The sequence below is a fragment of the Pedosphaera parvula Ellin514 genome, from assembly GCF_000172555.1.
GTDB lineage: Bacteria > Verrucomicrobiota > Verrucomicrobiia > Limisphaerales > Pedosphaeraceae > Pedosphaera.
The window spans coordinates 1-57,671 of record NZ_ABOX02000049.1 but is presented as its reverse complement, the minus strand read 5'-3'; the positions used below and the strand labels follow the sequence as shown (position 1 = coordinate 57,671).

Below are 57,671 nucleotides of genomic sequence, written 5' to 3'. Positions count from 1 at the left end.
GCTCTCGTCGAGAAGAGCGCTCCAGTCACTCTCAGAGGAGAATTGCGGCAGTTGCTCCTCGCTCGTTGGGCAGAAACGGATCTCAAGGCTGCCATGGCCTTCGCTGATGCTGTTCCAGGCACAGTTTTTCGCCGCTCAGCCATCCAAACCGTCATTGGCGTATGGGCCAAAAGCGACCCTGAGAGTGCCGCAGCATGGGTAAAACAACTGCCACCCGGCCCGCTCCGCAATGAAGCAGTTCAAAATGTCATTGGATCACTGGCTGAAAAAAATCCCCAAGCCGCCCTCGCTTTTATGCAAAACATGCCTCCGGGCTCTGGCGACCGCTTGAATCTCGCCTCTTCGATCTTCTCGGAATGGGCAGCCAACGATCCAGCTGATGCTGCCGCCCATGCCGCCCAACTCCCAGCAGGTTCCCAACGGGTTCAGGCGTATGAGACCATTGCCTCTCAATGGGCTGAAAAGGATCCCACGGCCGCCCTGGCTTGGGCCAAAGGTCTGCCGGACGGCCGTGAAAAGAGTAGTGTCCTGCGCAATATCATCGCCCAGTGGAGTGCTTCCGACCCAAAGAACGCCGTCTCCGAAGTCATGAACCTCCCGAATGGTCAAATACGAGCCGAAGCAATCACCGCGCTGGCCTCCGGATGGGCTGGCAATGATCTGCCTGCGGCGCTCGCCTGGGTCCAGCAGTTGCCAGATGCGAAGCTTCGCCAAAACACTTTGAACAATCTCGGTTCCCAGTGGGCTCAGGAAGATCCGGACGCCGCGATGACATATGCTCAAAACCTCCCGCCGGGAAATGCCAAAAACAATCTTTTGGGCACCATCGCCAGCCAACTCGCGCAGGAAGATCCCGAGAAGGCACTAAAATGGGCCGAAAGTCTTCCCACCGGCCAGGCTCGCAGTCAGGTCTTGCAAAACATCGCGGCAAATCTTTCCAATGCAGACCCGCAAACCGCAGCTTCCATTGCCCTGAAACTGCCCCCCGGCCAGTGGCAGAATCAAGCCATCAACCAGGTGGTAAGCCAGTGGGCTCAATCGGACCTGCAAGGCGCAAAGGATTGGGTTAACAGTCTGCCCGACAGCCCCGCACGTCGGGATGCCTTACGGAATATCTCGGTTCAGATGGCAGAGTCTGACCCAAAAAGCGCCGTTGAACTTGCCAACTCGCTCCCGGCCGGTCAGATGCGCAACGAGATGATTGCCCAGGTCGCCTCTTCATGGGCGCAAAATGATCTTTCCTCGGCTCTGGATTGGGTAAAGCAATTACCCGAAGGAAGCGCGAAACAGAATGCACTGAATAATATGAGTTATCAGTGGGCCCAGAACGATCCAAAAGCTGCAGCCGCTTTCGCGCAGACGTTACCACCGGGGCAGGGGCAAAACAGCCTGCTGGCCAATATAGCCAACACCTGGGCTCAAAATGATCCGAAGGCCGCCGTGGATTGGGCCAGTCAACTCCCGCAAGGACCAGCGCGCGATCAGGCTTTGGCCAGTCTTACTTCCGGCATGGCACAAAATTCGCCCCAGGATGCGGCTTCGTTTGTGGCCAGTATGGCACCGGGAGAAGCCCAGAACAATGCGGCACTCTCCGTTATTCCACAATGGGCTCAGACGGATCCCGGGGCCGCAGCCGCCTGGGTGGCGAATTTTCCTGAAGGAGATTTGCGGAACAATGCAGTTCAAAACCTGTTGGGCCCATGGGTCGAACAAGACTCGACCGCCGCCAGCAAATGGGTGGAAAACCTCCCTCCGGGCCGCAGCCGCGATTCCGCCGTCAACACGTACGTTAATCACCTGATCCAATCAGATCCCGCGTCCGCCTTCAAATGGGCAGGCAAAATCCAGGACCAGGAAATCCGCATGAACAGCTTGGAAAACGTCTTCCGCCCCTGGTTGGAAGCCGATCCCGATATCGCAACCGCTGCACTGCAAGGCTCTACGCTGTCCGATGAACGCAAAAAGGCGCTGCTCGGAAATAATTAGTTTCGTCACTGGATATCGAAATATCGAAAGAAATTTCCGAATGATTATTCTCCATTCTGGAAAATGATCCGGCCTGCCATCTAAAGTTTGTTGATGGAATCACGGATCTTGCGCTCAACAAAGCTTTGCCGTCCGGGATCCAGAATTTTGCTGCCATCCAGCTCGTTCACATAAAAGGTATCGATCGCCGCGCCCTTTTCGGTCACGATTTTTGCCGCGGAAATATTCAGTTCGAGTTCCGCCAGCGCTTCCGAGATCGCATACAACAACCCAATCCTGTCCTCCGTCTCCACTTCAATCGCCGTCCGGCTCTCCGAAGTTTCATTATCGAAATGAAGCTGGGTCGGCATCTGATCGCCTTCGTAGGATTGATACAGGGGCCGGTTCACCCTTTGTTTCGCGATCAAGGCCCGAAAGTTCACCTCGTCCCCAGTTAGAACCTTGTTCAGCAACTCTTCGAGCTTTTCCTTTTCTTCCCGGTTGGCCAGGGCGCCGGTCCTGGCATCCGTCACATAAAACGTGTCGAGCACGATGGCATCGGAACGCGTGAAAACCTGGGCGGTTAAAATGTTTAATCCTGCCGCACTGAACGAGCCGGCAATGTTGCTGAACAATCCGGCCCGGTCCCAGGTGCATATCTTGGCCACCGTATATCCCCGGTCCGGCTCGTTGTGCCAATCCACCACCGGCTGCAGGGCATTCTCATGCTCGGAAATCTGCAGGTGCATGAAGCGATGCGTGAGCGATAAATCACGCATGATTTCCGGAGACGAATGGATTTGAAAATACCGGCTCGGCAATGTTCCGAAATGGGCATGAAGCTCCTCTTCACTGATCCTCCCAGGCAAGGCGCGCACAATCTCTTCGGCCAGCAGCTCACGCTGAACCTCCTCCGCGCGGATAAATTCCGTCCCGCCTGTAAGCGAAGGCAGGGTGCGGGAATAGAGAGACCAGAGCAGTGTATCCTTAAAATCATTCCACAACTTGTCGCTGGTGGCGACCGAGTCCACAAAAGTATGCACCGTCAGCATCATCAGCGCCTCCGCATTTTGAATTTCGTTGACGAAGCTGCGGATCACGGCCGGATCGTCGAGATCCCGCCGCTGCGAGATGTTCGCCATAAGCAAATGATGCTCAATAACCAGGCGCAGATTATGGGTCGCCGAACCATCCAACCCCAATCTCCTGGCCACGCGCTCCGCCAGCTGGCTGCTGACATCCGCGTGCTTGCCATGGCCATCCGCCTTGCCCACATCATGCAGAATGAGCGCCAGGTAAAGTAAAAAAGGCCGGTCCAGCTTTTGAAACAGTTCCGCATACCGGCTGTAGGGCTCTTCCTTGGCCTCCCAAACACGATCGAGTTGTTGCAGGCACATCAACGTATGCTCATCGGCGGTATATTGATGGTAAAACTCGTGCTGCACCAGGCAGGTAAGCTTGCCGAATTCGGGAATATATTTCCCAAGCAATCCCACTTCATGCATCGCACGCAATGCGGGCGCCACATTTCCACGCTGGTTTAAAATGGTGAGAAACGTTTCCCGCACATGTTCATCGTACAAAAATGCCCGGTCCGCGAGCGCCAACTGGCTGCGAATGAGTTGTGCCAGATCCGGGTGCAATCGCAAGCCACGCTGCTGTGCATGCAGAAACACACGCATCAACCGGCGTGGCTGGTCGCGAAAAACGCGTGGGTTCGCCGCGTGAATATAGCCATCGATGAACTTGAAACCATCGACCGCTGGCTGTTCTGTTTCCTTCGCCTTGCCGCGCCCAATAAATCCTTTTAAAAACTGCAACCGTGTGGGTGGCGGTGGCAGCAAAGCCATGCGCTGTTCCAGCGTGCGATTCAGCAGGTAAATGTTCCGCGCATGCGTGTAAACTTCGCGCATGAATTTCTCCAGCCGGAGACTCGGTGAACGGTCTGTGTAACCCATGTTATGGGCAACTGCAGGCTGCAGGTTTTTGCTTAAAACATCCGCCGCCCGCCCCGCGTGATAATGCATCTCGTTCCGAACCCGCAATAAATAATCATAGGCATTATCCAATTGCTTCTGCTCAGTTTCGCTGATGAGTTCCTTGGCCACCAATTCCTTCAACGACCGGGTGCGATATTTGAAATATGTCATCCAGATGAGGTTCTGGTAATCGCGCAAACCGCCACAGCCGTTTTTCACATTCGGCTCCTGCATGGAAGGTGAGTTGCCGAATTTGTTATGCCGCGCCGCCTGGTCCTGCAACCGGGCCGCAATGTATTTGGTTTCGTAACCCTCCACGCACCTGGCCAGCACCGCCTTTTGTAACTTTTTGAAAAGCGCTTCATTTCCTGTCACCAGGCGCGCCTCAATCAGCGAGGTCTTGGATAGCATGTCATCCTGAGCGGCATTGACCGCATCATCCACCGAACGCACCGAATATCCCACCTTCAGGCCGAGATCCCAAAGGGGATACAAAATACCGTCCATGAGTTTTGAAAGGTAGGGCAATGGCTTGTTCCCAGCCACTACCTGACCCTCATGCAAAAACATGAAATCGATGTCACTAAATGGGTTCAGTTCCGCCCTCCCATATCCCCCAATCGCCACCAACGCAATGGAAGGAACCCCTTTTTGCGACTCCGGGGACAGGCTGTTCATTACCGCATCCCACATGTAGCGCAGCAGAATATCCATCAGGGTGGCACGCGCGTAGCATACTTCCCGCCCGCCACCTCCGCCACGATGGACTATCTTAAGACGGTGGGTTTCGACTTTGAGAAAAGTCTTATAGCGGGCCAATTCCTGCATCGGCAGATGACCTGCCGGTAAAACCAGCCGATTGGCACCACTGGTTTCCAATTTTTCGAGCAACGTCGGCATCCGCTAAACACTTTGGTGGGAATTGTCTTTGAACGCAAGAGCTCAGCGATTATCCAAATCGTGCACAACCTTGTCACCCAGCCGGTGTTAGGTAAACTCGATAGCTAAAGCATTAATGCCAGCGAATTCAGATCCTGATGTCGCACTGATGCTCCGCGTAAAGCGCGGAGATTCAGATGCATTTGCTGAATTGGTCGAAAAGTACAAGCAGCCGGTCATTAACGTTGTGTTCCGAATATTGCGCGATGCCACGGAAGCTGAGGATTTGGCACAAAATGTTTTCATTCAAGTATATAAGTCGGCTCATCGCTACGAAGTATCCGCCAAATTCAGCACCTGGCTTTTCACCATTGCTCGCAATCTTTGCTTGAACGAAATCCGGCGCCGATCCCGTCATCCGGCTGATTCGCTCGAAGCCAACTTCACTAATTCCGACAATGAAGACCTGCCCTCCCGTCAATTTGAAGATGTGAAGGTCTATTCGGCTCCCGACACACTGTTGCAGCACGAACTTGAGCATGAAGTCGAACAAGCTTTGAAGGAACTGCCTGAAAATCAACGTACTGCAATTCTCCTTTGCCGTCAGGAGGATATGAGTTATGAGGAAATCGCGAAAGTAATTGGCTGCTCTCTTTCGGCCACCAAATCTCTAATTCACCGGGGCCGTGAGACGCTCAAGCAAAAGCTCAAGCCCTATCTCCAAACAGGCGAGTGGCGTAAAGAACCAAATTGAAAGCAACTTTGTTTCGGCTCCGGTTTTATTTAATCAGAATGATCTTATGAACGACCCGGTTTTCCAACAACTCCTTGAGATAAGCTGGCAGCGCGCGTTGACTGAATCCGAGCAGACGCGATTGCGCGCATACCTCGAAGCTCATCCTGAAGCCGGCAAAGCATGGTTGTTGGAGAGCGGCCTTACCCGGGCTTTGGAGGAATTACCCAATGTTCCCATCTCCTCCAACTTTACCGCCCGCGTCCTGCAAGCGGTTGAACTGGAAAAGGCCACCGCGGCTCGTGCCCGGGAAAAGAATCGGCGTTTTGGCTGGCCGATTTTCAAATGGGCTCCCCAAACTGCCGCCGCCGCCTTCGTACTTGGCATCGGAGTTTTTACGTATCAGCAACATCAGACCCACACTCGTGAAACCATGGCTCAAAATGTGGCCGCCGTTTCCGAGTTCGTTTCCGCCTCCAATCCGGAGTTGATGGAAAACTTCGACGCCATCCGCAGGTTGAGCGATCCTCAGCCCAAGGCCGATGTCGAACTTATCGCTTTACTAAAATGATCTCACCGCTTCGTTGTACTCTGTGGCTGATGGCAGGATTGGGTGTTGGCTCATTGCCCGGCTCCCTCCTGCTCGCTGATTCCCAGAGTCCACCGGAAGCTGCCAAACCTGCTTCACCCGCCGTTCTGGTGCCTCAACCTCCGCCCGTCACCATAAAATCTCCGATCGATCTTTTCCGGCAGCTTCTCACCATGAGTACTCCCGAGCGGGAAAAATACCTCGCCTTGCGGCCGCTGGAAATTCGCAAACGCCTTGAAGAAAAGCTTCACGAATATCAGTCGATGAAGCCGGACGAACGTGAATTGCGTCTCCGCGCCACCCAGTTGCGCTGGTATGTGCTGCGTCTCATGCAATCTCCAGCTGTCAATCGGACGGCCCAAATCTCATTGATCCCCGACGCTGCTGACCGGCAGTTCGTGGAATACCGCATCCAACTCTGGGACGAACTCTCTCCCGCTCAGCAGAAGGACCTTTTGGAATATGAGAACGCGATACATTTCACAGGTAACGACTCACAACTGGGGACCAACTCAATCAACGGCCTGCCCCAGGCTCAGCGTGACGTATTGCTGCAGAAAGTAAAAAACTGGGAAGCCCTGCCCCAGGAGCAACGGAACATGATGTCCGCCCAGTTCCAACAATTCTTCGAACTCACGGAGAATGAAAAGCAAAAGGCTCTCCAAACCTTGCCTGAGCCGGAACGCCGGCAAATGGAAAAAACGCTCAAATCCTTCGCTCTCCTGCCGAAGGATAGACGTGAAAAATGTATCCACGCCTTCAACAAGTTTGCCAGCATGTCTAATGAGGAGCGCCAGGACTTCTTAAAAAATGCGGAGCGCTGGGAAAAGATGACCCCTTCCGAGCGGGAATCGTGGCGAAATCTGGTCAGTCGTCTTCCCGCCATGCCCCCACTGCCGCCGGGCTTGGGCACACCTCCGTTACCAGGGATACCGTCGTTGCCCCGGACTGTGCGTAAAGCAACCCCTCCTCCGCTGCCGCTGGTTTCCTCTGATTCCCGGTAAAAATGGTCATTGAATGATGCGGCGCCGGTTCAAAGTTTTAATGCTTTTACCCCCTTGTCACACCTTCCGAAGCTCATTACCTTGAGCCATAGTGCATAGCATCGCTTTCAAATTAGGCCCGCTCACGGTTCACTGGTACGGTGTTCTGGTTGCCCTGGGTTTTCTCTCCGGATTATGGACTGCCGCCCGCCGGGGCAGGCGCGACGGTATTTCCGCTGAGAATATTTATGACCTCGGTCCCTGGCTGATCCTTGGCTCCATTCTTGGTGCGCGCACCCTTTATGTCATCTCCTATTGGCGCGAGGAATTTGCCAACAAGCCCTTCACCGAAATCTTCATGATCCAGCATGGTGGCTTGGTTTTCTATGGCGGCCTGATCGGGGCGACGATTGCAAGCTTCACTTACGTACGACTCAAAAAGCTTTCGGTTTGGAAAATGGCTGATGCGGTCGCTCCCAGCATCGCGTTGGGCTATGTTTTTGGACGCATTGGTTGCCTGATGAACGGTTGCTGCTACGGACGTGAATGTCATCTACCCTGGGCAATAACCTATCCTGGTGACCATGCAACCAGAGGAATACCCGTTCATCCCACGCAGATTTATGATTCGCTCTTGAACCTCGGCCTCTATCTTGCCCTAGCCTGGCTTTATCGCCGCAAAAAGTTCGATGGCCAGATCTTCGCCCTCTATCTGATTGCTTACGCTCTGCTTCGATCCTTCGTGGAATATTTTCGGGGCGATTATCCGATTCATTACCTGGGCGGTTGGGCTACTCCCGCACAACTGGTCAGCATCGCCATCATCACTGGTGGACTCGCGCTGCTATTTTTGCTGCCACGCCCCCAAATCAAGCAGAGTTAATCTCGCATAGGCTCGAAGATGGCTAACTCTCCTGGCCCGATTCTGATTGCCGGGCCCACCGCAGTCGGCAAATCCGAACTCGCCCTCCATTTGGCTGAACGGCTTAATGGAGAAATCATCTCCGTCGATTCCATGCAGGTCTATCGCGGTCTGGACATCGGCACCGCCAAACCCTCGCCGGAAGAACGTCAACGCGTCCCCCACCATCTCATCGACGTGGTCGATTTAACGGCGCCTTTTGATGCCGCACAATTCATTCGACTGGCCCAGGCTGCCGTTACTGACATACAAGGCCGCGGCCAAATTCCCATTTTCTGTGGAGGTACAGGACTTTACTTCAAAGCTTATCTCGAAGGACTTGGCGAGGCGCCTCCTGCTGACGACGCTTTAAGAGCGGAGTTGGAGAAAACTCCGTTGCCGGAACTGCTAAAGGAATTGGCCGGCCTGGACCCGGTGACCTATGACAAAATTGACTGCCAAAACCCTCGCCGCGTGATCCGGGCCGTCGAAGTAATTCGCCTCACTGGAAAGCCATTCTCTGCCCAACGCGCCGCTTGGGCGCCTCCCACTACACCCCATTCCCAGGCGCCGCCTTTCTTTGCTTTGAGCCGGGAAAACCAGGACCTGCATTCGCGTATTAATGTGCGGGTGGATCAAATGTTCCAACGTGGCCTCGTGGCCGAGGTGAAAAACTTGATGAGCCACGGTTTGGCGGAAAACAAAAATGCCATGCAAGCCATCGGCTATCGCCAGGTGGTCGAACACCTGCGCGGCGAACATTCCCTGCCCGAAACCATTGAGCTCGTCAAAATCAGAACCCGCCAGTTCGCCAAAAGGCAAATGACATGGTTTAGGCGTCAGGCGCAGGCAAAGTGGATTTCTGTCACCACCACGAATACGGTTAAAGAGCTTGCTGCACAGCTCCAGCAAAGTCTGCCACTGTCGTGATGGCAGTCAGAGCCAGCAAAATCTGCGGCCAACATGCCCAGTCGCCCGACAGGAAACAAAGTAGGAAAGCATCTGCGGTTGCTTGTCAGACAAATACCGATACCGCAGAAATTAAAAATCAGTTACTTTGCAATTGTATCGTTCATCTACGGGCGATACATCCTACCTCTAGCCCGGCGCAAGCCGGGCTTTCTTGTCGAGAAAACCAACTCAATGATGCCCACCAGAATGGCACCCGCCATCGAAGCTCCCGCAATGATGCCCACCGAAATCGCCAGAACTGTGATGATGTCCGCCACTGTCCACGCCATGGGAATGGTGATGGGAGGAATGATCTACATTTCCATGATGTTGATGGCAATGAGAGTCAAGGCAGGTGTTCATGATGACCGGAGTCACAATCGCAGCTTCCTCCCTGGATTGTTCTGAGTTTTGACGATTCTTCTCGGACAAGGCTTTGTTGGCCTTGGCAATCTCAAAACCTATTTTGAAAATAAATCCAAGCACAATGATAACGGCTAAAATTTCCCACATATAATTCCTTTCTTCGCAGCTGTTTTCCAAGCAGACGATTCATTCATTCGGCGCGTAAGACTCCAGGAAACCACACTTGATACATCGAAAGGTCTGAACCTCATATTGAGCCTTGCTCTTATATTTTGTTCCCGTCCAAAATGAGGGCTCTGGCTCACCGGCAATCCAGCTAGCAGGAGAACCACCCCGTCATGCCCGCGATCCAGAACAAAACCTTGATGCATTTTCGAATCACACTTTGCAAATTCAGGTGTCGTTCATGTAAAACCGCTTCGTTTGAAACTGCACTGAATAAAAGGTCGTCCAGGCTCAAGCATTCTCTCATTCTAAAGAGCCGATTTGTTTGTAATACCTGATTTGTCATTTGATTGAGAAACCGATGGCTTCACACCAACCGATCATCGACTACTCCTCTGATTTAAATCTTGAATTGGGTTCATGGCATTGGAGAATCAAATCGTTGCCATGAGGAAGAGCCGTCAAATTGCTGTGTTCATAGCCGTGACTCTCGTTGTTATCACCGTTTGGGTCTGCTTTTCACGTTCTCGTGAACCTGAATTCCAAGGCCGTTCCTTAAGTGCCTGGCTGAAGCAACTGGATGATGGCGATACCGATCGCGGAATTGAATGGTCCGTATGGCGCCCCAGGCAATCATCAAGTCAGGCACAAGCTGCCCAAGCCATTCGTGAGATCGGCACCAACAGCCTCCCTTTTCTTATTAAGCGCATGACCAGGCACGAATCCCCATTGAAAACCAAAGCCCTTGATTTTCTGCGCAAGAAGCAATCCTGGATAAAAATTCCCCTGTCCACCAATCACTACCCACGCCAGGCTGCACTGGCCTTCGACGTTCTGGGTCCACTCGCGAAACCAGCCGTTCCGGCATTGTCCAGCATTCTCACGAACTCACAATTTTCCAAGGAAGCCACCATCGCTCTGGCGGCCATTGGCCCGGAGGGATGGACCGTTCTGTACGACAAACTCGCCGACACCAATGCTTCAGCCAACTCCTGGGTTAAATCTTGTATCATCTGGGGAATGGCAGGTCATCATGTCACTCAGCCCGGCACCACGGAACTGATCATGATTGAAGTAACCAACCGAAACCACTCTTCGGGAGGCATTGCCGGCTGGGCCTTGGGCGAGCTTGGCACCAACCAGGATCAAGTCATCCCCGTGCTCATTAAAGGACTGCAATCTCCTGATCTCGCAACACGCTGGGGAGCTTGCAATGGTTTAGGCAAATTCGGCACTAATGCAATCATCGCCGTCCCTGCGTTGCTCCAATCTCTGCAAGATTCCAATATCTCTGTCAAAAACCACGCGCGTGAAGCGCTTAAGTTAATTGACCCCGAAGCAGCCAGGAAGGCAGGTGTAGAATAGTTTCGGCCAGTCACGTGATCTCTACTCAACCTTTGGAAAATTGGAAAAGCAGGGACATGGTATGGCCCGCGCTGGCCACCGAGGCGGAAGTCATTGCTCATCAGAAGAAACCGTTGAAAAAACAATAGTAAATCGCCCCTTTCCTATCTGCCGAGACATGTTATGCTACACCGTAAGCACTTAAAGGAAATTGAAAGCTTTAATATCGACCGCAACAAAAAAAACCGAACGAGTGTTTCTCGTCGGTGTAGAACTTAAGTCTCGCAACGCGTGGGAAATCCGCGAATCCTTGGACGAACTTACCGAGTTGGCCGCCACCGCCGGTGCTGATGTCATTGGTGATGGCACCCAGAAAATGGAAGCACCCATGGCTGCCACATTTATTGGCAGCGGCAAGGCCCAGGAATTTGCCAGGCACTGCGTGAGCAACGAAGTGGATACTGTCATTTTCGATGACGAGTTAACTCCTGCCCAGAGTCGCAACCTGGAACAGGTGTTCAATTGTAAAATCCTGGATCGCACTTCGCTGATTCTCGATATCTTCGCCCAACGCGCCCGCACGAAGGAAGGTAAGCTGCAGATCGAGCTCGCCCAACTCCAGCATTTGCTTCCGCGCCTCACCCGCTTCTGGGGTCACTTGTCCCGCCAAAAAGGCGGTATCGGTATGCGTGGTGACGGTGAAACACAGTTGGAAACCGACCGTCGTCGCGTTCAAGACCGCATCGCACGGATCGCCCGCGAACTGGAAGTCGTCCGCCGTCAACGCTCGACCCAACGCCATGGTCGCCAGCGCAATCTTTGGCCGCTGGCCTCAATCGTCGGATATACCAATGCCGGCAAATCGACTTTGCTCAATGCCGTGACTGGCGCGGATGTGCTTGCGGAAAATAAATTGTTCGCAACCCTGGATCCCACCACCCGCCGCCTGCGTTTGCCCACGAACCAAAACGTGCTGCTAACGGACACGGTTGGTTTTATTCGCAAACTGCCCCACAACCTGGTCGAAGCCTTCAAAGCGACTTTGGAAGAAGTTGTGCAGGCTGATTTGTTGATCCATGTCGTCGATGGCAGCAGTCCCCAGGCTGAAGAGCAAATCGCCGCGGTAAACGCCGTGCTGGATGAAATCGGCGCTGCCGGAAAACCAACCATGATGGTCTTTAACAAGATCGATAAGCTGGTGAATGGTGAGCGGAACTTCATTCAATCCGTGCCCAATGCTGTGGCTATTTCCGCGAAAACCGGCGAAGGCATCCCCGAGCTGATGGCGGAATTAGGCAAGCAATTGAAGCCAATCCGCGAATTCATCGAACTCTCCGTGCCGCACGAAAATGCCGCGGTGATCGCCCGGCTGCACGCAGTTGGCCAGGTGATGGAGCGCGACTATGAAGGTGAGCAGGCTCGCTTCAAGGTTCGTATTCCACCTCACCTGCATGAAGAGTTTGCCCCATTCATCGTGCAAGCATTGCAGACGGTTTAGGCTGAATACGAAGAGAATCCGAATAGTTTCTGCTGCCGGATCATCGTTCATGGCATGGTTTTCCCGACATGAACTCTGCGCCACCGAGTCTCCATCCATCTCACCTTACGGTCATCGTAATGATTGCCTGGCCGGAGGGATGATGGGGTTTTCAAAAAATAATGATTGAAAGCGGCTCAATTTCCGTCGAGTAATGAATTGTGTCGATTTTAGCTTTACCGTCGTATGTCCAAAAGCTTCCAAAGAAAGCACGAATACCTCTTCAGACCTGCGTTTACGGTCTGGGTGCTGGCGTAGTCACCGTCGGCTTCCAGGTTGGAATGAGCCGCTTGTACGACGCCACCTTCGTTAACTTATCCCATCAATCAACCAGCATCTTTTTAATTGGAACTTTTTTGGTTCTGATGAGCACCTCTTTGATGGTGGGCTGGCTCCTGAGTTCATTCTGCCGGGAGGCTTCCGGCAGTGGCATTCCCCAGTTAAAGGTGGCCTTCTGGCGTGACTTTGGCTTTGTGCCCTGGCGTGTCGTCTGGGTGAAATTCATTGCGGGCATTCTCAGCATCGGCGGTGGCAGCAGTCTGGGGCGTGAAGGTCCCAGTGTCCAACTCGCCGGCGGCCTTGGGTCGAAACTCGGAGGAATTTTGGGCGAAGCAAAACAAAACCGCCGCGCCGCCGCCGCTTCGGGAGCTGCTGCCGGTTTGGCCGCGGCATTCAACACGCCGCTTGCTTCGGTGACGTTCGTGCTGGAGGAAATCATCCAGGACTTAAATAGCCGCATGTTGGGTGGCGTGCTCCTGGCCGCGGTGATCGGCGCGCTGGTGGTGCACGGTTTGTTGGGACCACAGCCTGCCTTTACGCTTGGCAATGTCGAATCTCCTTCCTGGCTTGTCTATGTGATTACTCCTTTCGTCGCTGCCTTCGCCGGTCTTTCGGGAATGGTTTTTCAAAAAACCACACTCGGTTTGCGCGCCAAACGAAAACATTTCCGCCATGTTCCAGCCTGGATTCTGCCCTCTTTCGGAGCCCTTATCACCTGGTGCCTGGGCATCGCCGTGTTCCTGACCACACACCGCCTCGGGGTGTTCAGTCTCGGATACGCTGATCTGTCGGATGCCTTGGGCGGCCACCTCGCCTGGCAACTCGCCGGCCTGCTGTTGATCACCAAGCTCATAGCGACCTTCAGTTGCTACGGCTTCGGTGGCTGTGGTGGCGTCTTCTCCCCTACACTGTTCTTCGGCGCCATGAGCGGCGTGTTTGTCGCGGGACTTTGCAATCTCATCGTGCCTTTGACCACCTCAGACGTTGTCGCTTTGGCGGTGGTAGGCATGAGCGCCTGCCTGGGAGCCGTGGTACGCGCTCCCGTAACGGGCATTCTCATCGTCTTTGAAATGACCCATGAATTCTCACTCGTTCCGCTCCTGATGCTGGGCTCTCTGGTCAGCCAGGCCGTCAGCTACAAACTCTCCAAGGAGAGTCTGTACGATGCCATTCTCGCGCAGGATGGCATTCACATTGACCGCATCGTTCCACCGCGCGACCTGCAAAGCTGGCAGCAACTACCCGTCTCCACCATTGCCAAATTTCAACCGGTTGTCGTCGCCGACCTCGAACCCGTGCAGCTCGAACAATTTTTGCAGGAACATCCCTATCAACGCTTCCCTGTCATTCAAAAAGGAAAGCTGGCCGGAGTACTGACGCGCCGGGAAGCCCAGGCCGCCCTCGTCGAAAAACGTTCCCCTAAATTGGAACCCGCCATCTTCTGCCTGCCCGCTCGATCCATCAAAGACCTGCAACATCTCCTCATGGAATCACACAGTGGCCTCGTCGTCATCCTCGATCAAATCGATGGCAACATCCTCGGCCTGGTTACACTCCACGACCTCCTCCGAGCCGAAGTCTCGACGGCCGAACGCAGCGGGGATTAAAAACATAAAACCTCCTGCCAAACCACGGGCCAATACCTTTAATCGAATATAACTTCTCGAAAGATTGCCGGCGGCTTCACATGCACTGAGAACGCCAAAGCGCTTCAATGGATAAGGCACTGGCTGCCAGCAATCCCGCAAAGCCGCCGAGATTCTCCTTTGCCACGGTGAATGAACCACCTCCCTGTGGATATGCGGGAATGGTTTGCAGATAAGAAACGAAGACGGCAATCAGCACAATGACAATGCACGCGGTAATCCAGCCGATGTATCCCGAAGCCAATGCTCCAAGCGGGAGGAGTATGGTCATGGCCGCTTCGGGCCCGTAGGATGACGAGCCAAGGGCATCCAATCCCAGCACGGGAATCGCTCTTGCCACCCCCACCTGCTCGCCCTGCTCCTCCTCAGTCCGAAGAGGTTTTCCGAACAGAAGCTCTTTTAAGTGTAAGCCCATGACTTACCATCATTGTCAGTCAGTCAAGGCCAGCGTCGTCGGGGCAAACGATTCGTGCGCCTCCCTCAAACACTCTTCGACCTCGCTTGCAAGGCGCCTCACATTTGGTTCTGTGAATATGCTTTCATGAGAACCGGGGATGATTTTTACATCCACCCCGCCGAAACAAAATTCATTCCAACCGTACGAATCCTCAAAGGAACAGAAGAGCGGCTGCCTGCACGTACGAAACAGGGTGACTCTCCCCGAATAAGGCTTCATGGCATGTTCTTCAATGGCTTGCAGATGAACGCGCCACAGGGCTAATTCGCTATCCGGGATCTGCGCGGTATCAACCACGGCTTCGAGATCAAATTGTCGTTCCTCCGGCTTGTTTACCTTGAAGATATTCGCCAGCTTTCGGCCAATTACCCGGGACCTTCTGCTTATAAGGTCGCGACGAACTGCAGGTTGCAACTTAAGAAAATCCTTCGCCACGTAGAAAACATTGATGAAGAATTTTTTGTAAAAACCTGGGCGCCACCAGGGCATTTTGTCGTAAGAGCTGTGGAAGGGCATGCTTTCAAACAACGCCAATAGCGCAACTCGTTCTCCTTTTTCGCGGAGCTGGCGCGCCATCTCAAATGCGACATTTCCACCAAAGCAATATCCTCCAAGAAAGTACGGCCCTTCAGATTGCAGGCCGCGAATTTCGCTCACGTATCGACTGGCCATTTCTTCAATACTCCGAACTTCAGGCATGCCTCTCATCCCCGGAGACTCAATGCCATAAACAGGCTGGTCATCAGAAAAACAGCCTCCGAGATTGGCGTAACCCCAGAGAATGCCTCCTCCTGCTCCATGGACAAGAAAGAGCGGAGGCCTGGAACCTGAGTCTCGTATTGGAACCAATAAGGAGCGAGACGTGGAAAGTTCCTTTTCACGTATGGCATTGGCTAACTGCTCGATGGTTGGAGTTTCAAAAAGTAGTCTGAGCGCAAGTCTCTTTCCAAACGTCTTTTCGATCTTTGCAAACAGGCGCACAGCCAATAAGGAATGCCCCCCCAGCTCAAAAAACTTGTCCTGCACTCCAACTGGGCGAATGCCAAGAAGCTCCTCCCATATTCTGACCAGTTGGACCTCAACCGGATCTCTCGGTGCCAGGTAATCCTTGCCGAGTTCCGGCCTGCTGCCATCAAGTTGAGGAAGAGCCCGGCGGTTCACCTTTCCAGTCGCAGTCAGCGGCAAACTCTCCATGTTAACATAGACACTGGGAAGCATGTAATCCGGCAGCTTGTCTTTCAGGAACATTCGAAGTTCTTCGCTCGTCGGTTTTCCTTTTTCCCTTGGAACCACATAGGCAACAAGCTGCTTTTCCAGGGAGGAGTTGTTATGCACCATGGCCACGCATTCCCTTATCGCATGATGCGCGAGCAAAGCGACTTCAACTTCTCCCAGCTCCACTCTGAACCCACGAATTTTGACCATCGAGTCTTTCCGTCCCAGGAATTCAATGTTTCCGTCTTGAAGATAGCGAACCACATCCCCTGTGTTGTAAAGTTTCGACTGCGATTCAACGTCGAATGGATTTCTTACAAACCTTGCTGCAGTCAGGTCAGGATTTTTCAAGTATCCCAAAGCTAAACCGTCCCCACCGGTGTAGAGGTAACCGTAAACACCTATTGGCACAGGCTGTAAATGGTCATCTAAAATAAAGCATGTGGTATTGGAAATCGGTCTTCCAATCGGAATCGATCTGGCAGCCGGCAGTTGTCGAGGAATGCCATGCCAACTGGTAAACGTCGTATTCTCCGTTGGACCATATACATCAATGACCTGACAGCCACTCAAGGCATCGAGAGCTTTCTGAACATGCCTTGTGGAAAGCACCTCCCCTCCAGACAGCAACACCCTGAGTCCCTTTAAACATTCAACCTGTTCTTCAACCATTTGGTGAAAAAGTCCCGCTGTCAGAAACAGAATCGTGATCTGCTGCTTCTGAATAAACTCTTCCAACTCAGCCAACGACGTAAATTTGGGGGGAAACACCACGAGACGTGCGCCGTTTAAAAGCGCGCCCCAAATTTCGAAGGTGGATGCATCAAATGAAACTGGAGCGAACTGAAGGAAGGTATCCGCTTCTGTCATCGAGGCATAATTCGTACATTTTACCAGACGCACAACGCCACGATGCGGAATGCAAACACCTTTTGGCCGCCCCGTGGAGCCGGAAGTAAAGCAGACATAAGCAATACTCTCAGAATCACAATCCTGCGTTGGACAATCCAGGCTTTGTCCGGTGATTGCCTTCCATTCTTCATCCAAACAAATTATCTTCGGAATACAGCCATTCTGTTCCAATCCATTTACCGCGATTGGCAACGCCTTGGCTAAGCTTGAGTCCGTTAGTATGATCCGGGACTCTGCATCTTCCAACATCCATGACAACCGCTCTTTTGGATAAGTGGGATCCAGTGAAACATATCCGGCGCCGGCTTTAAGAATCGCGACCAGGCTGACGATGAGTTCGCATGACCTCTCCAAACAAATTCCAACCAAATCATCACGTTGCACACCCGTCTTGATAAGATAATGAGCCAGTTGATTTGATTGTTCATTCAGTTCTCTGTATGACAACTTCTTATTCTCGAATACTATCGCGATGGCATCGGGGCGCGCAGCGGCTTGTTCTGCGAACAATTGAGAAATCGTTTTATCCTTCGGATACTCAGTCCCGGTGCTATTCCATTCCACCAACAATTTTTTACGTTCCGCTGCGGTTAAAATAGGCAGGTCACAAATGCGCTGATTGGGATCAGAGATAATCCCCTCCACAAGAACCTGGAAGTGCTCGAGCAACGCATCCATTGTCGCGGCATCAAAAAGACTCGTGTTGTATTCCACTGCGGGTGCAAGGCGGTCTTCTCTGTCTGCTATAAAAAGTATGATATCACACTTGGCCGTCCCTTCGTCGATCGGCAAGGGCTCTATTTTCAACCCGGGCAGCTTCAATTCTCTGGCAGGATTCGTTTCGATCAGGAACATCACCTGAAAGATTGGATTCGAAGCGAGGTTACGTTCAGGATTTAGCTCTTCCACGAGTTTTTCAAAGGAAGCCTCCTTGTGTTCCAAAGCTTCGTACATCGTATTCCGAACTTGGATCAGAAAATCCTTAAAGGTCTGCGAACCGGAAATCTCAGTTCGCAGGACAAGGGTGTTTACGAAGAGACCAATCAGTCCTTCCGTTTCGCTGCGATTACGATTGGCTACCGGAGTTCCCACTATTATATCCTCCAACCCTGTGTAACGGTGCAGCAAAACTTTAAATGCCGCCAACAACAGAATGAACAGTGTGATTCCCTCAGCTCGTGCCAGCTTGCGCACTTGTTGAGTCAGCTCCTCTGGCCATCGGGTCCTCCGAACTGAGCCTGCACGAGAATCCATATTCTGACGCGGGCGGTCTGCAGGCATTTCCAACGTCGGTAACGGACCTTTTAATTTCCCTTTCCAATATGCCAGATCCTCTTCCAATTCCTTTCCTCGAAGCGATTGTCTCTGCCAAACGGCATAGTCTCCATATTGAATGGGCAATTCAGGCAAGGGCGATTCTCCTCCTTCAATCCGGGACGAATACAACGCCGCCACTTCCTTGTAAAACAGTTCCAATGACCAGCCATCTGAGATGATGTGGTGCATCGTCAGGAGGAGCACATGATCATCGGGATTCAAACGAAGAAGTTTTATCCGCAGCAAGGGGCCCTTGGTCAGATCAAATGGAGAACTCGCTTCAGCCCTGCAAGACTGATCCAGGATTTGTTGCAGGCTGGTTTGCGCCGCTACTTCCTGATCCACGAAGCTTAACGTCAAGGGAGTTGCCGCGGCGACCAGGGCCTTGGGCTGTCCTTCAATCGAGACAAAGGTGGTTCTTAGATTCTCATGCCGGCGTATAATCTCGTTCAAGCTCCATTCCAGAGCTTCAATATTCAGATCCCCTGTCATTCGGAACGCGGCAGAAATATTGTACAAGGAGCTCCCTGCTTCTATTTGGCCGATAAACCATATGCGTTCCTGTGCGGACGAAAGCGGCGCCTGCTCTCCACAGTCGCGACGACCGATCCTGTCGCAAATCCCGCTCCTCCTTTCTTCTTCCAAAAGAAGTGCGAACAAATCTTCCTGTTCTCGCGAGAGCTCACATTTATCAGCAGCAACCTTGTTTTCCATAGTGAAAAGACCATCCTAACGCGCCATGACTTCCTTCTTTGCGCGCAAAAGCCTTTGCACTTCTTCCGGCGACATCTGACTGACCTTCTTCCGCAGCTCGGCAGCGGCTTCAACCTTTTTCATTTTGAAGACTTCAGCAGCTGCGGCCAACTCTGCGATGGTCTGATATTGGAAAAAGTGCTCTGGTTCCAAATCCAATCCCGCCTGCATGACTCGATTACTAATTCTAAAAATCATTAATGAATCGCCGCCTATTTCAAAAATATTATCATGAACGCCTATTGGCTTCCGCTTGAGGATTGCCTCCCACACTTCCACCAACAGTTTTTCTGGTTCGTTTCCGGGGCCGACATAACGTTCATGGCCGGCAGGGATTGCTGCTTCGATCGGGGGCAGGGACTTCCTATCGATTTTGCCATTCACTGTCAGCGGAAGCGCACTCAGTGTGACGAAATAAGCAGGCACCATGAAATCCGGCAACTTCGATTTGAGATGTCGCTTCATTTCCTCTATTCCGGGTACCGCACCATTCCTTGCCGTAACATAAGCGACCAGCTGCCTGGTGCTATTTGGACCATCTTGTGCAACAACCACGGTCTGCCCTACATCAGGATGCTGCCGTAACACCGATTCAATCTCTCCCAACTCGATTCTGAAGCCCCGCACTTTAAGCTGGTGGTCCATGCGCCCCAGGTACTCGATGCGTCCATCCGCAAGATATCGGGCAATGTCTCCGGTTTTATACAGTTTTGATCCAGGCTCGTTGCTGAAGGGATTTGGAATAAATCTTTTCGCCGTCAGTTCAGGCTGGTGGAGATACCCTCTCGCCAGCTTCATCCCACCCAAATGCAGTTCGCCATGAACCCCGGGAGGCACGGGTTGCAGTTTGCCATCAAGGATATAGACCTGTGTATTCGGAAGCGGTCGGCCTATGTTGGCTTTCTCCTTGATCCTCCGCCGGGTAAAGGTGGAATAGACCGTATCCTCGGTTGGGCCGTAGAGATCATATACGCAATTGACATGGGATAACTCATGGATCTGGTCGACTAAAGCGGTCGAAAGCGGTTCTCCGACGAGACCAACCGCTCGAACTGATTTCGGCACATTTCCGATGCGCAATAACTCGGCCATGATGGAAGGAACTGTGTTGATAAGGGTTACCTCCTCGGCAGCCGCGAGCGAGGGTAACTGGAGGGCATTTTGAGCCAATATGATCTTCCCACCCCAACTGAGCGGAGCGAAAATTTCAAACACTGATATATCAAAGCAAATGGAAGTGGATGCCAAAACTCCTGAAAGATCTTCTGCCGAATAAACGTCCCTTGCCCACAAGAGCATGCTTACCACGCCGCGATGCTCAATAGCCACTCCCTTCGGCAGACCTGTGGAACCGGACGTATAGATGACATAAGCCAGGTTGGTTCGATCAGTAATTTTATCGGGATTTTTATTACTGTTGTGCTCTATCTGACGCCAATCTTCATCGAACACCACCACCCTTGCCTCGTGCTCTGGCAGCTTGGATTTTAAATGAGCGCACGTCACCAGAACCGAAACCTTTGCGTCCCTCAGCATGAACGCAAGTCGCTCTTTCGGATACATCGGGTCCAATGGCACGTAGGCGCCGCCGGATTTTAGAATTGCCAGGAGGGTGGTGATCATCTCGATGGAGCGATTCATGCAAACCCCAACCAATTTGTCAGGTCCGACGCCGCACGACCTCAAGTGATGCGCCAGCTGGTTGGCATGCTCATTCAGTTCCGCATAAGTGAAACGACGCTCCCCCTCCACCAGTGCCACGGCGCTCGGTTGCTGAGCAACCTGTAATTCAAAAAAATCATGGATCACTGCCTGCTGAGGAACTTCGACTCGCGCACTGTTCCATTGCTCAAGCAGAGTCAGCTTTTCCTCTGCATTCAACAGCGGCAAATTGCCCAATGTTTGTTCCGGATTTTCAGTTATCGCTGTAAGAACTGTCTCATAATGTCCCAACCATCTCTGCATCGTCTCGAGCAGAAAAAGATCGATGTCAAAATCACAATCCAGCTCAAGTTCCGAACCGGTGTCCCGAACATTTAAGCTGAGTTCAAAGTTAAGGAATCGCTTTGGATTCGCGGAGCATGTGCACTCCAGGCCGGCGAAACTGATACCCGTAACCGCACGATCGACATTGAAAGCAATCGAAATGAGCGGGGCCCGGCTCGGGTCGCGCGGAAGCTTGAGCTTTTGCACCAGTGCGCCGAAGGAATAATTCTGATGCTCATAGGCGCTCATCACTTCCTGCTTTGTGGAGGCTAGAAACTCAATAAACCTCGCTTCCGGGTCAAAATTGCTTCGTAATGGCAGGAGATTTGTACAATGCCCCACGAGTGAGTTTGCATTCGCGAGAGCCTGAACCGCCACTGGCATCCCGACGACCAATGCATCCTGGTTGGAAAGCCTGTGCAGCAACACCTCAAATCCCGCCAGCAAAGTCGAGAACAATGTCGCCCCGCACTTCGCGCCCACGGCCTTCAGTTCCTTGTACAGAGCACTTGAAATTCTTAATGACGCCCGGTTGGAGTGATATCCTTTTTTTGCAGGCCGCGGGAAATCAGCAGGCAAATCCAGGCTGGGAATTTGTCCGGAGAATCTGCCGATCCAATATTCCTCAGCCCTGGCAATCTCCTTTACTGTGGATTCGCGTGTTTGCTGCTCCGCGTACTCGCTAAACTGCATCGCAGGTTTCAGATCGCTGCCGGCACCGGCATGCGCGGCCGTGTAGAGTTGTCCCAGTTCACTTAAAATAACTCCCAGTGACCACCCGTCGCAAATGATGTGGTGAGCCGTCATCAACAAGAGGTGTTGATTCTCTTCCAGCCGAATGATTTGAGCCCGGATCATGGGCCCGTTCACAATATCAAAGGGCCTTGAACCCTCTTCATTTTGCATCTCTGCAACACGAATCTCCCTGTGCGCTCCATCCAAAGGAGCCAGGTCAATGTATGGAACCTCCAAGGTTAGAGTGGGCCTAATCTCCTGGTAATCTCCATTCTCGCTGAAGACAGTCCGCAGAGCTTCATGGTGGTCCACCAGCGATTGAAGGGCACTGCGAAGCGCGTTGAGGTCCAGAATTCCGGTGAGCCAGACATTCTGGGACTCATTGTAATGGCATGACGCATGGTCGCCTTTCCGTGCCTCCAACCAGACTTCCATCTGCGCCGAGGTCAAAGCCAATCGTTCGCTCTTTACAACGCGGTGCTCATCCTCGGAAACCTTGATGCCATTTCCCAGGGACTGATGATTCAGAGGGTTATCTGTCTGGTTTCCCTGACTATAACTATGACCCGATGAGAAGAATCCTCCAGCCTGCATCTCCGCCATACTGGTTTTGAAAGCCTCTAGGATGTTCTTAATATCCTCATCCGAATGTGCCGTGGAGAGGAAGAAAGGTCGTCCTTCCCAAATAAACACCCCCCTCTCCCGTAAATAGTAAAAGAGTAGATTGCCAAAGCCATTCTCCTCTTCAAAACGGAAATAAAATTGAGAGCCGCAATTCACTATGCGTAGGGGAATGCGATGCTCTAGGCAATAAATGTTCAGTTCCTCGGCAAACCGGTCGGATTTTGCATTTAAGCTGCTTTGCAGTTCCGGCCCCTGCTCTCTTAAATGATTTAATACCGCAACGGATGCGCTCAGGGCCAACGGGTGCCGGACAAATGTTCCAGCAAAGAACGTGACGCCAGCCTCCGGTGAGGAATTGTCACCATAATTCCATTGTCCACCGTCAAAGGCATCCATGAAACGCGATTTACCCGCGATCACTCCTATTGGCAAGCCTCCGCCAAGGACTTTCCCATAAGTGGCCAGATCCGCCTGCACACCATACCAGGCCTGTGCACCACCTGGATGCAATCTGAAACCGGTGATGACTTCGTCAAAAATCAAAGCCATTCCCGCTGCATTCGTTATCTCCCGGAGTTCCCTCAAAAATTCCTTTGGCTGTAAATCTGGACGTCGACTCTGAACCGGCTCTACAATCACCGCGGCAAGTTCGTGAGCATGATTTCGGATGACCTCAAGTGACTCGCGTGCGCCATACTCCAAAACCAAGGCATTCTCCACCACGTTTGGAAGAATTCCAGGCGCAACGGGAAACTGATGTCTGACGCCATTTATCGTATTGGTTTTGACAAGTAATTCGTCATTGATTCCATGATAGGAACCCGCAAAGCAAGCGATGCGATTTCGACCGGTGACCGTGCGTGCCACACGCAACGCCGCCAACACAGCCTCCGAGCCGGTGTTGCAGAACGTAACACGATCCATACCGGTAAACCCACAAATCAGCCTGGCTGCCTCACCAGCAAGCGGTGACTGTGGCCCGATCTGAACTCCTTGCTCCAACTGTTCGGCCACTGCCTTGTTCACAAAGGCAGGTGAATGGCCAAATAGATGAACGCCATAACCCATCGTCAAATCAATGTATTCATTTCCATCCACGTCCCAAATTTTTGAACCTTGGGAACGGGAAGCGGTAATCGGATACACCATCTCTTTCCAAAGCAGCTTGAAGCCGGAAACAGTGCGGGGATCTGCCAGATGTGGACGATGTTTCTCCGTCAACTTCTTGGATTCCTTTGTTCTGCCTGTATAACGGTTGATCAGCTCTTCCAAAGCCTCCTTTTGCTTTGGCGCAAGCTTGGTTGCCGCTTCCCGATCAATAGGTTTGAACGGCCCAAAACCTTTGGCTTGTTCATTGTGCGGAGCGACCATTTCATTCTGACGCAGAGTGAATTGGTTGCTGCGGAGGCCATTGGCTTTATCTGGAGGAATGGATTTATGCTCGGTCGAGGTAACTCCATTTTTAACACCTCTCCGGAGTAATGCGAGTTGCTCGGATGCCAAACGAAGCTGCTCAGAAGCCAGGTTCTCAATCTGCTTTATTATATCGCTGTCCACCTGCCTCGGAATATTATTCCGCGTGGATAAGACTTCATGAATTGCGAACTCCGGTCGGCTTTCATCATCAAGCTCTGGCGATTCTACAGCCCTCTCGGGAGGCAGCACCGAATCAATGTAGCCCGCAAGCTTTTCAAGGGATGGGTATTCATCGATGAGGTGTCTCAGCGTAATTTTTACATCAAATTTCTTTTGAAATGCCAGTCCAGCCTGGGTCAGGAATAATGAATCAAAGCCAAGACCAAGGAAAGTGGCTGCGGGTTGAAGGTCTTCCGCGATCATACCGCTTAATTCGCGCAAACATTCCTTCAGTCCTCCAAGGATCTGCTCTTTTCGATCCTCTGTATGCATTTGAGGTCGAGTGCATGTTTCATTTTCCAGAAATGTGGGCTCCTCATGTCCTGTTAATACTTGGTTCCCATTCGCCCGGGATAATCCTTCCGACTCCGCGGGTGAAGTAGTTGCGTCGATGATCGGAATGGTTTTTGTTTTCGGAGGATCGACCCAGTAGCGTTTTCGCTCAAAGGGGTATGTAGGAAGTCCAATCCGCTGTCTTCTTTGATGCACATTAAACCCTGACCAATTAATTTTCAGCCCGGCGAGCCATGCCTGGCCCAATGCATTCAGCAAACTCCGTGTTTCGTTTCCTCCCAGGGAAGCCCCCAATGAGGAGATCACTCCGCGCATACTGCCTTTATAAGCAGGATGCCGCGCCAACCCACTCAGGATGTTTCCCGGCCCCACTTCGAGCAGGATGGACTCGGGCTTTTTCATAACTTCCTGCAACCCCTCAGCAAACCTTACCGTTTCCCGCAAGTGATGCGCCCAGTAGTTAATATCTGTGGCCTGATCCACCGTAATCCAGGTGCCAGTGCAGGAGGAAATAAACGGTATTTTAGGAACGTTCAGCCTCACATTCTTCAACTCCTGTTTGAATGGTTCAATGATTGGATCCACCATTGCGGAGTGGAAAGCATGTGAGGTTTGCAAGTGGAGGCAGGCAACCCTGGCTTTGACGAGTTCCTTTTGCAACTGCTCCACCGCTTCCACGGGACCGGAAATGACGCAACTGGAAGGACTGTTGATGGCAGCCAGGGAAAGTTCCTGCCCCAGGTATTTTCGTGCATCCGCTTCAGGCAGGGATGCAGCCAGCATGGAACCTTTGGAAAGGTTCTGCATCAACTTGCCTCTCGTTGCCAGCATCCACAGGACATCCTCAATCGAAAACACACCGGCCAGGCATGCCGCCACATATTCCCCAACGCTGTGCCCAATCATTTCATCCGGCTCCATTCCCCACTCCTGCCACAAACGCGCGAGCGCATAGGAAATTGTAAAGAGCGCAGGTTGGGCGTAGAGAGTTTTTGTGAGCTGCTGATTGGCTTCCTCCTCCTGTCCCGCCAAGGGATAAAGCAATTGCCGAATATCGATGCCCAAATGGCGCTTCAGAACGTCCGCACAATAATCCACCTCTTTCCTAAACGCTGGTTCGTTCTGATAAATTTCCAGCGCCATATTCACCCGCTGCGCTCCCTGGCCTGGAAACATAAACACCACCTTCGCGGCGGCAGGCTCAACTTCGCTTGGTATGATCTTTTGAGCATTGGCCTCGTTCAGAAGCTTGATTGCCTCTTTCGTGTCGTTACAGACCAGCATGCGCCGATGACTGAACCCTCTGCGACCTGCCTGCAGTGTGTAAGCAACGTCGGCGAGGTTCGTTTGTGGATTCTTTTCAAGAAAAGATGACAGATTGGACGTGGCCCTTTGCAAGGCTTCGCTGCTCTTGGCGGAGAGGAGGAGTATTTGGCTTGGCCGGGACGCACAGGACGGCTCTGCTTCCGGCGCTTCCTCCAGAATAATGTGGGCGTTCGTTCCACCCAACCCGAAGGAACTCACGCCGGCACGTCGCGGAGTTCCGTCTGTTTTCCATTCCGCAAGCCTGGTGTTCACATAAAACGGGCTGTTCGCAAAATCGATCTGCGGATTGGGCATTTCAAAATTTAAACTGGGCGGGATCAGCTTATGTTTCAATGCCAACGCTGTTTTAATGACTCCTGCCACCCCTGCTCCAGCATCCAGATGCCCGATATTGGTTTTGACTGAGCCAATGCCACAATATCCCTTTTTATTCGTGCTCGCGCGAAATGCCCTGGTTAAGGCCGTGATTTCGATGGGATCTCCCAGCGAAGTTCCTGTTCCATGTGCTTCCACATAGCTGATCGTTTCCGCTGAAACACCCGCGACCGCCTGCGCTTCTGCAATGACCCTGGCCTGCCCTTCCACACTGGGAGCGGTAAATCCAACCTTGGCTGCACCGTCGTTATTGACCGCGGTTCCTTTAATCACAGCATAAATCGAATCTCCATCCCTCAACGCATCACTCGACCGTTTCAGAACCACCAACGCAACTCCGCTTCCCAAGACTGTCCCCTGGGCCTTGGCGTCGAACGCCCGACAGTGTCCGTCCGGTGATTGAATGCCTCCCTCCTCATACAAGTATCCCGCAGTCATTGGCACCAGAATGCGCCCACCACCCACCAACGCCATGTCACATTCACCCGCCAGCAGACTTTGGCATGCGAGATGGATGGCCACGCCGCTGGAAGAACAGGCGGTTTGCACGCTTAAACTAGGTCCACGAAGGTTCAGTTTGAAAGCGGCTCGGGTGGCAGGATAATCCTTGTCGTTGCCGATGATCATTTGGTGCAGACCCGCGGATTCAACCAATTGCCGGTTTGGCAATAAATTATGTATTAAATAGTTGTTTCTCGCCACGGCTCCGAACACTCCTATTTGTCCAGTGTATTCCTCGGAATCGTAACCAGCATGCTCCAGTGCGGACCATGCACATTCCAAAAAGATCCGGTGCTGTGGGTCCATCAGTTCGACTTCCCGCGGCTTGTATCCAAAAAAGGCCGCGTCAAAGCACTCCGCCTCCTCCAGCACTACCCCGGCATTGACATAATTCGGATTCTTTAGAATGTCCGCATTAACCCCGGCCTCCGCCAGTTCCTCTGCCGTAAAGGTTCGCACGGCTTCAAATCCCTGGCACAAATTTTGCCAGAAATCATCCACATTGGCCGCACCGGGAAAACGTCCGGCCATACCGATGATGGCTATCTCCTCGCGATAATTCTCGCGGCTGTTCATTTTATTTCCTGTTGGTTGATCAGGCGTTCTCGAAAAGCCTGCCGGAGCCTCCTTTGCTCCCCAATTAGATGGTGGCCCCTGTTGGCAGCGTTTCCGCACTTTTCTTTAACGGCGACTTCTGCTCTGTCATCCAAATTATATCCAAATCTATTTCCTAATTCGCGTGTGAGATCACTCAAGAAGGTTGCATCCGTCTTTACGGATTGCTGTGCAACCTTTGCCTCAATGCTCTTGTAATCGAACAGCTTTGCATCCGTCATCGACTTGGACTGGCGATGAACTCCATCCAGCATTTTCTTGTCAGGGTCTTTGTAGGGTTGAATCATATCGGGATGAAACTTCATCCCGAAGTTTTGACACATTTGCTGCATGATGCCGCTGGGATCAGCAACCAAATCCTCAAATCGCATCTGCATCTGACGACGTGAAGGAATATTTTTCAGGAACTCCAATGCATTCTGATTGACTATCAACCAATACAACTCCCCAACTTCCCTGGCAGTGAAGCAATGCTCATAATTAAAGTATACCTGGTCCAAATGATTTTTTTCAAATGAGTGCACCATTGCTGCCGGATGACGTACCAGATGAATATACAAGGCATTTTCAAAATCACTCTCTGCCCGCTTTAGAATCTCCATGTCCAGTCCATAGGCCGGAGTTTTTTCCACCAACATCCTGCCCCCGATCCAGTCCTGCAGGAGTGCATACATATCGGCGGTGGAGAGATCTTGAAACTCGTATGCTTCGATAATTTGTGCCGCTTCTTCAGGGCTGCACTGTTTGATCTCCATTACGGTGCGGATCAGACCCTCCAGCCACAAACTGTATTTGCCTGAGAAGAATGCCTTTCTTTCACCAAGCGTATTAAAGTTGAGAAGATGCAGCTCGGAAGTGGTAAACAATTCAGGATTGCCCGCCAACATGACGCGCAATAAGGATGTTCCTGACCGTGGAGGTGCTAGTATGAACAGAGCCGGAGCTTTCCCTCTGGACTCCATCCCGGATGAACGCGGTGGAAGCGGTTTTATCAAGCTTCGTGCCAAAACCAGCTTGCTTGCGTTCACCTTCCCTCCAGCAAGCTCTCTCGGCGACCCATCGTGGGTAACCCCAAATGCCCGGCTTACCGCTGTGGCGTAATGCATCTCCAAATATTCCGTGAACCGGGCGATGGTTGGGGCTTCGAACAGCACCACGACATATATTTGCTCGCCCAACTTTTTCTCCACTTGCGCGATGAATTCAGCTCCCTGAAGTGAATCGCCGCCCAATTCAAAAAACTTGTCGTTGATCCCTATACGGTCCAGTTGGAGTAGGTTGCACCAAATTCCTGCCAGAAACTTTTCCAACTCGGTCTTCGGAGCCACATATGCTTGATCCAGTTCCGGCCGTAGACAGTTGGGTGCTGGTAATGCACGTCGGTCCAACTTGCCGTTAACTGTCAATGGCATTGCAGACAACCAGACAAAGGTTGAGGGCACCATGTAGTCGGGCAATTTACCTTGGAGAAATCTTCTCAGCTCACTCGCGGTTGGGTGTTCCTTGCTTCGTGCCACCGCATACCCAACCAAACGTTTCTGGTCAGCCTCGTTCCGGAGTACAACTGCATTCTCGCGAATGGCTGGATGCTGGTTAAGCGCTGACTCTATTTCACCCAGTTCGACACGATGACCTCGAATCTTAACCTGCAGATCGACGCGTCCGATGAACTCAATATTTCCATCAGGCAGATAGGTGGCCAGGTCACCAGTGCGGTAGAGCCGGGCCGAGGGATCGGCACTGAAGGGATGGGGAATGAATTTTTCACTCGTGAGTTGCGCCTGGTGGAGGTAGCCCCGGGCCAGACCCGAGCCTCCAATAAAGAGCTCGCCCGGCACTCCGACCGGGACGGGCTCTTGTTGCTCATTGAGAATATAAACCTGCTTGTTGGCCAGGGGCCGCCCGATGGTGGCGGGGGCGCCGGGCCGGCGCAGGGCACAGGTTGTATAGACCGTGTCCTCGGTCGGGCCATAAAGGTCATACACCTTCCGGACGCAGGGCTGGGTGCGGTAAAGCTCATCCACGAGTTGCGCGGAGAGGGGTTCCCCGGCCAGGTTGACGACCCGCACGGAGGCGGGCAGGCCGCGCGTGCGCAAGAGTTCAGCCATGGCCGAGGGGACGGTGTTGAGGAGGGTCACCTCGCCTGCGGCCGGGAGCTGGGGCAGTTCCAGCGCGTTCTCCGCCAGGATCACCCTGCCCCCGCAGCTCAAGGGGACAAAGAATTCAAAGACCGACAGGTCAAAGCAAACCGAAGTGGATGCCAGCACTCCCGCCAGTTCCTCGCGGGTGTAGAGCTCGTGGGCCCAGCCAAGGAGGTTCACCACACTCCGGTGTTCGATGAGCACGCCCTTGGGCCGGCCGGTGGAACCGGAGGTGTAAAGCACATAGGCGACATTGCCGGGGAAATTTAGGAGACTTGGATTTTCAACTTCATCGATGGTTGGGAGAGCATCCAAACAAATTGTCCGCGTACCAATGGCAGGCAGTGTCCTGCACAACTTCGCCTGGGTTAAGACGACCAGTGGTTGTGCATCCTCCAGCATAAGACTCAATCGGCTGCCGGGATAAGAAGGATCCAGGGGCAGATAAGCTCCCCCCGCTTTTAAAATACCCAGGATGCCAACCAACAACTCCCAGGAACGCTCCATGCAGATTCCTACCATTACTTCGGGACCCACGTTTAGTTGTCGCAAATTTGCAGCCACCTGATTGGCTCGTGCGTTCAGTTCCCGATATGTAAGGCACCTGCATTGACAAACTACTGCAACCGCCTCAGGCGTAAGGGCAGCTTGTTTTTCAAACATTTCCTGAATGCACAAAGCCCCTGCCTCAGCCGATGAATTCTTTTCCAATTTGAACCCACCTTTACAGCTCAGCCCGGCAGAGTCTTCCGGCCGGGACAACTCACTGTTAAGTTTAACTCGCGCATCCGCAGGAATGCCCAAGTCTTCTATCGGAAAAACATCCAAAGAATGATCCATAATCTAGCCCGCAAGAAAGTGAGGCAGTTCCTTTGAGTTAAGCAGCGCAAAGCTTCGCAGGGTCAAATCAGATTTCAAAACCAACTCCTTTTGCTATTCAGCCAACAAGTTCGTTAGGCAATTCGGCTTCAGCTTGGGCTGCAAAGTTTTCAATGCTCCAGCCAGGTCGTCGCACGCACCGCCTGAATGGCGATCTCCTCACCTGCTTCCACTCCAAAAGGCAGCGAATTATTGCTGATCCTGTGCTGGAACGAATCCTGGGATAAAAACCATTCTGACCTACGCCGTGAACCCTACCTCTCGCGTCAATGTTCCTCCATGGGGTTAAACCCTGAAAGTTGCCGGTTTTCCAAGGAAGAACCGAAACCAGGTGCCACTTAAGCCATGAAGAAAAATGGATTTCACTAACACATAAATCGCTGGAACTCCATGGCTTCCATAAATGCGGAAAATTGTCCGATCAGCTATTTCATTCATCTCCGCAGATCCTCGATCTGAATCGGCTTGGGTTCCGAGATCAACTGGCGAGCGGCATCTACCTTGCCCCATACATTCCACAGAAGGACTCCTCGCACTCGATCCTTTTCCAGATAGTATATGACGCCCTCCTTGAAGGGTTCTTTCCAATCGACAAATACCTCAAGACCCGAAGCCAGTTTGCTACCTGCCGGTACGAGTTCAACACGAGGTTTTCTCTGGCAGTCTGGCAGGTCCGAAAAAAACTTCGTCAAGCGTATTGGTTACCATTTAAAATCTTGTCGTCACATTATCAAATCCATGAACATTTATTCATGGAAGCGTCGGTGCGAAGGTGCCAATTCTTTTAATCATTCCTGCTCACATCTTTCCACAGCCCCAGCCGCTTGGGATTATCAAGCAGCCTGGCGCGAGGCAGGTTATGCCATTGCGCCCTGGGCGGTTCTGTTTCCCTTCATTCAGGAACGAATTACTAGTTTACGTTACGGAGCCAGTTCAATCCTAAAAATGGAGGAGGACGAAGGTGGCATGGGGACGGTGAAAGTATTGGTGATGGCGGTGGGAGGATTATTGGTATAAATGGCGTTCCACGGCCCGTTCAACTGACTCGCCTGCTTGAGTACCTGCCGAACGGACTGGCCGCCTTTCCACGTTAAGGTGATTTGTCCGTTTCCCGCCTGGATACCGGTGAACTTCAGCACGGAATTAGCGGATTTGGGATCAGTGTCCGCTGCCTGTTCGTGAAGGTTGTCCACCCCATCCCCATCATCATCCGCCGAGGCAACCGCGCTGATGGGATCACCAAAATGCAGTTGTTCCCACCCATTTAGCAAACCGTCCCCGTCCGAATCAAGCAGCGGCAGCGCTTGACGCGAAAGAACCTGGACGCTGTATGGACCAATGGTAATTTGTCCGTTGCCCGCGGAAACCTGAATCAGAGAACTTCCCATGTTGCCGAAGTCATTGCCATAGAGTGTCCAATCTGAGTTCAGGTTGACATACCATGTTCCATTGGCAGGAAATCCAGTGATCGAATAATTGGTCAATACCTTGTTGGAGAAATTCATAACTATCATCACCTGATCATTTGGTCCAGCACCCCAGCGATGAAAGGCGAGAAGTTTGGCAGTGTTGTCCACTACGTGTGAGGTGATATTGGGACCAGTGAGCCCAAGGCTCACACCATCGAGATTTCGCCGCAAATGAATCAAGTCGCGATAAAATTGTACCACGGTGGGGTAGTTGGTCGTGTTTTCCCAGTGCAAAGGATTACTGTCACCGAACTGCTGAGTTTCAAGCATCTCTTGTCCCATGAAAAGCATTGGAATTCCAGGTGTGGTTAATACGACGGCGGCGGCAAGCATGGATCGCTTGCGCGCGAAGTAACCGGTGGGGTCGGTGGATTGAATACGATAAGGGAGCCGTTGTGCGCCAGCGCCATTCAGATTGCCCACCAAATCGTGTGATTCATCATAAAGAACCCGGGAGAATCCCGACGCATTCATCCCATTGAACAATCCAACCACATCCCGGGAACTATCGGTTGACTTGACCATTTCGCCTATGAGGAGGTCGCCAAAACTGCGATTCCATTCGCCATCAAAGTTCATTCCTGATGACTGATCCTCGGCAATACTGATGGCCCCGGGGTGATCCGAATGGATGGCGGTGGAGTTAATGTATTGAATAAGTGAATCAGCCTCCGGGATGCCGACATGTCCGGGGTCGTAATATCTCATTGCGCCTACCGCGTCCCAACGGAAGCCATCCACGTGATACTCATCCAACCACTGACGAAAACTTCCAATGATGAAGGAACGCACTCCTTCCGTTGAATAGTTCGGGCGGCCTCCCCATTGGGTGCAGCAGATGTTCGCTGCAGTGTAGAAATAAATACTTGGGCTGGCCCCGTTATCAAAGGTCCACAAGTCGAGGTCGCTTGGACCATAATGATTGTGAACCACATCGAGCAGAACGCGAATGCCTCGCTGGTGGGCGGCTTTGACGAAACTCTTTAAACCATCCGGCCCACCGTAACCGGTGTTTTCAACTGCGTATGGGTCGGCCGGATTGTACCCCCAGCTATTGTCGCCAGCGAACTCCATAACCGGCATCAGTTCAACGGCGTTGATACCGAGTTCCGCCAAGTGATCCAGCTTCGTTATTGCATCGGCGAATTTTCCCGGTCCACCCGACGCAGGAGTTGGGTCATAGAATGCGCCAACATGCATTTCATAAATGACAAGGTTCGAAGTGTTCACCGGCAAACGAGCATCGCTGGCCCAGTTGAATGCATTCGGGTCGTAAACAATCGTGTTATCGGATGAGTTGACTACCTTACGACCGCGAGGATCGCGTTTCCAAAGAGAGCCGCTGAGGTAGTATTTATACTGATCTCCCGCCCGAGCCGTCGGAATGTCACCGGACCAAAGCCCGAGACCGCCAGCTTCCTTGATCAGAAAATTGGCGGTGGAACTGTAACCATTGAACGAACCCCTTACAGCGACGCTGGTTGCATTTGGCGCCCACACTCGAAAGGTGACGCCTGTGCCTGACGCATCTGCGTACGGCGTGGATCCCATCCCGGGGCGGATGGATTGCGCCACGGCAGATGACAAAAAAGTCAGGCTGACCAGTGCGTATAAAACGAGGAACTGAACTGGCGAGCGTAAAAACAGTAAATTCACAAATCTTGGTAAAATATATGGCAAGATTACGATTTAGTGTGTCAATCTGGCTACTGCATGTTTGTGCAGTATTCCCGGCGTCGTGCAGCCATTAACATTCCGGAATCACCTGAGAGAATGCTTGAACCAGCATCCGCCGGCATTTGGCGGAGAACGGCCCGCAACATGGCAGACGTGCAGCGTGAGTTTAACGTGTTCTATTCTGTTAAAATATTGGGTTCTCCAAGGGCGGTAAAACGGGGCGTGACCAGCACGCTCAACGTGGTCCAAACCCGTGCTGGCGCGATTATTGGCATCGCCGGAAAAGGGCCAAATTGCCCCCTCCACGTTTTGCTGGTCAGTTTCATACTCTCATTGCTTTGTTGTTCCTCGCAGGCAGGAACCCTTTGGAATGACCTGGGATCGACCCTCGCTCACGAAACTGGCGATGGCCAGGACATTCTTGGTGGAGCGGTAAAGCGGGACGATACATCCACGGACACGCTCTACTTTAAGTTCCATGTGGACCCGCTGTCCGATGCCAGCACGGAGGAATATTTCGCCGGGTTTGAATTGTTTGAGGGTAAAACGCGTGGACTGGCGGTGGGCAACGCCATGAAAGCCTGGGCATACAGTGCCTTTCATACTTCCGAAACCGGGGAGTCGAATAAAGTATCCGGCGATCTCGACTTGCATTCCTCGCATCCGGAGTCGACTGCCGTGGGAGTCTTTAAACAGTACGAACAGCCGCGCGCTGGAATCGAGCGGACTATCGTTTTCAAAGTCCAATACATCGCTGGAGAAGATGATCTTGTGACCGTCTGGTTGAGCCCGGATTTGAACGCAGGGGCGACTGAAACCAGCCAACCGGAATCGTTGACGACGAGATTCAAGGCGAATTGTTCTTTCAATGAAATCCATCTTCGGCATGGCGGCGGAGGCGGTGGTTGGACTTTTAGCGACATGGCGATCGCGACTTCGTTCAACGATTTCACAGCTTCCAGCGGCATCGAACCGGGCAAATCTTCACCGGTCGCGGCACGAGGATCGTTGCCGTTCAGCTTTCGGTCGTGGCAGCGGGAACAGGGACTGTCGCAAAATTCAGTTCGCGCCCTGACGCAAACACGCGAGGGATACCTATTTATTGGCACCGATAACGGCGTGACCCGGTTCGATGGCGTCCGCTTCGTTTCGTTTGGAGAGCGCGAGGGATTACGGTGCGGACCGGTTAGCTGCATGTTCGAGGATGCTCGCGGTGCGCTATGGATCGGAAGCGTTAATGACGGGTTGGCGCGCCGGCAGGACGGGAAGTTCGTCACTTTCACAACGCGGGATGGATTGCCCGCGAACTCGATCACCGCGCTCGCGGAGGACAACGAAGGACGGCTTTGGATCGGCACCACAGCGGGATTGGGTTCGTTGCTGAACGGTTGTTGGACTTCGTTCACTAATGAAGCTGTCCGGGACAAGCCCATTACCGGGTTGTTCAAAGACAAAAATGGAACACTCTGGGTGACCGCAACAGGCGCGGGAGTTTTTCAGTTCCAAGATGGCAGGTTGAATCCATTGACAGACGGCTCGGTGGAAAAGCTCCTGCGCGACCCTCATTGCGTGCTCGTGGACCAGAGCGAACGACTCTGGGTGGGCGCAGGCGATGATTTTGTTTTGTGCCGGGCGGGCAGCCAGTGGACGCACTACCGCGTTCCACGACATCTGGACAAACCATTCGTCAACACGCTGGCAGAATCGCCGGATGGAACAGTTTGGGCGGGCTCGGTGAGCGAGGGATTGTTCCAATTCAAGGACGGCAAACTGCTTGCGATCAGCGCCAGGAGCGGGATGTTGGATAATTTCGTCGAGTCCTTGTGCGTGGATCACGAAGGAAATCTATGGGTTGGGACGAGCGCGGGTTTGACTCAGTTACGTCCCAAGAGTGTTTCCTTTCTGGGACCAGCGGAAGGATTGGGCTACGGTCCCGTGCAAGGACTGGCCGAGATTGCGCCGGGGGAAATTTGGGCGGGCAAAGCAAACGACGGACTCTATCGCTGGCAGGCCAGAAACTTTAGTCGGTTGTTGCTGCCGGGTTTCTCGCAAAACGAGGCTCAAGTCAATGCTGTGCTGGCCACGCATGACGGTGGCGCCTGGGTGGCGAGCAATAAGGGACTGCTGCGTGTCACCGATGCCAAAGCGGATTCAATAGATGCGCAACCGGCCGAACTATCGGAACTGATTGCGATTTCGCTTGCGGAAGACCATGAAAGCGCAGTTTGGGCCGGCACACCTGAAGGAAAAGTATGGCGACTTCAAGGCGGCAGGCGCGTGGCCGTGACCAACTTCTGGCAAACGCGTCCCATCACGGCGATTCTACCAGGCGCCGATGGTTCCATGTGGATCGGAACGGAGGGTGCCGGGCTGCACCGGTATCAGAATCAGACGCATTTTCAATTGGGCAAAACGAATGGTCTGTTAAGCGATTCTATTCGCACGCTTCATCAAGATGCCCAGGGTGTGCTTTGGATCGGCACGGCTGGTGGAGGGTTGGCGCGATGGCAGCAGGGCCGTATCACCGTATTCACGACGCGCGAAGGTCTGCCCGACGATACTATTTCCCAGATTCTTGAAGACGATGCCGAACACCTCTGGCTGGGAAGCAATCGAGGGATCGCTTCCGTGTCCAAAGCCGAGTTGCAGGAATTGGTGATCGGGAAAGCCACTACGCTCTATCCGCGAATCTTTGGCCGGGCGGAAGGCATGTTATCTGAGGAATGCACGGGCGGTTTTTTTCCGGCAGGACTGAAAACCAAAAATGGATTGCTTTGGTTCTCCACCCTAAAAGGTTTGGTGGTAATCGATCCACGACTCAAGAATCCGCCAGCACGCGGGCCATCAGTAATCCTTGAGCAAGTGATGTTGGATGGCGCGTTGATCTCGTCGCTCCCCACCACCAACCCCGCGTCCGAAGCACAGGGCGGGAAGTCCGACACCGGCAAGGTGGTCACACGGACATTGCAAATCCCTCCCGGCAAACATCGAATCGAGCTGCGTTACACGGGATTAAATTTTACCTCACCGGAACGCGTGCGTTTTCGTTACCGGATGGAGGGATTGGATTCTGATTGGGTGGATGCCGGCAGTCTCCGCTCCGCCTTTTACAGTTACGTTCCACCGGGCAAACGCCAGTTCCAGGTAATTGCCTGTGACGGTGAAGGCGTCTGGAACGAAACCGGTGCAAGTTTGACTCTTACGGTGTTGCCCTACTTCTGGCAAACATGGTGGTTTCTCGGGTCGGTGGCTCTTGGACTTTTAGTTTCCGTCGGTGGCACTATTCGTTTCGTCGAAAAGAGCAAGGTGCAAAGCCAGCTCAAACATCTGGAGAGGGCACAGGCGCTGGAGCGGGAGCGGGCGCGTATCGCCCAGGACTTGCACGACGACCTCGGCGCTTCGTTGTCCCGGATTTCTCTTTTGAGCGATATGGCCAAGGTGGAACAAAGCAGCATTTCACAAACGGGAACTCACGTGAACAAAATCTCAGAACTTGCCGGACAAACGCTCCGGGCGCTGGATGAGATTGTATGGGCCGTGCGACCGGGCAGTGATTCATTACAAAGCCTCGTTGACTACATTGCCCATTTTGCCGGTGAATTGTTTAATGACGACAGCGTCCGCTGCCGGCTGCATTTGCCAGACACCCTGCCCGCTCGTTCGTTACCACCTGAAATGCGCCATAACATTTTTCTCATCGCGAAAGAAGCACTCACGAATGCACTGAAGCACGCCGCAGCCACGGAGGTTTGCGTGCAGGTCAAGGCGACGGTGAACTCGCTTGAAATCCTGATCCGGGACGACGGGTGTGGTTTTAACCCGATCAACTCCCAAGGCGTCCGCGAAGGAAATGGCCTCGGTAATATGAGCCGACGAGCTGAGTCAGTTGGGGGCAAACTGGTAATGGAGACCGCGATTGGCAAAGGAACAACTGTCAGATTGTTGGTCAATTTTGAGAGCAAGTAATTGACAGTGGCATACCTGCTGTCAGCCATGGCATCCTTGTAAGCCACATCTGGCTGCCTGGGGATTTGGAATACTGCATCGAGGAGCAGCCTGCCAGAAACGGAAGTGACAAAAAAAGGATCAAGGAAGTTTTCACTTTTAACAAAGGTGGCGGGTAGTTCTGGATTCCGTCAACGTGATTGTAGCTGCACATTCATGCAGTTGCTTCCGCGCGGCAAATCCTGTCAAATAGGAATGCAGTATTCAAGTTATGCAGATCAAAGTGGCGATTGTGGATGATGACAAAGACATGCGGACGAGTCTCGCGACCCTGATCCGCCGGACTGGGTCGCTTCAATTGCTGGGCGAGTACTCCAATGGCGAAATCGCAATGGAGGAAATCCCCCGTCAGCCACCCGACGTGGTCCTGATGGATATTAATATGCCAGGCATGGGGGGGATCGAATGTGTCCGCAGGTTGAAAGCGATCATTCCGGCGGTGCAAGTTTTGATGCTCACCGTGTATGAGGACAGCGATTCGTTGTTCAATTCGCTCAAAGCCGGAGCGAGCGGTTACCTGCTCAAACGCACCAGTTCGTCCAAGTTACTGGAAGCAGTTCGTGATGTTCATGCGGGCGGTTCGCCCATGTCCCCGCAATTGGCTCGCCGACTGGTTCAGTTTTTTTCAAAGCCCCAGGATGTGTCCCCTGTAAGCCAGCTTAGCCCCGGTGAACGCGAGTTCCTTCAACTCCTTAGCAAAGGTTATGTGTACAAGGAGATCGCGGAGAAAATGGGCATCAGCACGGATACGGTTCGCTACTATGTTCGAACCGTCTACGAGAAGTTGCATGTTCATTCCCGAACCGAAGCAGTGGTGAAATTCCTGAACGGCTGAGCAGACGACATCCCACGCTCAACGCTGAGCGACGCGGTAAAACTGGGTTTCCCCCATCTCGTCCTCGGAGACTGTCAAAACTATCACCCCGCCAGTTCCACTGACTGCCGTCCCAAAGTCCTGCCACAAAGAAGCTGCGTCCAGAGTATCGCGACGTTGGAGTTGGTACGTCCGATTGACTTCGGAAGAACAGCTAATCTGGACATTGGAACTATTCACCACAGAGACATTTGTGATCTTAAAAGCCGGGAGCGAAACCATCGGACCGGTTTTGAACTTAAGTTCGTACGGCGAAAACATTGTATTGCCCGAAATTGTGTCCACAGCGTTTGTGACGCGCGCAGTAATCGTGGTCAGAACCGGGAACCCCGCCCCTTCCGGAGTAAAGGTCATGGTATCTCGCGCTGCCGCCCAGGTGAACGTCCCGCTGATAGGCGGCGTCGTGCGAAAGGAGGCCTGGACGCTGTTGGTATCCATTGGCTTGCTAAACTTAAGGATGATCGGTGCGGTGGTTGGCGAGTTGGTTGCATCATGCGCAGGCGAATTGCCGACGACGACCGGATCGAGGGGACGCCAGTCGGATTCGGCCACGAAGATTTTGCCCGTCATGCCTTGCACCGTAATCGGCGGCGTTTCCGGAGTTGCTGTAACGGTCAAAACTTCCGTCGGATCCAGCAGGTTCACGATGTGTGTTCCCGGAGCGAAGATCGTGGAACGATTGGTCAACGTCTGCGCCGAACTGGCAGTGTTAAAAACCACAAACACCTCCTGCGTCCCAAGCCGCCGCGCGTAGGCAAACAGCCCCGGCCCGGATGGAGTATACCATTTGTTGACGTGCGTGCCGATTTGCAGGGGAGCGTAGAGACGCCTGAAATTGTTCATCCTGGCCACGGTCTGAAACTGCGGATGCGTCATGTTGAAGTTGTCACCGAGTGACGGGCCTTGTTCGAACTGGCCATCGAACATGTCTTCCCGGTCGTTTGGATCAGTAGTGCCATTAAAAGCCTGCTCAGTACCATAATAAAGGCAGGGAATACCGCGGCTGGTATAGAGGAAAAGCAACGCCAAATCCAGGCGGGCGGTTGTCGCCCCTGAAATGCTCAGGAAACGTGGTTGATCGTGGTTGTCGAGAAAGGTAACCAGTCGCGTCTGTGCAGCGGGATCGTAGTTGGCGGCAATCGCATTGTATCGGTCCTCCAGTTGTTTGGTGTTGCCGCTGGCTGAAGCGAAGACGCTGTTTATTTTGAAATAAAGCGGGTAATCCAGGACCGAATCCAATTTGAATGGACCCCCACCCTGCGTGCCGGTGTACGAACCGCATTTGGAATCCGAACCGTCATAACACTCGCCGAACATAAAAAAATTTGGCTTTCCATTTGCCGCGGCATAGGCATGCACCACTGGAGCCCACTCCTGCCAGAAACCCATCTCCACATGTTTCACCGTATCAATGCGGAACCCGTCGAACCCGACCGTCCCGATCCAATAGTTGTAAATCGCCGCCATGTTCGATCGGACATAAGGTGACTCAGTACGAAAATCATCCAGGCCACTCAACTCACCAAGTTCGACCGGCTCCGGGTTGTTGTAATTTGGAATGCCGCCATTGTTATGAAATAGATTAGTCAGACTCGGATTAAGCGCGTTTGTATTAAACGGCGCCGCAAACTGCTTCGAGCCATTGCGGTAACGCAGGTTGTAACCATCCGGCGGAGCTTTATAGGTGGAGTATCCCGCATCAGTGCTGTAAATCAAATCGCCACCGTGATTCACGACGATGTCATTAATGACGAGAATTCCACGCGCATGCGCGGCCTGGATCATATGCTGCAAATCCGCCAGCGTTCCCCAGTGCGGAGCCACCCGGTAAAAGTCGCTGCCCGCGTAACCATGGAACTGCCCGCTCGCATTTTGGACAATCGGAGAAATCCAAATCGCCGTTGCGCCCAGCGCTTTGATATAGTCCAGTTTTTGTTCGATGCCTTTAAAATCACCGCCGTGAACAGTCGAACCACTGCTGCTACCAGGGTTGTAATTCCCTTCGGCGTTATTGTTGCTGGCATCGCCATCAAAAAAGCGGTCAGTGACGATTTGATAAATGTTCTGTGCCTGCCAGAAGCCATTCGAAACGGTCTGGGCATTCGAGTCTGTTATTAAAAGGCAAAACGCGGCGGTTGAGCAGGTGAACAGGCAAAGGCGCGTCAAGCCGGAGGCGTATTTTGAAAATGGCATGAAGAATCCGCGCTCAGGTTGGATTTGATTGTTATGGCAGGCTGCTCGTCCGTGCCTGGAGCCACAATAAATCGGTATTTGGACTCGCAGTTGCACTCCCGGAAACATACTGGACCTTGGTCACAGGACGATCCCGGATACTGGCGTCTGTCCACTTTTTGATTTCAGCATGGCCATCGGCAAATGAGAGCGCCCCGCTTCCGCCATGATAACTTGCGGGCAAGTCGGACCAGACTGTGGTTGAGCTCATGTTCACCCGAAAAAAACCGTCGTTCAAGGAATCCCCATGTTCATCAATGAACACCCAGGCCATCGCCGGGCTGGGATTGATGATTTGTGATTGTTTGAGAAAGAGCGCGTAATTGTTGTTTCCCCCATATTGATTGATGACATCCTGCTGGCTCGCTCCCACCACGACACCACCCATTTGGCCGTTCATTGAAATGCTTCGAACGCGGACGCCTTTCGCAGCGGACACCTTATCTCCTGGACATTTGTAGATGCCTATGGCGCGGCCGCAATAGGGCCCAAGCAGGGAATCGGTGAGGTTTGCTGTGTTGTAATTATCCGGGTTGGCGGGAACAGGTGGAGCATCCCAACTTAATTTGCCGGCAACCCAACTGGGCTGACCAGCGGCACTGGTGGCGGCGTTAGGCGCAAGCTTACCGTCAGAGTCATCCGCATACATGATCCAGGCGACCGTCAATTGCTTCTGATTATTGACGCAGGAAATGCGCTCCGCTTTCAATTTGGCTTTGCTCAATGCCGGCAGGAGCAGCCCTGCCAAAATAGCGATGATGGCAATGACCACCAGCAATTCGATCAGGGTAAAGCCTCGGGCAGTCCGGGATTTCCCAGCCTCGAAAGAATGGGCTGACGGAGTCGTGGACTGTGAGGGCATGAAATTACTTTGCATTTTTGTTAAGACGCACATTTAACGGCACACATTCGCTGGTTTCCGGTTTGTTGGCTTCCTCTGAGTCTAAATTTCAATCGACCACATTTGCAACTGCATGAATGTGCAGGTTGACCTTTTTCGCAACGCCGGATTTAATGTTCCCAAGCCCTGAAACTCTGACATGAAACTACTCAAATCGTCCCTATCCCGACTCCTTGCCCTCCTTGCGTTGGTGCTCACGCTGGCCGAAACTGCTCCAGCCCAGACCAATGCCTACGATGATGCTTATCATTACCCGTACGCCAGCGCGACGTGGTATGCGGCCTTTAACACCCCGCCCGGCGTGAACTTCGGCTATGGATTTACCCCTTGGGTCGTGCTGACGAATAGCACGGCCTCACCTGCGACCGGCGGTCGCGGCTTTACTACCACATTCAATGGAACTCCTTTGCCTGCAATTTCTTCGCCGACCAATTATTCCAATCTGGATCCGAATCTTGGTCCGGTCGGCAGCCCTCCTGGGAATAATAACTCCGCCCATGTCTGGGGGCTCTTTGCCAATGGTAATGGGATCAACACGACCGTGGCCTATCGCGGTTTCAGCAATTCGCTGGATACTACCGTCGCCTTCAAGCTCGATTTTGCATCCCAAAACATCGGTTCGAGTTCCAGTAAATTTGCCGGGTTCTTTTTGCGTAACGGGAACGCGACTAATTCCACCAGCGATTACGCTACCGGTCTTCGCTTTGCCTTTTATTATGTTGGAGGAGGCAGCAATTCCTTCGTTTTTTGGGATGGCAATGGCGTGCAGTACATCGGGATTCCATTCACTACCAGCGCGCTGAGCTGCGAGTTCACGCCAAAAGCCGGGGATACCTATAGGTTTGTGGTTAAAAATGTGACCAGCGGTGCTATTCTTGCCATCCTGGACAACCAGCCACAGGCCGGCTCTGGGACGGTCGATAGCGTCGCGTTGATTGCCAATCAAACCGATGCCAACCAGTATTTCAACCGGATGCAAATCGTCTCCACTTCCCTCACACCACCGACAATTCTTAACATTTCACCGACCAATGGTTCCATTTTCGTTGATCCGCTTGCCAACAACGTATCTTTCGAAGTCGATTCCATCGCTTCCACTGTTCGCGGCAGCAGCATCACCTTCAAACTCAATGGCGTCACGCAGACCGGTCTCACTTTCAATACGACGGGAACAACGAATCAACTGTTTGTCACCAATACCACTGCCCTCGTTGCAAATACATTTTACAATGCCTCAATTGTCGCTACGGACGCAAATGGCAACACTGCAACCAACAATTTTACGTTCAACACTTTTTCACCAACCAACCTTTCCATCGATGCCGAGGACTATAACCACAATGGCGGAGCGTTCTTCGCCAACCCTGTACCGAACGCTTATTTCGGCCTGCTCGGAAGCAATGGTGTTGATTACGCGGAGAACGATTTGACTGGAACCAACAATACTTCTGGTTACCGGACCGGTGACCTGCCGCAGACGCTCCTGGTTACGGGGGACCCGTATGATCACGCCGGATTTCTAGCCGCCGGCGCGATTGATTACGAGGTGGGTTTCACCGATGCCAATGAATGGCAAAATTATACCCGTAACCTGGAGAATACGAACTACACCGTTTATGCCCGTGCTGCCAGCGGAACCGGCGGCACCATCATGGTGGAACGCCTGGCCAATCCTACAGCGACCACGACCGATCAGCCAAATGCAGCCTTGGGGACGTGTATTATCCCCGTAACCGGCGGAAGCAAAATCTATAGTGGGCAGATGGTGCCGTTAACTGATTTCTTCGGCAATACAGTTCAGATTCATTTCGCCGGAACCAATACATTCCGTGAAACCGCCATTAATAACCGCGCTTACAATTTGAACTACCTGATGTTCGTGCCCAACACCAATACAGCCACTTTAAAACCATACCTGAGCGCAGGCTATCCTTTCCCAGGTGCCCCCGCCGTGGCCTTGGAGAGCAGTATCTCCTTCACGATCGCCAACCGCCAAACTGCGGTCAACCCCGCGACCGTCCAACTGTTCGTGAATTCAAATAACGTAACCAGCAGTATTAGCCTGAGCAATAATGCGGCGGGGACAGTAGTTACTTATGTTCCAACTTCCTTCCTGACTCCAAACACGAACTATACTCTAACAGCAATTTTCACCGACAATGGAGGAACACCCACTACGACGACCAACACGTGGAAGTTCACCACGGCTAATTCGACCTATATGGTACTTCCAGTTGCGGATGCGCAACCAATTGGCTCGGTGTCAACGCCGGGGTTTGCCTTGCGAATCAACAAGGTTGAAGATGCTGCACCTACCGTTGCTTCCATTGCCACTGCCGAGGCGCAATTGGCCGGGTTAAGAACGAATCTCGTCACGGGCCAACCTTATCCGAACCTCGCGAATGGTGGTCCGAATGCAGACGGAAACTATTCGGAAACCAACGCGATCAATTACGACATAACTGGACTTCCCACTGGGACGCCGGCCTTCCCCTATAAATCCGCGTTCCCATATGTTCCCGCAGGCAACCTGAACAACAACATTGCTGTGGAGGCTTTGATGTATTTGCAACTCACCAACGGCAATTATATCTTCGCAGTGCGTAGCGATGACTGCTTCAAGCTTACGGAAGGGCCTACCTTGACCAACCAGAACTTGACGCTCGGTTCATTCGATGGTGGCCGTGGCAATGGCACGCCGACCCTTACCTATGTGACCATTCTGACAAATGGACTCTACCCGGTGCGCTTGCTCTACTACCAGGCTGGTTCTGGCGGCAACGTGGAGTTCTATTCAATTAATAATGGCACACCGATTCTGATCAACGATTCGACCAACTCAATTGCCATCAAAGCGTTCCAGCTCACCGCTTCACCGGCCCTGCCCGTCACGATTCTGAACCCCGCGCACACCGGCGGCGTGACCACGTTCGGCTTTTTGACCCAAGCTGGTCACACACATTACGTCGAATATAAGAACGCCATCACGGACCCAACCTGGTCGCCGCTGTTGACAATAGCTGGAAACGGGTCCAGCACCAACGTGACGGACAACACCGCCAGTGGAGCCGCCCGGTTCTACCACGTTCGCAGCCAATAAACTTGGTCTCCACTGTGAGCCAGGAAAGCCGGACGTCGCTCCGGTTTTCCTGGATGCTAAGAAAAGTTTCACTGGCCCGGCGACATTAACAAACGACAAATACCCCAGGACGCTTCTACCGCATCCAATCGCCCTAAGCCCAAGCTGCTCTCATTGGGCCGTCCATCCGCCGTCGATGGTGATGCTCTGTCCCGTGACATTGCGCGCTAGCGGACTCATCAGATACTCAACTGCGGCGGCGACTTCCTCGCAGGTGATAAAGGCATGCTTCGGCATCGGCTGCAGCATGATGTGCCGGATGACTTCCTCCTCCGGGATTTGGCGGGTGCGGGCCTGATCCTGGATCTGCGCCTCGACCAGCGACGTACGGATGTAGGCCGGGCAGATGGTGTTGATGGTGATGTCCACGCCCGCCGTCTCGAGGGCAACGGCCTTGGCAAAGCCCAGCAAGGCATGCTTGGCGGCCACATACGCGGATTTGTACGGCGAGGCCACCAGGGAATGAATGGAGCCGATCTGAATGATGCGGCCAAATCCCTGGGCCCGCATGCCGGGCAGGACTGCACGGGTCATCAGAAAGGTGCCTTTCAACATAACATCGAGGAGCAAATCCCATTTGGCGGGCGGAAACTCTTCGACCTTGGCCACGTGTTGCAAACCGGCGTTGTTGATGAGGGTATCAATCTGTTGCTGGCCTCTGTTCTGCAAGAACCGCCGGATTTCCTCTTCGGAAGTCACGTCCATTGCAGTGGCCGCTGCCTTGCCGCCCGCCGCCTCGATCTGCGCAACGGTCTCCTGCGCGCCAGCAAGAATAATGTCGGTGGCCAGAATCGAATGCCCCTGTTGGGCCAGGCAGAGGCTCAGGCCGCGGCCCAATCCGCTGCCTGTGCCGGTGATAAGAATGTTGCGTTTGGGATTGTTCATAGGTGGGTAAGATATTGCTCGCGCAGCGCGCGACGCATCACCTTGTTCGTGGGGGTCCGAGGCAGCGCCTCCACAGGCACGAGGTCATGGATTTTGAAAAGCGGGTTCAAGTCGCGCTTGATGGCGTTCTGCATGGCGGCCATCAGCTCCGCTTTGCCCAAAGTCCGACCGGCGGAGCACACGGCATAGATGACCAACCGGCTCGGACCGCCCCCGGGTGAAACCGCAATGGCGGCCGCTTCCGTCACCTGCGGCACGGACTGCAACACCCGCTCGATTTCTGCTGCACTGATCTTGATTCCGCCCAGGTTCATTGTGTCATCCGCCCGGCCCAGGGCGCGCCAATAACCGCCGGACAGCGCCTCCATCTGGTCGCCATGACGGCGCAGCACTTCGCCATGCGGACCGTGCGGTGTTCCTGCAAAATAGACCTTGTGGTGGTCCTGGTTCAGCAGCGTGGTGGATAAGCCGATGGAGGGCGGCACGAGAAACAGCTCGCCTTGGTCGGCAGGCTTTCCCTGGTCATCGAGGATCACGAAATCCAGTCCCAGTGCGGGCGTGTTGAACGTGCCTGGCACACAAGGCCGCGTGACCGTTCCGGTGATGTAGGCGCCGCCGATTTCGGTGCCGCCGCAGTATTCGATGACCGGCCGCCCGCCCGCAAGTGACATTAACCACTGCATATCCCCAGGGTGAGAACACTCGCCGGTCGAGCTGAACAGCTTGATCGTGTGCCAGTCCACATCCTTCAGGCAGCCTGTATTCCTCCAGGTTCGAACCAGGCTGGGCACTACTCCGAGCATGGTCGCTTTGGCCTGCTGTACGAAACGGCCGAACTCAGCTCCGGTCGGCGCGCCGTAATACAGCCCCATCGTGGCCCGGTTGAGCAGACTGGCGAATACCAGCCATGGCCCCATCATCCAGCCCAGGTTCGTCGGCCAAACCAGCACGTCGCCCGGGTGGATGTCCTGATGAAAATGCGCGTCGGCGGCGCACTTGATCGGCGTGCTCTGTGTCCACGGCATGGCCTTGGGCTCGCCGGTTGTACCTGAGGAGAAGAGAATGGTGAGCGGGTCCGAGGGCTGCCGCACCTCCGCTTCGAACCGGTCCGCAGATTCCAGAAAATCGCGCCAGGTGCAATCGCCCGCGCGCAACGGCAAGCTCGCGCGCTCCCGGATGGGCAGAACAATGGCGGGGGGCGCTTCGGCGGCGATCACGTTGGCGTAAAGTGCCAGCGCTTTGCCGCCGCGCACCAGGACAGCCTGCGTGAAGACCCCAACCGCGCGTGCCAGGCGCAAACGGGTGGCGATTTCTTTGGGCTGGAAGCTGTCCGCAACACCGACGGCCACGCAGCCAGCCTGAATAATCCCCAGATAGATGGCCACGGCCTCAGCGGTCATCGGCATGATGATGGCCAGCGCGTCGCCGGGCTTAAAGCCGCGCCGCCTGAGATTCCCGGCCACGCGCTCGGTCAGCGCCTGGAGTTCGCCCACGCTCAAGCTGGCGAGTGGTCCGCCTTCGGCTTGATGAATGATGGCCGGCGAATCAGCGGGAGCGGCGAAGCAGCTCTCCACAATGTTGAGCCGCGCATCGACCAGCCAGTGCGGCTCCTCGACGCCTTTCGATAAATCCATCGTGCGACTGCAGGCGTTGCGGAAACGCAGGCCGAGCCGCTCGGTAGCCAGCGTCCAAAAGGCTTCGCGGTTCTGCGCCGACCAGGCGTGCAGCGCCTCGTAGGAATCCACTCCGGCGCGCTGCATCAGCCAGGCGATATTCGTGGTGCGGATAAAGTCCGGCGACGGCACCCACGCCGGTAGTGATTCCAACTTTTGGTCGGGCCAGCTATTCATGGCTCAGGTTTATGCATTATTCCCGGGATCATTCCTGGTGAGCTATTGGGTTCTTTGTCCTCTGCGGTAAAGGGCAAACGCACCCGCAGTTCCTGGCGAATCACTCCTGCTGCATAGCCGAGAACGCCTTCGGCATAAGGCGAGCAGTCCGGGTCAAGGTTGTACAAATTCAGAAATGCATGGATCAAATTGGGTTCCAGCCGGTAAATCACCTTGACTCCAGAGGCGTGGAGTTTCCGAGCATAAGCCTGCCCTTCATCCCGTAGCGGATCGCAGCCTGCTCCGATGAGGAGTGTCGGCGGCGTGCCGTGCAGATCTTTTGCTCGCAGTGGCGATGCGTCAGGAAGCGCCCAATCTGAAGCCCTCGGGAGGTAGAACTCTCGAAACCGCTCCACGGCTCTTCGAGTGAGTAGGTGCTCCTTTCCATATTGCTGATACGACTCGTAATGGGTCGAAGCGATGTCGGTGGACGGGTAAAACAAGACCTGCATCACTACCAACATGCCATCATTGGCTTGGGCTCGCCTTGTCGAAGCGATGGCCATGGTCCCGCCGGCGCTGTCACCGGCTACCACAATGCGAGTGGGATCTGCGCCAATCTCTTCGGCATGTCGTGAGACCCACCACAACACGCTATCCGCATCCTGCACCGCGGCTGGGAACGGGTTTTCCGGTGCCAGGCGATAATCCACCGAGAGCACCAGGGCCGGGATTTGGCGGGCCAGTTGCCGGGTCACCGAGTCGTAAATACTCGGACTGCCAAGCGTCCAGCCCCCGCCGTGGAAGAAAATCACCAGTGGCAACCTTCCACCTCGGGCCAGTTGCTTATCCCAGGGGACATAAAGGCGGACCGGGACCGGGTTTTCTTTGCCGGGCACCGTGAGATTGCCGACCCGTTCGACCGGAATAGGCCAGAGGCTGTTCCGGGCTCGCTGCTCCCGGACCGAGCGCAGAGCGGGGACGTTCTCTCTCGTCATGGCATCCAGATCGTTCCCAATCGTGTTGACCTGGTCCAATAATCGCTGGATTTCCTGGGCGGGTTGGAATGGACGCATAATAGACTCCTCAAGCAGGCCCTTTAGCCAGTTCACTCAATTTATGCTGGTTTCAAGTTCACGTAGAAGATGATGCCTTTCACATCAGTTGGCTGGCTCCTGGAGGACTTTGCGCGGTATCAAACTGAATGAACCGCCGGCGAACTTGAGGGCATCCACATAGGCCTGCGCCCGGAACGGATTGGCGCCTTGTGCATTGAGAATCCGGGCCACCTCCTCCAGCTTTCGTCCCGTCTGTTCGTTTGATTTCATATTCGGCACCTCTTCCCTAATCCTCTCTAATCAAACTTGGCCCAATTTCGCTGAAATGCATCCTGAAATCATCTCTGGCGCTCAGGCTTTGTCTTTCGAGGATATCCTAGTCCATCGATGCCTACGCGTATCTCATAGACGTACTGACCCGCCTGCGCAAAATGACCAAACATCAAATCCCCTCAATCACCTCGGCGTTTGGGCGCGGGCAGAAAGCGTGCTCCGTAATGGAAAAAGTAAACTGGATGATTGGCTCGCCATGAGGGAACATGGTCGAGAAGATCGGTCGCTAGGAAGGGATTCCTCTCGGATTCCGAACGAATAGCACGGTTGGCCTGAAAACGCGATTCAGAATTTTAACATGATTCGGTGTGATCTTCGGTCGTTTCCTTCAGATCACTGCTCACGCGGCTCTCCTCGATGCCAAATGCGTTGGGAGTCCTTGTAAACCTCCCGGACACGGTGAAAAGGGATGCGGTGGATTTGCCCCTCGGCATCGGTGAGTTGAAAGGTTTGTGGGCTTTCGGGCGGAAAGCCCACCTCTTTCAGTGGGACCAAAATGATGCGGTCTTCAGCTCGATCGTAGTATCCCAACTGAAAGTTCCCTTTGGCAAACTCCGGATCCCACCGGATCCGATTGAGCAATTCGTGAATGGGAATCATTGGAAGTTTATGCCCACTGCCGCCTCAGAAACCGCTCATCTGCCTCAAGTTCATGCTTCAGAAGGTATTTCCGTTCGTCAGCGGCCCGCAGGTTGAAATAATCGACCCGTGGCCACTCAGGCTTGCTTTTGACTTGGCACCATTGATCGAGGACTTCGCCCACCTCGAACGTCCGTTCTTCCCAAGTGAATGGGCGCGGTGTCTCATCTTCCTTGGCTCCGGCGTAGCATTCGACTTGGATCGGGATGAGCCTCATCTTTTACAGGATCATAACTTCTGTCCTAGCTTTTACCAAATCCGCTCGGGTGCGAACAGCGGTTAACCTTGTTGGATCTGCCGGAGGCGGAGGGGACTCGTCCCGGACGACCGGCGCGTGGAATGAAACTTGTTCGTGGGATCGCCAAACTGCGAACAGATGAGTGACTAACATCTGGTCTCGCCTATAAAGTTCGAAATCAATTCGGTTTCCCATCAGAAAAAGCGAAAAACGATGAGAAAGAGACCGGGTGGTGAAGCAAGATGGACTTCCTAACGGGTTAGGCCGAGTGCCCATTGAGTGACGCCGAGTGACGTTTTTACTGGTGGGAATGGGTGGGAATGAGCTACAATGAATTTATACAAAAAATCAACTCAAACGCACGAAGGGGCTGTAAACACAGGGTTTTGAAGGTGGTGGTAGGAACTGGATTCGAACCAGTGAAGGCGTAAGCCAGCAGATTTACAGTCTGCCCCCGTTGGCCACTTGGGTATCCTACCAACCGCGGTTTCCGCGCGTTTCAAACGCGGGTTGCAAATTAAGCCTATTCCACCCGCACTTGTCAACTCGCTCTCTATATCTTACGGTGTTTTAATGTTCGATACCATCAGCAATAAGCTGCAAAATGCGTTTAAGAATCTGCGTGGCCTAGGCAAGATTTCCGAGTCCAACGTCAGCGATTCCTTGCGCGAAGTCCGTCTGGCATTGCTTGAAGCAGACGTTAATTTCAAGGTCGCGCGCGATTTTATCGAACGGGTAAAGACCAAGTCTCTCGGCCAGGAAGTCATCGAAAGCGTCCATCCTGGCCAGCAGATCATCAAAATTATCCATGATGAACTGGTTGAATTGCTGGGTTCTACGAACGCCGGCCTCAATCTGAGCGGCAATCCGGCCTCCATTATGATGGTCGGCCTTCATGGCTCAGGTAAAACGACTTCCAGCGCGAAATTGGCCAAACTCCTCACCAAACAGGGTCGTCAACCGGTGCTCGTGGCTGCCGACGTCTATCGTCCCGCCGCCATGGACCAGTTGGAAACCCTCGGCAAACAGCTCGGCATCCCGGTTTTTCTAAAAAAGGGTGAAACAGACGTGCTGGCCATCGCCCGTGAAGCTTTCGATTTCGCCCGCGCCAATAACCGGAACACCCTTATTTTTGATACCGCCGGTCGCCTACAGATCGATGAACCGCTCGTCCAGGAACTGGTGCGCCTGCGCGATCTGGTTAAACCCCAGGAAATTTTGCTCGTTCTTGATGCCGCCACAGGTCAGGAAGCCGTCAACGTCGCCACACATTTCGATCAAGCCCTGAACATTACCGGTTCCATTCTTACAAAATTGGACGGCGATGCCCGCGGCGGCGCCGCTCTCAGCATGAAAGCAGTTACCGGCAAGCCCATCAAACTCGCTGGTACTGGTGAAAAACTCGAAGACTTCGAGCCTTTCCATCCCGAACGCATGGCTTCACGTATTCTGGGCATGGGTGACGTTGTCAGCCTGGTGGAACGCGCCGCTGAAGCGGTGGATGAAGAGGAAGCCAAGCGTCTCGAAGAAAAGATGCGCAAGGGCGAATTCAACCTCGAGGATTTTCTCGATCAATTGCGTCAGATGAAAAAACTCGGCTCACTCGAAAGCATCGTTGGTCTGCTCCCCGGCGGCTCCGACATGCTCAAAGGCGCCGACCTCAATAAATCCGAAAAAGAATTCAAACGCATGGAAGGCATGATTTGCGCCATGACTTTCAAAGAACGCCGTCAACCGGTCATTCTCAATGCCAGCCGCCGCATCCGCATCGCCAAAGGCAGCGGCGTCACCGTCACCGAGCTGAATAACATGCTCAATCGCTTCAATCAAATGCAGCAAATGATGAAGAAGATGGGCAAGCTTCAGAAAATGATGATGAAAAAAGGTGGCATGCCCGGAATGCCTGGAATGTTCCGCAAGTAATCACGACGACAGCGGTCCGCCCACGTTGATTCCGTGCTTCAAGCAATAAGCGCCGTTGTCCACGTACTTGTCAGCCCAATGCTTTAACTCCGCCCGTTCACCTGGTGTCAGCGCTCGCACGATCTTCGCTGGCGCTCCCAGCACCAACGAACCCGCGGGAATTTTCATGCCACCGGTCACCAGCGCCTTCGCACCGATTAAACATTGATCTCCCACTTCCACTCCGTCCAATACCACCGCGCCCATCCCGATCAACACCTCATTCCCAATCGTGCACGCGTGCACAATCGCCGAGTGCCCCACCGTCACATAATCCCCCAGCACACACGCAAAATCATCCGCCAAGTGCACTACTGCGTTGTCCTGCACATTTGTTCCTTTGCCGATTACAATGCGATTGATATCTCCGCGCAACACCGCGTTATACCACACGCTCGAATTATCCCCGAGCATTACATCCCCGAGCACCACCGCACTCTTCGCGATGTATACATCCCGCCCGAGCTTCGGCTTCGCCCGCAAAAAAGTATCCAGCTGCTTATCTAGATTTCCCATACCATGGTTAAAACAGGATTATTGTTCCATGAAAACAAAAAACCCGCCAGGGTGCATCCCAACGGGTCACTTGTCTCCAACCCCTCTGTTCGGTTCCTCCGAAATCTTTACCAACGACGATAGCCCGGCCTGTAGTAACCCCCATGATACCTCGGGCCGTAGCCATAATATCCGCCATACACCACCGGCGCAGGTCGCACATAAACCACCGGCTGCGGAGCATACACCACTGGAGCCGGCTGATAAACCACCACCGATGCTGGCGCAACATATGTCGGCACCGGCGCCACATAATAATTCGGCGCGTAATAACCCGAATGACAATCCACCTCGTGCGCAATAACCGCCCCCGCCACCACCCCGCCCAATATCGCTCCGCCAACTCCACAACCCCCATGTGCTTCGGCCTTCTGCACCTGACTTCCCGCCAGCGCCAAAACTGTGAGTGCGATAAAAATCTTTTTCATCATTCTGCCTTCTGCGTTTACGTTTTATTCGTAACAGAGGGTATGACGGACACCATTGCCTTTTATTCAGACCTGACATATCTTCCCACTTAGCAGAAACTTATGTCGAAAACGCCTGTTCGACCCCATCGCCCACCGCGCCAAAAACGCGAGTTGCCCAAGTCTTTCAAAGACCTCACACCATCCAACGCTTTCAATCCGCGCACCTTCTTCCACGAGATGGTCCTGAAAGCCTTCCTCACGCCCCGTCACGGTGCGCACAAAAAACCCGAATTTCCCCGGCTCAAAGAGGGCCAGGTCGCGCTCACCTGGATTGGCCACGCCTCGTTCCTCGTCCAATTCACCGACCTCAACGTCCTCGTCGACCCCAACTTCGCCAACTGGCTTTTCCTCCTCAAACGCATCAAACGCTCCGGCCTCAAGATCGAAGACCTGCCCCCCATCGATCTCGTCCTGCTCACCCACGCCCACTTTGACCACTTTCACAAACCCAGCCTCCGCAAACTCCCGCATCCAAAAATCGGCGTCATGCCCTGGGGCATGGGCGACCTCGCGCGCAACCTCGGTTTCGAACGCATCGTCGAACTCGATTGGTGGGAAAGCTTCTCCCACGGCGATTGGAAAGTCACCCTCACACCCTGCAAACACTGGGGCGCCCGCACGCTGCGCGATGACCACCGCGGCTACGGCGGCTTCATGCTCGAACATCAGGGCCGCAAAATTTATCACGCCGGCGACAGCGCCTACTTCGAAGGCTTCAAGGACATCGGCCAACACCTCTCCCCCGAAATCGCCCTGCTCCCCATCGGCGCTTATCGCCCCGAGAATCTTAAAAACGTCCACATGGGCCCCGACGACGCCATGAAAGTCTTCCACGACATCAAAGCCCAATACTTCGTCCCCATGCACTACGGCACCTTCAGACTCTCCTTCGAAGACATGGACGAACCGCCCCGCTGGCTCCGCGAAATCGCCGAAGAAAAAGGCATCAGCCACTGCATCCGCATCCTCGAAGAAGGCACCCCCGAAGTTTTCTAAACAGCCAACAACACTCGACCGACGACGAACCACAGCGCAAATCCCATCCTCGCAACCCGGATTTGTAGTTTCGTTTTTCATTCGACACTCGAAATTCGTCATTCGAAATTAAAAAGATGTCCCGTTAACTCACGTTAGCTCCCGATAACTCCCGTTAACTCACGGTTTGCTGTTCCCATTCGAAATTTTCCATGCCGACCGATACCGACCGAACTGCCAGCCAAGTAGCGCAGGCTTGCAGCCTGCTGTATCGCCGATTTGCAATCGGCCACGCGCCCGGAGCAATCCAATCCGCCAAAACGCTTCCGCTTCGATTTCAACTCCGTAAACTTAATCCTCCTTGTTTTCATTCTGACTCCTGTCAAAAAAAATTACCTGCCATTTGACGTTAGAGCTCTCTCGGTTTGATTTGATAATTTGAAACTCGAAATTCGCCATTCGAAATTTTCCACGCCGACCGAACTGCCAGCCAAGTAGCGCAGGCTTACAGCCTGCTGTATCGCCGATTTGCAATCGGCCATGCGCCCGGAGCAATCCAATCCGCCAAAACGCTTCCGCTTCGATTTTAACTCCGTAAACTTAATCCTCCTTGTTTTCATTCTGACTCCTGTCAAAAAAATTTACCCGCTATTTGACGTTAGAGCTCTCTCGGTTTGATTTGATAATTTGAAAATCTGACAATTTGAAACTCGAAATTCGCCATTCGAAATTTTCCACGCCGACCGAACTGCCAGCCAAGTAGCGCAGGCTTGCAGCCTGCTGTATCGCCGATTTGCAATCGGCCATGCGCACGGAGCAATCCAATCCGCCAAAACGCTTCCGCTTCGATTTCAACTCCGCAAACTTGATCCTCCTTGTTTTCATTCTGACTCCTGTCAAAAAATTTACCCGCTATTTGACGTTAGAGCTCTCTCGGTTTGATTTGATAATTTGAAAATCTGACAATTTGAAACTCGAAATTCGCCATTCGAAATTTTCCACGCCGACCGAACTCCGAACCCTGAACTTGGAAGTTCAAAGTTCGATGCTGCGTGTTGGATGTTCTGCCATGCCTTTGTACTCCTTGCGCTCTCTGCGGTTACTCGCCTTGCGCCCCAGGCAGTGTTTACAGGCACTCTCGTTCTGTAACAACGGTCTCGTTTCCGGTAATTGAACTGGATATGATGTCCGCATGAGCAGTCAGGTTTCTTCCAACGAAGGCCCGCGAACTTTTCCGAACACACGATGGTCGGTGGTGCTGGCGGCCAGACAGCCGCAGTCACCCGAATCAGCAGCGGCCTTGGAAGCTATCTGCCGCGCTTATTGGTATCCGCTCTATGCGTACGTTCGTCGTTCTGGCCAATCCCCGCCCGATGCCCAGGACCTCACGCAGGAATTTTTTTGCCGCCTCCTCGAAAAACGCTGGCTCGATGCCGCCGACCGTGAGAAAGGCAAGTTGCGGTCGTTCCTCGTGGTCGCGTTGAAGCATTTCCTGAGCAAGGAATGGCGGCGTGCCTCGGCGCACCGTCGTGGCGGCGGCCGGGCACACGCGCTATTTGACACGGCCTTCGCCGAAAGCCGATATGCCACCGACAGCCATTCACTCGCACCGGACGAAACCTTCGATCAACAATGGGCACTCACCTTGCTTGATTTGACGGTAAACCGGTTGCGGGACGAATTCTCGGTGGCGGAGAAACCCGGAGATTTTGAGATCCTCAAGAGTTGCCTCATGGCCGATCGTGGTTCGATTGACTACGCTGCCGCGGCGAAACAGCTTGGCGTGAAGGAAGGAGCGGCGCGCGTGGCAGCACATCGGCTGCGGAAGCGCTTTCGCGAAATTTACCGCGAGGAGATCTCGCAGACACTGGCCGATGGCTCCAATCTGGATTCGGAATTGCGGCACCTGGCGGCTGCCCTGGCCCGACAATAAAAATGAACCGGCACGTGTAACAAACCTCACCTAACCGGTAAGTATCGGGTATGAGTAACGAACCATCTCAAAAATGTCCACAGTGCGGCGCGCCGATCAAAGAGAGCGCACCCGCCGGGCTTTGCCCGAATTGCCTCATGGCACTAAACCTGAAAACGGAAACCGTTTTCACCGGTGACACCCCCGCCGCGCAACCCCCGTTGCCGCCCGAACAAATCGCCCCGCACTTTCCGCAACTTGAAATTTTCGAATGTCTCGGACGCGGCGGCATGGGTGTCGTGTACCGGGCGCGGCAGAAAACTCTGAATCGCCTCGTCGCCCTCAAGCTCCTTGCGCCGGAGCGCGTGGGGGATCCTAAATTTGCTGAACGTTTCGCCCGCGAGGCGCAGGCGCTCGCCGCCTTGAACCATCCGAATATCGTCACCATTTACGACTTCGGGCAGGCGGGCGGATTTTATTATCTGCTGATGGAATTTGTGGACGGAGCGAACCTGCGCTGGCTCCTGCGCGAGCGCAAGTTCACGCCGGAGGAGGCGCTGGCCATCGTGCCGCCCCTGTGTGACGCGCTGCAATTCGCCCATGACCGCGGCATCGTGCATCGCGACATCAAACCCGAGAACCTGCTCCTCGACAAAGCCGGCCGCGTGAAAATCGCCGACTTCGGCATCGCCAAAATGCTGGGCGTGGGCGGCGACGCCGCTGCCGTCGGAGCCGCCCCGCGCGGGAATGCCACCCAAACCGCCGTCGGCACGCCTGGCTACAGCGCGCCGGAACAACTGGCCTCACCGCAACGGGTGGACAACCGCGCCGACATCTATTCGCTCGGAGTGGTCTTTTATGAACTGCTCACCGGTGAGCTGCCTGGCAAACCGATCGAACCGCCGTCGAGGAAAGTTCACATTGACGCGCGCCTCGATGAAGTGGTGCTGCGCGCGTTGGAAAAGGAACCCGAACGCCGCTATCAGCACGCCAGTCAGGTCAAGACCGACGTGGAAACGATTGCCGGCACGCCTCCGGGCGCAGGGCCGGCATCGGCTTCACCTTCGTTGCCAGTTCAGGCCGCCAAACCGCCCGACTCAATCAAAGTCTTTGCAGTGTTGAACATTATTCTGGGTGTCATGGGTGTATTGTGTTGCAGCCCCTACATGCTGTTCCTGATCCCATTCGGGGCCAAAGCCTACGGCGGCCAGCCGCTCATGATGTTCACCCTTTACGTCTGCGCCATCGTTGTATTGCCGGCAGCGTGCGTGACACTGGCCAGCGGCATTGGACTGTGGTATCGCAAGTCCTGGGCAAGGAAATTAGCCGTTTGGAAGAGCGTATTCTCCATCCTCTTCCTGCTGTTTCTCGAGCCCATCGTGTTTCTTTCCATACTCACAAACACAGTAATGCCAGCAGCTCAAAAGAAGCTTTCCCTGGTCGGAAACATACCGGGCATCTTTGTCAGCCTGGCTTACTGGGGTTTGCTCATCTTCTTCCTGACCCAAAAACCGGTCAAGCGAGCCGTGGGCGAGAGCTATTAATTATTCCGTATCCGCCTGTATACCGAATGTCGAAAGAAATTTCCGAATGGCAGGAGGGATTTTGATTTGAGGCAAGGTCGACAACACTGCATCAAATCAAAAGCACCCTGCTCTCGGGAGCTAACGACTTTTCTCATCTCCGAAGCCATGGCTTTTTCTCTTTCCACTTTCATCAGGCTTCCTTGCTTCCTTCAATTTCCGTTCTTTGCCCATTTCGGAAATTAATTTTGGTATTCGGTATAGGCCACGCTTTGACAAACAGGTTGTGAAGGTTTACAGGTCGTTTACGGGTCGGTCCAAAGTAATTATACTCCTCGGCGTTTCCTGGAACTCAGAAGACGGTGCGCCAGAGCGGGGATGGCCGAATCGGAAAGCACCCAACATCGAACGCGGAACATCCACATGGGGAGAAAACGGAGATTTGTCAGGAGGCTTCGGTTCTGCGTAACTCTGCGTGTTCTGCGGGCAAAAGTCTCAGGTCTTTGTCCCCACTATCCGCCATCCTCCATCCACTATCCTCCATCCTCGCATTAATTCCGTGGCCGCATGCTAATGCTGCGCCGCACCAACCCCTCCCGCAGGCTGCACCTCCGGCGACATCACGGTAAACTGTCTCCCACTAAACGTTCGTGAATTACGCTCTACCGAATTTGTACCCGTCACATGCGCCACCACATCCCGCGCCGCATCTTTGATCACCACCCGCTCGATGCATACAAACGTCAATCGCCACGGCGCATTCGTCACCGGTGCTGCTCCCATGAACGTGAACCCCTCACCGCCGTGCAATTCCTCCTTCATCCCCGTCCATTGATTCCGTGCCGCGCGCGCAAATGGATTCTTCACCTTCAACTCCGTCCAGACATTGCTCTCCAGCTTCTCGATCTTCGGC

At 53.5% G+C, this 57,671-nt stretch carries 36 protein-coding genes and 1 tRNA gene (1 of these 37 running past the window's edge); 17 read left to right on the top strand and 20 right to left on the bottom strand.

Annotation, left to right across the window (positions count from 1 at the left end; genetic code table 11):
• The coding region annotated (locus CFLAV_RS25970; RefSeq protein WP_007417856.1) for a hypothetical protein crosses the window boundary (this coding region is incomplete at its 5' end): on the top strand, positions 1 to 1,986 show 1,986 of its 2,084 nt. 98 nt of the annotated region lie to the left of the window's left edge.
• Between the two features lie 80 nt (positions 1,987 to 2,066).
• Here the strand turns inward: CFLAV_RS25970 and glnD are convergent.
• Positions 2,067 to 4,844 carry a [protein-PII] uridylyltransferase gene (glnD, locus tag CFLAV_RS25965; RefSeq protein ID WP_007417855.1) on the bottom strand — a complete coding sequence of 926 codons (2,778 nt, stop codon included), beginning with the start codon at positions 4,842 to 4,844 and terminating at the stop codon, positions 2,067 to 2,069.
• A 115-nt stretch (positions 4,845 to 4,959) separates the two neighbouring features.
• Between glnD and CFLAV_RS25960 the strand changes: the two genes are divergently transcribed.
• The 9 genes from CFLAV_RS25960 (at position 4,960) to CFLAV_RS25920 (ending at position 14,278) form a co-directional block, all read left to right on the top strand.
• Positions 4,960 to 5,577: an RNA polymerase sigma factor gene (locus CFLAV_RS25960; RefSeq protein WP_007417854.1), complete on the top strand. Its 618-nt coding sequence runs from the start codon at positions 4,960 to 4,962 to the stop codon at positions 5,575 to 5,577.
• Positions 5,578 to 5,623: 46 nt separating this feature from the next.
• Positions 5,624 to 6,127 carry a hypothetical protein gene (locus tag CFLAV_RS25955; protein WP_007417853.1) on the top strand — a complete coding sequence of 168 codons (504 nt, stop codon included), beginning with the start codon at positions 5,624 to 5,626 and terminating at the stop codon, positions 6,125 to 6,127.
• Positions 6,124 to 7,149, top strand: a complete 1,026-nt coding sequence (locus tag CFLAV_RS25950) for a DUF3106 domain-containing protein (protein WP_007417852.1) — start codon at positions 6,124 to 6,126, stop codon at positions 7,147 to 7,149. The genes CFLAV_RS25955 and CFLAV_RS25950 overlap by 4 nt, the downstream gene beginning before the upstream one ends.
• A 91-nt stretch (positions 7,150 to 7,240) precedes the next feature.
• Positions 7,241 to 8,011: a prolipoprotein diacylglyceryl transferase gene (lgt, locus tag CFLAV_RS25945; protein WP_007417851.1), complete on the top strand. Its 771-nt coding sequence runs from the start codon at positions 7,241 to 7,243 to the stop codon at positions 8,009 to 8,011.
• A gap of 18 nt (positions 8,012 to 8,029) precedes the next feature.
• Positions 8,030 to 8,959, top strand: a complete 930-nt coding sequence (miaA, locus tag CFLAV_RS25940; RefSeq protein WP_007417850.1) for a tRNA (adenosine(37)-N6)-dimethylallyltransferase MiaA — start codon at positions 8,030 to 8,032, stop codon at positions 8,957 to 8,959.
• A 33-nt stretch (positions 8,960 to 8,992) separates the two neighbouring features.
• Positions 8,993 to 9,388 carry a hypothetical protein gene (locus CFLAV_RS25935; RefSeq protein WP_007417849.1) on the top strand — a complete coding sequence of 132 codons (396 nt, stop codon included), beginning with the start codon at positions 8,993 to 8,995 and terminating at the stop codon, positions 9,386 to 9,388.
• A gap of 570 nt (positions 9,389 to 9,958) precedes the next feature.
• Positions 9,959 to 10,876 (top strand): HEAT repeat domain-containing protein, encoded by a 918-nt coding sequence (locus tag CFLAV_RS25930; protein ID WP_160164662.1) that lies wholly within the window; start codon positions 9,959 to 9,961, stop codon positions 10,874 to 10,876.
• 190 nt (positions 10,877 to 11,066) lie between these two features.
• On the top strand, positions 11,067 to 12,353 hold the full coding sequence (hflX, locus tag CFLAV_RS25925; protein ID WP_150107598.1) for a GTPase HflX: 1,287 nt from the start codon (positions 11,067 to 11,069) through the stop codon (positions 12,351 to 12,353).
• Positions 12,354 to 12,553: 200 nt separating this feature from the next.
• Positions 12,554 to 14,278, top strand: coding sequence for a chloride channel protein (locus CFLAV_RS25920; RefSeq protein WP_040550234.1), 1,725 nt, complete (start codon positions 12,554 to 12,556; stop codon positions 14,276 to 14,278).
• A 76-nt stretch (positions 14,279 to 14,354) separates the two neighbouring features.
• Here CFLAV_RS25920 and CFLAV_RS25915 read toward each other — a convergent pair whose 3' ends face one another.
• The 6 genes from CFLAV_RS25915 to CFLAV_RS25890 form a co-directional block, all read right to left on the bottom strand.
• Positions 14,355 to 14,732, bottom strand: coding sequence for an APC family permease (locus CFLAV_RS25915; protein ID WP_007417845.1), 378 nt, complete (start codon positions 14,730 to 14,732; stop codon positions 14,355 to 14,357).
• 15 nt (positions 14,733 to 14,747) lie between these two features.
• On the bottom strand, positions 14,748 to 18,932 hold the full coding sequence (locus CFLAV_RS25910; RefSeq protein ID WP_007417844.1) for a non-ribosomal peptide synthetase: 4,185 nt from the start codon (positions 18,930 to 18,932) through the stop codon (positions 14,748 to 14,750).
• A 15-nt stretch (positions 18,933 to 18,947) separates the two neighbouring features.
• Entirely contained in the window at positions 18,948 to 27,023 is an 8,076-nt protein-coding gene (locus tag CFLAV_RS25905; protein ID WP_007417843.1) for a hybrid non-ribosomal peptide synthetase/type I polyketide synthase, read from the bottom strand.
• On the bottom strand, positions 27,020 to 30,043 hold the full coding sequence (locus tag CFLAV_RS25900; protein ID WP_007417842.1) for an amino acid adenylation domain-containing protein: 3,024 nt from the start codon (positions 30,041 to 30,043) through the stop codon (positions 27,020 to 27,022). The genes CFLAV_RS25905 and CFLAV_RS25900 overlap by 4 nt, the downstream gene beginning before the upstream one ends.
• A 473-nt stretch (positions 30,044 to 30,516) precedes the next feature.
• Positions 30,517 to 30,774, bottom strand: coding sequence for a hypothetical protein (locus tag CFLAV_RS37025; protein WP_040550232.1), 258 nt, complete (start codon positions 30,772 to 30,774; stop codon positions 30,517 to 30,519).
• Between the two features lie 228 nt (positions 30,775 to 31,002).
• Complete coding sequence (locus CFLAV_RS25890) at positions 31,003 to 33,207, bottom strand: alpha-amylase family glycosyl hydrolase (protein ID WP_150107597.1); 2,205 nt, start codon at positions 33,205 to 33,207, stop codon at positions 31,003 to 31,005.
• Between the two features lie 117 nt (positions 33,208 to 33,324).
• Here CFLAV_RS25890 and CFLAV_RS25885 point away from each other — a divergent pair, with 117 nt between their 5' ends.
• Both CFLAV_RS25885 and CFLAV_RS25880 read left to right on the top strand, forming a co-directional pair.
• Positions 33,325 to 37,194 carry a sensor histidine kinase gene (locus tag CFLAV_RS25885; RefSeq protein WP_160164661.1) on the top strand — a complete coding sequence of 1,290 codons (3,870 nt, stop codon included), beginning with the start codon at positions 33,325 to 33,327 and terminating at the stop codon, positions 37,192 to 37,194.
• A 250-nt stretch (positions 37,195 to 37,444) separates the two neighbouring features.
• Positions 37,445 to 38,068 carry a response regulator gene (locus CFLAV_RS25880; RefSeq protein ID WP_007417837.1) on the top strand — a complete coding sequence of 208 codons (624 nt, stop codon included), beginning with the start codon at positions 37,445 to 37,447 and terminating at the stop codon, positions 38,066 to 38,068.
• 18 nt (positions 38,069 to 38,086) lie between these two features.
• Here the strand turns inward: CFLAV_RS25880 and CFLAV_RS25875 are convergent, their stop codons facing one another.
• Entirely contained in the window at positions 38,087 to 40,300 is a 2,214-nt protein-coding gene (locus CFLAV_RS25875) for an alpha-amylase family glycosyl hydrolase (protein WP_007417836.1), read from the bottom strand.
• A 31-nt stretch (positions 40,301 to 40,331) separates the two neighbouring features.
• On the bottom strand, positions 40,332 to 41,201 hold the full coding sequence (locus CFLAV_RS25870; protein ID WP_050785958.1) for a type II secretion system protein: 870 nt from the start codon (positions 41,199 to 41,201) through the stop codon (positions 40,332 to 40,334).
• A gap of 178 nt (positions 41,202 to 41,379) precedes the next feature.
• Between CFLAV_RS25870 and CFLAV_RS25865 the strand changes: the two genes are divergently transcribed.
• Positions 41,380 to 44,340: a hypothetical protein gene (locus CFLAV_RS25865; RefSeq protein ID WP_007417834.1), complete on the top strand. Its 2,961-nt coding sequence runs from the start codon at positions 41,380 to 41,382 to the stop codon at positions 44,338 to 44,340.
• 150 nt (positions 44,341 to 44,490) lie between these two features.
• On the opposite strand, the gene CFLAV_RS25860 is transcribed toward CFLAV_RS25865, so the two are convergent.
• The 7 genes from CFLAV_RS25860 to CFLAV_RS25835 all read right to left on the bottom strand — a co-directional run bounded on the left by CFLAV_RS25860 (position 44,491) and on the right by CFLAV_RS25835 (position 49,840).
• On the bottom strand, positions 44,491 to 45,264 hold the full coding sequence (locus CFLAV_RS25860; RefSeq protein WP_007417833.1) for a 3-hydroxybutyrate dehydrogenase: 774 nt from the start codon (positions 45,262 to 45,264) through the stop codon (positions 44,491 to 44,493).
• A complete protein-coding gene (locus tag CFLAV_RS25855) occupies positions 45,261 to 47,114 on the bottom strand; it encodes an AMP-binding protein (protein ID WP_007417832.1) in 1,854 nt (617 codons plus the stop codon). Before CFLAV_RS25855 ends, CFLAV_RS25860 begins: the two co-directional genes overlap by 4 nt.
• Complete coding sequence (locus CFLAV_RS25850) at positions 47,111 to 48,169, bottom strand: alpha/beta hydrolase (RefSeq protein ID WP_007417831.1); 1,059 nt, start codon at positions 48,167 to 48,169, stop codon at positions 47,111 to 47,113. Before CFLAV_RS25850 ends, CFLAV_RS25855 begins: the two co-directional genes overlap by 4 nt.
• A gap of 84 nt (positions 48,170 to 48,253) precedes the next feature.
• Positions 48,254 to 48,421 (bottom strand): hypothetical protein, encoded by a 168-nt coding sequence (locus tag CFLAV_RS35770; RefSeq protein ID WP_007417830.1) that lies wholly within the window; start codon positions 48,419 to 48,421, stop codon positions 48,254 to 48,256.
• A gap of 396 nt (positions 48,422 to 48,817) precedes the next feature.
• Positions 48,818 to 49,084, bottom strand: coding sequence for a DUF504 domain-containing protein (locus CFLAV_RS25845; protein WP_040550230.1), 267 nt, complete (start codon positions 49,082 to 49,084; stop codon positions 48,818 to 48,820).
• 7 nt (positions 49,085 to 49,091) lie between these two features.
• Complete coding sequence (locus CFLAV_RS25840) at positions 49,092 to 49,340, bottom strand: DUF6504 family protein (protein ID WP_007417828.1); 249 nt, start codon at positions 49,338 to 49,340, stop codon at positions 49,092 to 49,094.
• Between the two features lie 414 nt (positions 49,341 to 49,754).
• Positions 49,755 to 49,840, bottom strand: a tRNA-Tyr gene (locus tag CFLAV_RS25835).
• 94 nt (positions 49,841 to 49,934) lie between these two features.
• Here CFLAV_RS25835 and ffh point away from each other — a divergent pair.
• Positions 49,935 to 51,284: a signal recognition particle protein gene (ffh, locus tag CFLAV_RS25830; RefSeq protein WP_007417827.1), complete on the top strand. Its 1,350-nt coding sequence runs from the start codon at positions 49,935 to 49,937 to the stop codon at positions 51,282 to 51,284.
• Here ffh and CFLAV_RS25825 read toward each other — a convergent pair whose 3' ends face one another.
• Both CFLAV_RS25825 and CFLAV_RS25820 read right to left on the bottom strand, forming a co-directional pair.
• Positions 51,285 to 51,839 carry a gamma carbonic anhydrase family protein gene (locus CFLAV_RS25825; RefSeq protein WP_007417826.1) on the bottom strand — a complete coding sequence of 185 codons (555 nt, stop codon included), beginning with the start codon at positions 51,837 to 51,839 and terminating at the stop codon, positions 51,285 to 51,287. It abuts the gene before it with no gap.
• A 107-nt stretch (positions 51,840 to 51,946) separates the two neighbouring features.
• Positions 51,947 to 52,309 carry a hypothetical protein gene (locus CFLAV_RS25820; protein ID WP_007417825.1) on the bottom strand — a complete coding sequence of 121 codons (363 nt, stop codon included), beginning with the start codon at positions 52,307 to 52,309 and terminating at the stop codon, positions 51,947 to 51,949.
• Positions 52,310 to 52,408: 99 nt separating this feature from the next.
• Between CFLAV_RS25820 and CFLAV_RS34395 the strand changes: the two genes are divergently transcribed.
• Positions 52,409 to 53,344: an MBL fold metallo-hydrolase gene (locus CFLAV_RS34395; protein ID WP_007417824.1), complete on the top strand. Its 936-nt coding sequence runs from the start codon at positions 52,409 to 52,411 to the stop codon at positions 53,342 to 53,344.
• A gap of 134 nt (positions 53,345 to 53,478) precedes the next feature.
• Here CFLAV_RS34395 and CFLAV_RS25810 read toward each other — a convergent pair whose 3' ends face one another.
• Positions 53,479 to 53,694, bottom strand: a complete 216-nt coding sequence (locus CFLAV_RS25810; RefSeq protein WP_007417823.1) for a hypothetical protein — start codon at positions 53,692 to 53,694, stop codon at positions 53,479 to 53,481.
• Positions 53,695 to 54,515: 821 nt separating this feature from the next.
• Between CFLAV_RS25810 and CFLAV_RS25795 the strand changes: the two genes are divergently transcribed.
• Both CFLAV_RS25795 and CFLAV_RS33190 read left to right on the top strand, forming a co-directional pair.
• Entirely contained in the window at positions 54,516 to 55,256 is a 741-nt protein-coding gene (locus CFLAV_RS25795) for an RNA polymerase sigma factor (protein WP_007417820.1), read from the top strand.
• Between the two features lie 50 nt (positions 55,257 to 55,306).
• On the top strand, positions 55,307 to 56,779 hold the full coding sequence (locus CFLAV_RS33190; RefSeq protein WP_007417819.1) for a serine/threonine-protein kinase: 1,473 nt from the start codon (positions 55,307 to 55,309) through the stop codon (positions 56,777 to 56,779).
• A 549-nt stretch (positions 56,780 to 57,328) separates the two neighbouring features.
• On the opposite strand, the gene CFLAV_RS35765 is transcribed toward CFLAV_RS33190, so the two are convergent.
• Positions 57,329 to 57,671 (bottom strand): hypothetical protein (locus CFLAV_RS35765; RefSeq protein ID WP_007417818.1); only part of this gene is annotated, 343 nt, incomplete at its 5' end.

Excerpts from the sequence above, each read along its gene's own strand:
- glnD (WP_007417855.1), bottom strand. The coding sequence starts at position 4,844 with ATGCCGACGTTGCTCGAAAAATTGGAAACCAGTGGTGCCAATCGGCTG.
- CFLAV_RS25960 (WP_007417854.1), top strand. The coding sequence starts at position 4,960 with ATGCCAGCGAATTCAGATCCTGATGTCGCACTGATGCTCCGCGTAAAG.
- CFLAV_RS25955 (WP_007417853.1), top strand. The coding sequence starts at position 5,624 with ATGAACGACCCGGTTTTCCAACAACTCCTTGAGATAAGCTGGCAGCGC.
- CFLAV_RS25950 (WP_007417852.1), top strand. The coding sequence starts at position 6,124 with ATGATCTCACCGCTTCGTTGTACTCTGTGGCTGATGGCAGGATTGGGT.
- miaA (WP_007417850.1), top strand. The coding sequence starts at position 8,030 with ATGGCTAACTCTCCTGGCCCGATTCTGATTGCCGGGCCCACCGCAGTC.
- CFLAV_RS25935 (WP_007417849.1), top strand. The coding sequence starts at position 8,993 with ATGCCCAGTCGCCCGACAGGAAACAAAGTAGGAAAGCATCTGCGGTTG.
- CFLAV_RS25930 (WP_160164662.1), top strand. The coding sequence starts at position 9,959 with ATGAGGAAGAGCCGTCAAATTGCTGTGTTCATAGCCGTGACTCTCGTT.
- CFLAV_RS25915 (WP_007417845.1), bottom strand. The coding sequence starts at position 14,732 with ATGGGCTTACACTTAAAAGAGCTTCTGTTCGGAAAACCTCTTCGGACT.
- CFLAV_RS25910 (WP_007417844.1), bottom strand. The coding sequence starts at position 18,932 with ATGGAAAACAAGGTTGCTGCTGATAAATGTGAGCTCTCGCGAGAACAG.
- CFLAV_RS25905 (WP_007417843.1), bottom strand. The coding sequence starts at position 27,023 with ATGAACAGCCGCGAGAATTATCGCGAGGAGATAGCCATCATCGGTATG.
- CFLAV_RS25900 (WP_007417842.1), bottom strand. The coding sequence starts at position 30,043 with ATGGATCATTCTTTGGATGTTTTTCCGATAGAAGACTTGGGCATTCCT.
- CFLAV_RS25885 (WP_160164661.1), top strand. The coding sequence starts at position 33,325 with ATGCTTGAACCAGCATCCGCCGGCATTTGGCGGAGAACGGCCCGCAAC.
- CFLAV_RS25880 (WP_007417837.1), top strand. The coding sequence starts at position 37,445 with ATGCAGATCAAAGTGGCGATTGTGGATGATGACAAAGACATGCGGACG.
- CFLAV_RS25875 (WP_007417836.1), bottom strand. The coding sequence starts at position 40,300 with ATGCCATTTTCAAAATACGCCTCCGGCTTGACGCGCCTTTGCCTGTTC.
- CFLAV_RS25870 (WP_050785958.1), bottom strand. The coding sequence starts at position 41,201 with ATGCCCTCACAGTCCACGACTCCGTCAGCCCATTCTTTCGAGGCTGGG.
- CFLAV_RS25865 (WP_007417834.1), top strand. The coding sequence starts at position 41,380 with ATGAAACTACTCAAATCGTCCCTATCCCGACTCCTTGCCCTCCTTGCG.
- CFLAV_RS25860 (WP_007417833.1), bottom strand. The coding sequence starts at position 45,264 with ATGAACAATCCCAAACGCAACATTCTTATCACCGGCACAGGCAGCGGA.
- CFLAV_RS25855 (WP_007417832.1), bottom strand. The coding sequence starts at position 47,114 with ATGAATAGCTGGCCCGACCAAAAGTTGGAATCACTACCGGCGTGGGTG.
- CFLAV_RS25850 (WP_007417831.1), bottom strand. The coding sequence starts at position 48,169 with ATGCGTCCATTCCAACCCGCCCAGGAAATCCAGCGATTATTGGACCAG.
- CFLAV_RS35770 (WP_007417830.1), bottom strand. The coding sequence starts at position 48,421 with ATGAAATCAAACGAACAGACGGGACGAAAGCTGGAGGAGGTGGCCCGG.
- CFLAV_RS25845 (WP_040550230.1), bottom strand. The coding sequence starts at position 49,084 with ATGATTCCCATTCACGAATTGCTCAATCGGATCCGGTGGGATCCGGAG.
- CFLAV_RS25840 (WP_007417828.1), bottom strand. The coding sequence starts at position 49,340 with ATGAGGCTCATCCCGATCCAAGTCGAATGCTACGCCGGAGCCAAGGAA.
- ffh (WP_007417827.1), top strand. The coding sequence starts at position 49,935 with ATGTTCGATACCATCAGCAATAAGCTGCAAAATGCGTTTAAGAATCTG.
- CFLAV_RS25825 (WP_007417826.1), bottom strand. The coding sequence starts at position 51,839 with ATGGGAAATCTAGATAAGCAGCTGGATACTTTTTTGCGGGCGAAGCCG.
- CFLAV_RS25820 (WP_007417825.1), bottom strand. The coding sequence starts at position 52,309 with ATGATGAAAAAGATTTTTATCGCACTCACAGTTTTGGCGCTGGCGGGA.
- CFLAV_RS34395 (WP_007417824.1), top strand. The coding sequence starts at position 52,409 with ATGTCGAAAACGCCTGTTCGACCCCATCGCCCACCGCGCCAAAAACGC.
- CFLAV_RS25810 (WP_007417823.1), bottom strand. The coding sequence starts at position 53,694 with ATGAAAACAAGGAGGATTAAGTTTACGGAGTTGAAATCGAAGCGGAAG.
- CFLAV_RS25795 (WP_007417820.1), top strand. The coding sequence starts at position 54,516 with ATGAGCAGTCAGGTTTCTTCCAACGAAGGCCCGCGAACTTTTCCGAAC.
- CFLAV_RS33190 (WP_007417819.1), top strand. The coding sequence starts at position 55,307 with ATGAGTAACGAACCATCTCAAAAATGTCCACAGTGCGGCGCGCCGATC.